Origin of the sequence: Qipengyuania pacifica (assembly GCF_019711555.1) — a bacterium.
Lineage (GTDB): Bacteria > Pseudomonadota > Alphaproteobacteria > Sphingomonadales > Sphingomonadaceae > Qipengyuania > Qipengyuania pacifica.
In genome coordinates this window covers 286,031-343,701 of sequence record NZ_JAIGNQ010000003.1, presented here as the reverse complement: position 1 = coordinate 343,701, position 57,671 = coordinate 286,031, and the positions used below count along the sequence as shown (strand labels likewise).

The window sequence follows — 57,671 nt, the reverse complement described above, 5'->3', positions numbered from 1 at the left end:
GGTTTTTGTGCTGGCTGCGATCGTTCTGGCTCGCGACGACGATGCCGGTGGGCTGGTGCGTGATCCGTACAGCTGAGTCGGTCGTGTTAACGTGCTGTCCGCCCGCTCCGGACGCGCGATAGGTATCGATCTTCAGATCCGATGGATTGATCTCGATGTCGATGTCGTCGTCGATCACGGGATATACCCATACCGAACTGAAGCTGGTGTGGCGCCGCGCGGAGCTGTCGTATGGGCTTATCCGAACGAGGCGGTGAACACCGCTCTCGGTCTTTGCATAACCATAGGCGTTCTCGCCCTTGATCAGCAGAGTCGCACTCTTGATCCCAGCCTGTTCGCCGGCCGCATATTCCACAGTTTCCACCTTGAAACCACGACGTTCCGCCCAGCGCGCATACATGCGCAGGAGCATATCCGCCCAATCCTGGCTTTCGGTACCGCCCGCGCCAGCGTTGATCTGGAGATAGGTATCGTTCCCGTCAGCCTCGCCTGAAAGCAAAGCCTGCACCTTGTCGCGATCGGCACGTTCGCCCAGACTCGCCAGAGTATCGAGCCCTTCGCGCTCCACATCGGCATCGCCTTCGGCTTCGCCCATTTCGACGAACTCCATGGCATCCGCCATTTCAGCCTCGATCTCGCGGACAGTATTGATCGCCGTTTCGAGGCGCTTCTGTTCTTGCGTGACAGCCTGCGCCTGCTTGGGATCGTCCCACAGATTGGGGTCCTGAACGCGCGCATCGAGCTCGTCGAGACGGCGTAACGCCCGCTCCCAGTCGAGCGACTGGCGGACCAGCGCCAATGCGGCTTCGATCCTTTCGATATGGGCCTGCCCTTCGGCACGCATGGAACTCTCCTGGCAAAAGATGTGCGGGCGCGCCGCCTAGCGCAGACGCGCGGCGCGGGGAAGATGCTGCAGGCGGCTTACTTGCGCGCGAGCGAACGCACCGCCGCGAGGCTGCGCGCCACATGTTCCTGTGGCTTCAGGTTCGAATAAGAAAAAGCCACCTTGCCATCGCGATCGATGACATAAGTCGTTCGGTCGCTCCATCCGGCCTTGTCTGCCCCGAGGCCCAGCGAAACATCATAGCGCTCGATCAGGTCCTTCGATGCAGTCGCCACGGGAAACTGGCCTGCGCAATGCTTGGCGGAGAATTCGCGCAACTGACTGGTATTGCCACCGGTCATGCCGATCACGGTGGCCCCTGCCTTGCGGAAGTCATCCATTGCCTCGGCGAAAGCCTGGGCCTCCAGATTGCAGCCCGATGTGAAAGCTGCCGGAAAGAAGTAGAGGACGACCGGCCCCTTTTTGAGCGAGGTGGCGAGATCGACCCGGATCGGCTTGCCTGCCATCGCGCCCTGCGCGGTAAACCGCGGTGCCTCCGCGCCTTTATCCAGGGCAGCAAGAGCGGGCGAAGCGGAAAGGCCGAGGGCGGCCGCAACGATGACTGTGCGCAGTATCTTCATGCACCTATAATGGACCTTCGAAGCGCCCCTGCCAAGCCGCGATCAATATATTCCGCCCTGCTCCTCGACGAAGTCGTCGGCACGGACGCCATCCTGGTTGGCCCGTGCACGCTGCGCACCCTGCCTCGCCAGACGAATGAGTTCGAGAATCTCATTACGCTTGGCTGCAATCTCGTCCGACCGTGTGGCGCGCGGTGGCTCCGTATCGGGCTTGAAAGCTTCCCAGATGATCGACGCTGTCGGCTCGTCCGAAGGCGTTCCTTCGAACACGCGCTTGCCGCTGCGACGATCAATCTTGACCATGCGGACGCCCGGCGGTGCAACGAAATCCTCGGCCTGCCAACGATCCTTCGTCGCCTCGATAAAGCGCTTCATGATTGTCGCAGCCGTATTGCCGCCCTGTACCCAACCCCCAAGATTGCGGGGCTGATCGAAACCGACGTACATACCTGCGATAATGTCGGGCGAGCCCCCGACAAACCATGCGTTGGTAGGTCCGTTGGTAGTGCCGGTCTTTCCGAAGAGCGGCAGGTCGAGGCTGCGCAGACGCACGGCTGTCCCGCGGGTTACGACGCCCTGCAGCATGTGAACCATCTGGAATGCAGTCCGCGGATCGAGCACCTGCCTGCCTGAAACTTCGAAACGCGGCATCGGCTGTCCATCCCATTCAGCCATGTTGCAGCCGGTGCAATTCCGACGATCGGTCCGATAGATTACCTTGCCGTCGCGATCCTGGACGTAGTCGATGACAGAACCATCATTCTGGCGTCCCCAATTGGCCAGTGCGGCATAGGCATTCACCATCCGCGCAACGGTCGTATCGCCGGCACCCAGGGCAAAGGAATAATACGGTTCGTATTTGCCGATGCCCATGCGGTCGATCGTCTTGATCACATTATCCATGCCGGTGTCGTCCGCGATATGAACCGTCATGAGGTTGCGGCTCTGTTCGAGACCCCACCTTAAAGTGTGAACACCGCCGCCCCCGCCACCGAAGTTGCGGAAGCATTTATCGCCGAGATTGGCGCCCTGCCACACGCAAAAGGTCTGGTCCGGGACCTGCGTGGCCGGCGTCATGCCGTGATCGAGCGCGGAAGCATAGACGAACGGTTTGATGGTCGAACCGGGCTGTCGAAGCGCCTGGGTCGCGCGATTAAAGCTGCCAAGTCGGCTATCGAAGCCGCCCTGCATGGCGAGGATGCGTCCGGTTTGTGGGGCTTCTGCCAGAAATGCGCCCGATACCTCGGGCACGCCGCGGATCGCATAACCGCTACCGGATTTGACCGCAGCAACAACATCGCCGACGGCCAGCGAAGAAGGCCCGCCCGACAAGGCGAACTCTTCGCCATCGGAAAAGCCAATCCGCCCGGGGGCAGTCACCACGCCCACACGCCAGTCTTCGTAATTGATCGAAATGTTCGATGAAGCCAACTGCGACGTCAGATCGCCATTGTCGGGATTGAGTGTCGCGATAGGCTTCGTAAAGCCGCGATTGCCATGATAGCTGATCAGCTGCTTGCGCAGCGCGTCGCGTGCCGCAAGCTGAAGCTCGGTATCCAGCGAAGTGCGCACCCACAGCCCACCAGCATAAACGCTGTTGCGGCCATCGTCTGCCGTCTCGCCGAACTTATCGATCAGTTGGCGGCGGACTTCTTCGAGAAAATAGCCGGCATCGGCAGAACGCTCGCTGCGCTGCTGGACGAGGCCCAGATCCTGACGTTTGGCCGCAGCGGCTTCTTGGGCCGTGACGAAATTGTTGGCGACCATCTGGTCGAGCACGAAGTTGCGGCGGGTGATAGCAAGGTCGTGATAGCGGGCGCGGCCGTAACGCTCGGGTGCCTTGGGCAGGATGGCCAGAAACGCCATCTCGTTCAAATCGAGATCACCGACATCCTTGTCGAAGTAAGCGCGAGCGGCAGCCTGCACACCGAAGCTGCGTCGCCCAAGCGGGATCTCGTTCAAATACAGTTCGAGGATTTCCTGCTTGGTCAGCACGCTTTCGATGCGTGTGGCGAGGACCATTTCCTTGAGCTTGCGGGTAACCGAATATTCGTCGCCCAGCAGCAGGTTTTTGGCGACCTGCTGGGTAATGGTCGAGCCACCCACCGCGCGCTGGCCAGAACCAAACTTCGTAGCATAATCGATTACCGCGTTCGCCGTTCCGGTAATATCCACCCCGCCGTGGCTGAAAAAGGTCTTGTCCTCGGCAGAAAGGAACGCGTCGATCAGTTTCTCCGGAAAATCCACATACTGGAGCTGGACGCGCCGTTCGCGGGCATAAGTGTTGACGATTTCGCCATCGATACCGCGCACTACCGTCGGCAACGGCGTTTCATATTCCAGCAGCGATTCGGCGTCGGGAAGATTGCGACCGAGCGTCGCCCATGCCAGCAGGAGCATGACGATGGCGAACCCGCCAAGGTAACATGCAAAGCGCAGCCTGCGGCTATGCGCCCAATTGTCATTGAACCAATCGATCAGGCGCTTGGGATCGCGCATGATGCGATAGCGATAGTATTGAAGGGCTGACTGCTCGGACATGGTATGGGATCGGCCTCTAGCACGCCAATTCTGTAATTCGCCAGAACGAAGAGTGTTAGCCGGTCAGCTTTCTTGCTGTCGCGCGAAATAAATGCGGATAGCCCGCGCCATGACTTCGGCGAACCGTGATCTACCTTCGGGAGAAGCAAGACGCTGCGCATCCTCTTCGTTAGTTATGAAGCCGCTTTCGAAAAGGATCGATGGTACGTCTGGCGCGCGTAAAACCTTCAGTGCTGCTGATCGGCGCGCCTGCGGATGAAAATCGATGACCCCGTCAGCCTCGCGAAGGATCAGCCGAGCAAGCTCGTCCGACTTTTCCTGCGTCCTGCGTTGCGATAATTCGACCAGTATGGTGCTTACAGCGTCGCTCTCACCGCCGACATCGACACCGTTCAGTCGGTCGGATGCATTCTCCCGTTCAGCGAAACGAGCAGCCGCCTGACTGGAAGCTTGGTTAGACAGCGTATAGATGCTGGCCCCCGTTACATCGGCAGCGTCTCCGGCACTATCGGCATGGATCGATATGAATAGATCGGCACCGAGCTTGCGCGCGATATCGACCCGCTCGGCATGAACAAGGTAGCGATCCTCGTCTCGCGTCAGTGCGACGCGGACCTCACCCCCTTTTTCGAGCTCGTCGCGCAGTGCCCTCGCCAGATCGAGCACGATAGTCTTTTCTCGATAGCCTTGACCCGCCGCCCCGGGATCATGTCCTCCGTGGCCGGCATCTATCACAACTAGTGGTGCGCTGTTCGCTCCCGCCACGTCTGGAAGCGCTTCTGGAGTATCCGTAACGGGAAGTTCGATATGAACGACGTAGCCCCGGCCTATCTCAGGCACGGGAATACGCACGGCTGTCATGGCGAGTACAGCCAGCACTGCGAGCGGCAGCAACGTCAGCAAAAGGATTTGCGCGCGCATCGTCATTACGGGCACGGTTACCGCCTTGTTATCCAATGACGCAATATGGTTGCCGTGCGAAACCCACGGTGCTAGCGATAGTTCATCGGTTACGAGGTGCCTCCGATCGGCGCGAATATTGCGCGACGAAGAGGGTCACCGAAAAAAGCCGTTCTTTTTCAGGCCACAACGGCTTCCGCCGTGAAAGCCCAAATTAATACAGGTTGATGCCGGACATGGCCCGTTTCTCCCCGATAACAGCAGCGCAGGCGATTGCCTTTGCCGCTATTTCGGGCCGGACAGCGCTGCAGATGCGCAAGGCAAGCTCGGCACTCACAAATACCCGGCCCCATGCAATTGCTGGAACTGGCCGGTTCACAAACACCGCGAAGCCCGGATCGGGCCGCGGACTTTCCAACAAAATACGCCGCGCAGATTCAGGTTCACACCTGTCCCGTCGCGGCTGGAGACATATCAATGGCAACGCGCATGCTAATCGATGCGCGCCACCAGGAAGAAACCCGGGTGGCGGTGCTCAAAGGCAACCGGATTGAGGAATTCGATTTCGAATCTGCCGATCACAAGCAGATCAAAGGAAACATCTATCTAGCTAAAGTAACCCGGGTCGAACCGTCGCTTCAGGCAGCGTTCGTCGATTTTGGCGGCAATCGTCACGGTTTCCTGGCTTTCAGCGAAATCCATCCCGATTATTACCAGATACCGAAGGAAGACCGCGAAGCCCTGCTCGCTGCGGAAGCCGAAGCTGCAGAAGAAGAGCAGCGACTGCGCGATGAGGAAGAGCAACGCGGCGAAATGCCGGGCGACGAGTACGACGCGGATGATGAAAGCTCCGAAGCCCTCGCCGAAGACCTTGCCGAAGATGGCCTCGAAGAAGTCGATACGTCCGACAAGGACGATGTTGCTACGATCGAAGAAGGCCACATGGAAAATGGCGACGATGACGATGATGATTCGTCCGATGAGGATTCCGACGAAGACGGTCGATCGCGAGGTCGCGATCGCAACCGCCGCGGCCGTGGACGCCGTCAGGGCAAAGGTGGCCGGAGCCGTGCCAAGGAAGTCGACGAAGCCCGCGCCAAGCGCATGGCGCTGCGCCGTCGCTACAAGATCCAGGACGTCATCCAGCGCCGCCAGGTTCTGCTCGTCCAGGTCGTCAAGGAAGAACGCGGCAACAAGGGTGCTGCATTAACGACATATCTCAGCCTGGCCGGGCGTTACACGGTCCTCATGCCGAACAGCAGTCATGGTGGCGGCATTTCCCGCAAGATCTCGTCGGCATCTGACCGCAAGCGGCTCAAGCAGGTCGTGTCAGATCTGAGCTTGCCCAAATCGATGGGCCTTATCGTTCGGACGGCTGGCCTCAGCCGCACCAAAACCGAAATCAAGCGCGACTTCGATTACCTCGCCCGCCTTTGGGATGAAATTCGCGAACGTACCTTGTCCTCCAGCGCGCCTGCGCTGATCCATTCGGACAGCGACCTTATCAAGCGCGCAATCCGCGACATCTACAATCGCGACATCGAAGAAGTCGTGGTCGAAGGTGAACCCGGTTACAAATCGGCCAAGGAATTCATGAAGCTGTTGATGCCCAGCCATGCACGGCGGGTTAAACAATATTCTGATCCGGTGCCTTTGTTCCAGCGCTACGGTGCGGAAGACGAACTGAAGGCCATGTACGATCCGGTCGTTCAACTTAAGTCGGGCGGATATCTCGTAATCAATCCGACCGAAGCGCTAGTGTCGATCGACATCAACTCCGGACGTTCGACCAAAGAGCACAATATCGAGCAGACGGCGCTTCACACCAATCTCGAGGCAGCGCGCGAAATCGCTCGCCAGCTGCGTCTGCGCGACATGGCTGGTCTGGTGGTCATCGATTTCATCGATCAGGAGCATCATTCGAACACCCGCAAGGTCGAAAAGGCGATGAAAGAAGCGCTCAAGAACGACCGTGCCCGTATTCAGGTCGGTCGTATCTCCAGCTTCGGCCTGATGGAAATGAGCCGCCAGCGTCTACGCACCGGCGTGCTCGAAGCGACCACTCGTGATTGTCCGCATTGCGATGGTACCGGTCTCGTCCGCACTGCATCTTCCGCAGGTCTGTCCGCCCTTCGCCTGATCGAAGACGAAGCGGCCAAGGGCAAGGGATCGATCATTCGCCTCGCCGCCAGCACCGAAGCGGCGATCTATCTCCTGAACGAAAAGCGCGCCGATCTCATGGAGATCGAACAGCGCTATGGCGTAACGGTCGAAGTCGTGCCCGAGGGTGAGGAAGAAGGCGCGAAGATGACCGTCTCGAGCCACGGGCCGAAGCCGAAAGATGCCCCGCGCTTCGAACCTATCGTTCAGGAAGACGACGACGAAGAAGAAGACCTGCCCGAGCAGGATGAGGAAACCGACGAGGACGAGAACGACGATGATCGTCCCCGCAAGAAGCGCCGCCGCCGACGCGGTGGCCGTGGCCGCAACAAGAACCGTCAGCGCGACGACGAAGACGGCGATGATGACGACGACGGCGACGAAGCTTCGGACGAGACGCGCGACGAAAGCGATGATGAAGACGGCGACGACAAGCCGAAGAAGCGCCGTCGCCGCAGTGGCCGTCGCCGTGGCGGACGTGGTCGCGGAAAGAAGTCGGACGATATGACTTCGGAAGACACCGATGAACTCGGTGAAGTTTCCGAAGCGGTCGTAGAAGACATGGCTGTTGTCGCTGGCCCCGAAGCCTCACCGGAAACGGCCGAGGCTGCTGCCGATACGGAAGCCGAAGAAAAACCGAAGCCCAAAAAGCGCGCGCCCCGCAAGAAGAAGGTCGAACCTGAAGCGGCAGCGGAACCGGAAGAGGCCGAAAAGCCCAAGCCGAAGAAGCGCGCACCGCGCAAGAAAAAGGCCGACGCCGAAGCACCTGCTGTCGAAGCTGCGCCCGAGCAGCCTGAAACGGCTATCGAAGAAGAAAAACCGAAGCGGACACGCCGGAAGGCTCCCGCCAAGAAGACGGCTGCCAAGGTCGAGGCTGAACCTGCGAGCGAAGCTTCGCAAGCACAGCCTGAAGCCGATCTGCCGGCAGCGCCGGACGCAGCCCCCGAACAGCCGAAAGAGGCCCCCGCGCCGAAGCGCGGCTGGTGGCAGCGGACTTTCGGAGACGACTAGGTCATGAAAAGGATCGGCGGGCCGATGGCTCGTCGATCCTTACGCCTTGCGCGCTACACCCCATTCCATCCACCCCATCACCTTGGGCGCCTTTTTAAGATAGGCCTGGCCGAGGGGTTCCACAGCGAAGCCTGCCGCTCGCAGGGCAGAGCCGATCGGGCGGGTCAGATGACAGCCGCCCGCCAATGGCTTCCACACCGGTTCGATCCGCTCCTGCCAGCGCGCGACAGCTGCGTCGGGCGCACGCCCATGTTCCAGGAACAGAAGCCTTCCATTTTGGGCTAGTATCCGTCGCAATTCGGATAGCACACTCGTGGGATCATCGACCGAACACAGTGTGTAGGTGCAGACTACAGTATCGAAAGATCCGTCCGGAAAAGGGATGTCCTCCCCTACACCTTGGCGAATATCGACGCTCCAACCCTTCGCGCGGGCGCGGTTACGAGCGCCGTCTAGAAGTTTCGCATGCGGGTCTATGCCCGAGAACGATGTGACCGCGTCGGCGTCGTAAAGTGCCTGATTGAGCCCGCCACCACAGCCGATCTCGAAAACCCGGCCTCGGGCGAGTGGCACGATCTGGCGCCGCCGCTTCTCGATCCCTTCTTGCCCGCATGCAGCCGTGATCACTCGCGGCATCACGTGGTCATCGTACCAGGCTTTCATCCCCACAGCGCAATATCCTCCGGTTGCGCGACAAATCGAAGGCTACGCTGTTTCTTGACGGCGACAAGTCGTTTCTTCCTGTCCGTAAAGGGTTGGCAGGCTGACGAGGGAACGGTGTGATCGCTTGCTTAGCCAGTGATATTCACCCTGCCCTCAGGCAGGAATTTCCGCTCCCTGCCAATCGAACAACTTCCCGCTGTCGCCTGGTTCGAGGCTATCGATCACAGCGAGCAGGTTGGCCGCCGCTTGCGCAGGGGGGACCACCTGACCATCCGGCAAGTTGGACTGGAACGGCGTGGAAAGGTCCGTATCGACGGTTCCAGGATGCAGGCCGACCACGACCGCACCCTTGTGCGTTCGTTTCATCTCGATCGCGAAATTCTTGATGAGCATGTTGAGCGCCGCCTTGCTGGCGCGGTAGCTGTGCCATCCACCCAGTCCATTGTCGGAAATGGATGCGACCCTGGCCGACAACGCGCCAAAGAACGCGCGCCCATCGCGCGGCAGCAGCGGCAGCATATGCTTGGCGATAAGCGCAGGTCCGATCGTATTGATGCGAAACGCTTCTTCCATGGCCTCTGCGCGGAGCTTGCGGAACGATCGCTCGGGCCCGGTCCCGTCGGCAAGTGTCAGAACACCGGTTGCGACCAGCACCATGTCGGGCGGATTTTCGGCCATATGCTCCGCCACAGCAGCAATCGAGCGCTCGTCAGCCAGATCGAACCGGAACCCGCGAAACCGACCGTCGACCGCCGTGCCCGAGCGGCTGCCCGCCCAGACCTCCGTGCCGCGATCTCCCAGAGCCGCGGCAAGCGCGTTCCCGATGCCACCACTCGCGCCAAAGATCGCGGCCCGGCGCACTGTCTTTTCTGCAGCCATGATATCTGTTCAGACCATTGCCCGGCCAAGCGGTTCCCGGCGTCTCTGTGCGGCAATTGCCGGGCCAAATCGTCGAATTGTGCATGCGCACGCCCTTGCACCGTGCGCCACAAGCGCTAATGGGTTTCACCAAGCAACAGGACCGATACTGCACATGGCGACCTTCACCCTTCCCAAGAATTCGAAGATCACCGGCAAGAGCCGCGACCACAAGGCCGAGGGCGGCGCGCGCATCCGCAAGTTCAAGATCTACCGATACGATCCCGACAGCGGCGAAAACCCGCGTTACGATACGTTCGAGATCGATCTGGACGATTGCGGCCCGATGGTCCTCGACGCTCTGTTCAAGATCAAGAACGAAATCGATCCGACGCTGACTTTCCGCCGGTCCTGCCGCGAGGGGATCTGCGGATCGTGTTCAATGAACATGAACGGGAAGAACGGTCTCGCCTGCACTACCGCTATCGAAGATCTGAAAGGTGAAGTGCGGATCACGCCGCTTCCCAGCATGGACGTGATCAAGGATCTCGTTCCCGACTTCACGCATTTCTATGCCCAGTATGCCAGCATCCGCCCTTGGCTGCAGACGGTATCGACGACCCCATCGGGCAAGGAACGTCTGCAGACGCCGGAACAGCGTGAAAAGCTGGACGGGCTCTACGAATGCATCCTGTGCGCCTGCTGTTCGACCGCATGTCCGAGCTACTGGTGGAATTCCGACAAATTCCTCGGCCCGGCAATCCTTCTGCAGGCCTATCGCTGGCTGGCGGACAGCCGCGACGAGATGACCGGCGAACGTCTCGACCAGCTCGAAGACCCGTTCCGCCTGTATCGTTGCCACACGATCATGAACTGCGCGAACGTCTGCCCCAAGGGGCTAAGCCCGGCGAAGGCGATTGCCGAAACCAAGAAGATGATCGCCGAACGCGCGATCTGATCCCTTGGCACTACCCGACGACGTTTTCGAACACGGTCCAGATCCGGAAAATCCCGGCTGGCGGCATTGGAACCTGATAGACCGGACGCTGTTCAACGGCTCGGTGATGGGCAAGCTCATCACCCGTGTGGACGATGACGGGAAAGCGCGCCTGCGCATGTTTCCTGAACGCCGCCATGAAAACCTGCAGGGCATCGTTCATGGCGCGGTGACGCTGTCGCTGATCGACATCAGCCTGTTTACCACCATGCACACGATCGGATCCGGCAATGCCGGTCCATCGGTGACAGTGGAACTTTCCACCCAGTTCGTCGGCGGCGGGAAACCCGATCGCCCGCTCGATGCGGTGTGCGAAATCGTTCGGGAGACTGGCAGCATGGTATTCGTGCGCGGTATCGTGGAACAGGAAGATCATACCGTTGCCAGCTTCTCCGGTATCGTAAAGAAGATGAAGCGTCGCCCTGCCTCATGACCGGTATGCTCACCCGCTACGAGCGGCTGGTCGCCGCTGGCGAATTGCGTTCCGATCCCGACCAGCGCCGCGCTGCCGAACAGCTGGACCGGCTGCAGAAGGATCTGGAGGCGGAAAGTTCAGGCGGTCTGCTTTCGCAATTGTTCCGCGCCAGAAAGGCTAACCCGCAGGGCGTCTACATGTGGGGGGGCGTTGGTCGCGGCAAATCCATGCTCATGGACCTCTTCGTCGAAACTCTGGGCATCGATGAAAAGCGACGCGTGCATTTCCACGAATTCATGCTGGAGGTCGATCGCCGCATTCGCGAGCGCCGTGAATCCGATCCGGGCGATCCGACTGGCAAGGTGGCTCGCGATATCGCGCAGGACGTGCGCTGCCTCGCATTCGACGAAATGGTCGTCAACAATACGGCCGATGCCGCGATCATGGCGCGGCTCTTCACGGCTCTTATCCGCGATCAGGGTGTTACGATCGTCACCACCAGCAACCGGCCTCCCCGCGATCTTTACAAGGACGGTCTGAACCGCTCCCTCTTCCTGCCCTTCATCGACCTGATAGAGGCAGATCTCGATGTCGTTTCGCTCAACGGGCCTACCGACTACCGAATGGACCGGCTGGGGGACATCGCAACCTGGCATTCCCCGCTCGGGGATGATGCCACTGCGCAGGTGCGCGAAGCTTTCTTCCGCCTGACCGATTACAAGCCGGAAGATGCCGCCAACGTGCCCAGCGCCGATCTCGATCTCGGTGGCGGGCGGACCTTGCACGTCCCCAAAAGCCTCAAGGGCGTGGGTGTTTTCAGCTTCAAGCGGTTATGCGGCGAAAATCGCGGGGCGGCAGACTATCTCGCCATCGCACATGCCTACCATACTGTGATCGTTGTCGGAATTCCCGCCATGTCGCCCGACAACCGGAACGAGGCCATCCGGTTCACCAAGCTGGTCGATGCGCTCTACGAAAACAATGTGAAGCTGTTTGCCACGGCTGCCGCCGAACCGGAAAACCTGTATACCGCCGGCGACGGTGCGTTCGAATTCGAACGGACCGTAAGTCGCCTGAAGGAAATGCAGAGCAGCGACTACATGGCTCGCGGTCACGGCGTCGCCTAAGCCTGCCGGGGCAGTTACAACGGTGTTTCTTGACGGCTCTCTCGTCGGTCCCACATCAGGCGCATACCGGCGTTAACACCCCGCCGATGTGAGACTTTGACCATGATCGATATTCGTCCTTTCGCTTCCCTTGGGCACGCCAATCATGGCTGGCTCGATGCGCGTCATCACTTCAGCTTTGCCAATTATCATGATCCCGACCGTATGGGGTGGGGCAACATCCGGGTCTGGAACGATGACACGATTCAGGGTCAATCCGGGTTCCCCCCGCATCCGCACCGCGACATGGAGATTGTCACTTTCGTGCGCACCGGAGCGATCACTCACCGTGACAGCCTGGGTAACGAAGGCCGCACCGCCGCCGGCGATGTTCAGGTGATGAGCGCAGGCACCGGTATCACCCATGCCGAATACAATCTGGAAAGCGAAGACACCACGCTGTTCCAGATCTGGATCATCCCTGATCGTACGGGCGAAAAGCCGGGCTGGGGTCAGCGCGAATTTCCGAAAGCGACGCGCGAAGGCGGGTTTGCCGTTCTTGCGAGCGGCACGCCCGAAGCCGACGATGCCCTCCCCATTCGTACCGACGCCAAGGTTGCCGCAACGACACTCGCTGCTGGACAGACCGCCACATGGACCACGTCGGGCGAACGCCACCAGTATCTCGTTGCCCCCACGGGACGGGTAAAGGTCAACGGGATCGAAGCTCAACCGCGTGATGGCATCGCCGTGAGTGGCGAGACGGAAATCGTTGTCGAAGCGCTCGAAGACGCCGAGATCGTGCTGGTCGACGCGCGCTAAGCGCTCGGCTTGAGATGACGAAGCGAACGCTCCAGCATCAGCAATTGCCATAGGACGCGGCCATGATCGGACCGCCCCGAAATATGTTCGTCCGCAAGCCGTGATAGCGCCTTGCGGGCGAACAGTCCGTTGCCCGTGAGCAGTTCGCTGGATGCAATCGCCCTCGCCTCGCTAGCCAGCGGTCCACGAAACCATTCCGCCAGCGGCGTGACGAAACCCTGCTTCTGCCGATACAATATGTCGTCGGGCAGGTAGCGCTCCATCGTGCGCTTCATGAGCCATTTGCCGCTCGTACCGCGTAGACGCTCACGGTGCGGCAGGCGCGCACCGAATTCGATCAGGCGATGATCCAGCAGCGGCTCGCGCGCCTCCAGTCCTACTGCCATACTCGTCCGGTCGGTCTTGGTCAGGATGTCTCCGGGCAGCCAGAACTTGAGATCGGCATATTGCGCCCGGTCGAGACCGCTTCGCGCAGGCGCATCTCGCATCAGCTTTTCCAGCGGTTGCTCCGCCCGATAATCGCCACGTTCGCGCAGGAACGCCGCATGATAAAGCAATTCGCGCTGCTCGGGCGAAAGGATCGCTAGGGCTCGTGCATAGCCAGCTTCACCGCTGCCCCCGAGAGACAGCAGGGTAGTTTTCGCGCGCAGCGGGCGCGGTGCCCAGTCTGCTTTCGGCCACAGACGTCCGAGCGTTCCGAACATCGGTTCGCGCAGCCCACTCGGTAGAACGGAGCGCACCTGCTCTTCGCGTGCATGGAATGCCTGACGTCGATATCCGGCGAAAGCTTCATCGGCCCCATCGCCCGACAATGCCACTGTCACATGTTCGCGCGCCAATTCGCATACCCGTAAGGTCGGCAGCGCGCTCGCATCCGCGAATGGCTCGTCGAAGATCGCCGCGATCCGGTCGATATCGCCGAACTGGGCGGAGGATACGATCCGTTCGTGGTGGTCGGTGGCGAACAGTTCGGCGACCTGTCGCGCGTAAGCCGTCTCATCGACACTTTCGACATCGAACCCGATGGAACAGCTGGTGACGGGCGCGGCGCTGCTCTCGCTCATCAGCGCGACGACGGATGAACTGTCTACGCCTCCGGACAGAAACGCGCCCAGAGGAACGTCGGAAACCATTCTGCTCGTCACGCCTTCGCGCATCAGGTGGAGAAGCTGCGCGGAGAGGTCTTCGGTTCGCCCGGTCTCACGCCTGGTAAAATCCATATCCCACCATTGCTGGGGCGGGCCAGGCGCGCGGCCATGATCCAGTAGCAGGAAATGTCCTGCCGGAAGCTTCTCAACCCCTTTCAGAATGGCGCGATGATCGGGCACATAGCCCCACGTCATGTAATCTTCGATCGCCAGCGGATCGATCACTCGGCGCATCAGCGGATTGGCCAGAAGGCCCTTCATTTCGCTGGCGAAGGCGAGCGCGCCGCCCTCCAGTTGCGCCAGATAAAGCGGCTTCACCCCGAAACGGTCGCGGGCGAGGAAAAGCTGCCGCCGGTCGATGTCGTAGAGCGCAAATGCGAACATCCCATCGAGCCGGGACAGGCAATCCACTCCCCATTTCTGCCAGGCGGCAAGAATGGTCTCGGTATCGCCATCGGTCCGGAAATGTGCTCCGCCGCGCTCCAGTTCGCGGCGCAGTTCGCGATAATTGTATATCTCGCCGTTGAACGCGATCACGGCGCGCCCGTCCGCCGAACGCATGGGCTGTGGGGATCCGTCGAGATCGATGATCGACAGGCGTCTGTGACCAAGTCCGACGCCCGGTGCAGTCCAGACGCCGCTACCGTCGGGACCGCGGTGCGCCAACGCGTCGGTCATCCGTTCGACCCGCTTGGGATCGACCGGTTTTACCGTCTCGTAATGGAAAATCCCGGCGATCCCGCACATATGCGAGCGGGCCTAGCCGAGCCGCGGCATTACGGCAAAGACCAAAGCGGCAGTAAGTGTCGCGCCAAGGACAAGCGCGGGACTGGCACCGTTCCTCTCCAGCCGTTGCAACATTGGCAGGGCCGAAACCTGCTGCGTGCTCCAGCCTGCCTCTTCCGGCTCGCGCTCGAACCAGCGCCACGCCACTCCCAGAACCAGGGCGATGACAATACCGAAGAAGAACCAGCCGTAGACGATATGGTCGAAACTGCCGGCGGCTTCCGCGCCGACATACTGAGCAATGAAAATCGTTGCCCATGCCCGAATGCCGTTGGCCACGATCGGCACGATCACGCAGGCCAGCAGGAACAGGATGCGGCGTTTCCAGCTCGCAAAGCAGCTGTATGCAACCAGCACCCCAAGCGCGACCATGGCAACGAGGAACTTCACCCCCGAACATTCCTCCGCCACGATAAACAGTCCGGCAGGCGTGTCGATATGGATGCCATCTGCCACCGTTTCGACACCGCTGAACCGTGTGAGTGCGGTCGCCATTTCTGCGGTGACATACTGCAAAGGCGGAATGATTTCGTCTCCGAAAGGAACGAGGAAGAACATGTAGGCCAGAGGAAAGGCGAGGATGAGCCCAACTCTGAGGCCGACTATCCCGCAGGTCGCACCCTGGAATGCCAAGATCACGCCCAGTTGCGCGATCAGATTGATGTCAGCCGACCGACCGGCGAAGCAGATGGCAAGACCAAGCAGACACCAAAGAAAGCCCGGCCACCAGCCCCGGGCCTCGACCCGTGCCACTTCATCCCGGCGTATCCAGACGAGCCATGCCAGTATGGGCAGGATCAGGAGGATATGGCTGTAGGTGTCGATGTTCCACCATTGATGGGCCATCGCCGACCATTCCCTCAGCGTAGCTGCGAACAGCCCCGCCCAACCCAGTGCAAGCAGCACCGCGATGCGGCCGCGGCCCGCAGCATATTGTCCGGCGATGGCAAGGTCAGGCTGCATTGCGTCCAGTGTCGCCGCTCACGAGCAAACGCTCAAGTTCAATGTGGACGCTGTTCCAGCTCATGTTCGCCAGCACAAAATCGCGGGCGGCCCTGCCCATCTCGGCGCGCGTGCCTTCATCCGCCAGCAGCGTCGCGATCCGCCGCAGCATTTCAGGCGCATCGGGGTGTGCCACCGCAAAGTGAAAATCGTCCTGTGCTTCTATTCCGGTGGCCGCACCCGGCGTCAGCACAATCGCCTTCGCCATGGCCATGGCCTCCAGAACCTTGTTCTGCACCCCGCGTGCTATCAGCAGCGGCGCCACGACGAGATCGGCAGATTTCAGGAAAGGCCGGATGTCCGATACCTCCCCCCATACGCGCACGCCGTTTTCGCCATGCCGGTTCCTGAGGCTCGCCACAGGTGCACGTCCGACGATATGAAAACGCGCCCGATCATGCATTTTGCGGAGTTCGGGCATGACATTCTCTATCATCCATTCCGCCGCAGCCACATTGGGGGGATAGTCCATCTGACCCGTAAACAGCAGCTGGGGCCCCTCCCCCTCTTCCAGGTCAGGCTGCACCGCAACATGTGCCGGATCGAAGAATTCGGCATCGATCCCATTGCCCAGCGCCCGAACATTGATCTCTTCCGACCCATCTAGGCGTGACCGGAAAAGCGCGGCCTCGCTATCGCTGATCAGCAAGGTGGTATCCGCACGGTTGGCCAACCGCATCTCTTCTGTCGCAAGCAGCCGCCCCTCGCGGCGATTGATCCAACTGCGCTGACCGGCGTCGGCATAGGCTTTGAACTTGGCGCTATCCACATCGCACAGATCGATCACGACCCTACCCGCGAAGTCGTCCGGAATGTACTGCCCCATCTGGCTCGAAAAGACGAAAATCGTGTCGATCCGGTGGTTGCCCAAAGTCTTGGCAACGTAGCGGCGCATGGCAGCGTGATCGAAGGCGGTGAGGCTTACCGGCTTACCCTTCAACACCGCCTCGATACCCGCCTGCGGCAGTGGCTTGGTTCGTTCGATCAGCGCATGTGTTTTTGCAACCAACGCAAGCGCACTCTTCTGCGCCATATCCTGCGATGTTTCGCCAAAGGTGCCCACATGCACAGGCCCCAGCTTCGCCAACCCCTTGAGCAAGTGATGCGAGCGGATCTTGTCGCCCCGATCCGGCGGAAAGGGGACGCGGTGCGCAAGGAACAGGATCTCTCCCATGTCAGCCCAGCCCACGCGCGATCCAGGGACCAAGCCGGTTCGCGATCGGCAAAGGCAACCGCTTCCAAAGAGCGATCTTGGCGGAATAGCCCTCATCAGTCGGATCGACATTTCGCGCTGATGTCCCCGGCGCCGACCAGGCAAAGTAGGTCAAGGGCTGCGGTTCGAACCCCCAGTTCTTCTTGAACGCGAACGGCCCGCTTCCGACTTTCGAGCGCCCGAAATCGAAACGAACGCATCCCCTCCTGCGGGCGTGACACATCAGTTCGTAATACATCCGCTCATTGGCGCGCATATTGCGCGCCGCCCAGGTTCCGCCGCCCCAGAACGGCATGACCGTTTCGTCATGATAGAGGGACAGCACACTTGCCACTGGAAGGCCTTGCTGGCGGACCGTCAGAATGTCCGCATCATCTCCGAAGATGTCCAGAACAGCATCGAAAAGACTGCGCGGGAATACCGGCGTCCCGAGATTGCGCACGCTTTCGGCGTAAACGGCGTAATGGGCGGATCGCTCCTGCCCGTCACTTCCGATGCTCACCGAAAGGTCATTCGCCAACCCCTTGCGAACTTCAGCGCGTGCTTTCCTGGGAATGGCGAGCAATTGCGCATCATCGTCTTCCGCCAGATCCGCAGCGAAGTTTGCATGCTTGCCATCGATAACCAGCCAATCGGCTGAAGCGGTTCCGCCGCGCAATTCAACTGTTGAGGCGGAACGACGCAGCGCAATTTCCTGCGCCGCCCGGCACAATTTCTCGGTGTCTTCGGTGCGCGCGGCTAATACCCCGCCTCCTACGCCGAAACCGCTCGATACCAAGGCGCGCCCGAAGATCGCCGAATGAATCTCGGTTAGCGGCAACCAGCCTTCGAGGCCGCAACCGCGCTCCAGCATCAGCCCCACCGCCGAATTGCCCGTGCCCCGCTCGACCGCTTGCAGCCATGCCGGACGGTGAAAGACGCTGCCACCGCGTTCCGCTACAAAGCGTTCGATCCGTGCCACCTCGGCCTTGTCGCCCAAGTCCGTCTGCCGAATGGTCGCAGTGTGCCTGATCGGGGCGTTCATGCGGCCCACTTCACGCTGCGCGATCTTTCCTTTGCCGCGAGCTCGTCCATTCTACCCCAGGCAAAATCGCCGAGCAGGTCGGACAACTTGCCAGCCATTCTGGATAGATTGGTGTAATGCCTCAATCGCGATCGCACCGATGCGTTGGACACGCGCGGTTGGTCGGGATCGACCTCCCATGGATGGAAATAGAATACCGCGGGTCGGTGATCGGAATTGACCTGCCTTATCGCCCAGCGGGTGAAGCTGTAGGGGAGTACGCGAAAGAAGCCGCCACCGCCTGCTGCAAGGCGGCGTTTACCCAAAAGCGCAGTTGTGACCGGAATTTCGACGAGATCACTGCCCGGCACGGGGTCAAATGCGAAACGCGGCGCTTCGCGCCAACCATAGTGATCGTGGACTACCGGAGCGACCGATGACGAATAGGCATAGCCATGCTCTGCCAGGACTTCATGCGCCCATGGATTGCGCGCGTCGATAGAGAAGCTGGGGGCACGATACCCGGTAACGGCTGTTCCGCTGGCATCTTCCAGAATTGAGCGCGCCTTGGCAATGTCGGCGGAGAACTGGTTGCGCGTGAGGGTGAATACCCGTGTGTGATCGTAACCGTGGCTAGCCAATTCGTGCCCCCGGTTGACAATCGACTGCATCGCTGCACGGTTCCGCTCTGCCACCCAGCCCAGTGTGAAGAAGGTCGCTTTCACCCCGGCTTCGTCGAACAGGTCGAGAATGCGTGCGACGTTGTCCCCCACACGCAGTTCCAGTCCATCCCAATCTGCACGCGAGATGGTGTTTTCGAACGCGCCGACCTGAAACCAGTCTTCCACGTCGACCGAGAGGCCGTTGACGATCATACTGTCGCTCAACGCTCGCTCCTCGCCATCTCAGGCCGCTGCGCGCGAACCCTGCGTTTCGAAATAGTCGATCATCATGGTGAGGACATGGCGCAAGGACCGCTCCTGCTCGTCGAGCCTGGCCTCGATAGCGACAAGACGCTGGCCGAGATCGTCCGGCACTTCGCCCGACGATTTGCTCTGTCCCAATTTCTCCACTTCGCGGCGCAGTGCCATCATGTGCTTGTCACGGTGCGCGAAGGCCGCTTCGATCGCTTCGATCTGGTGGTCGAGCAAGCCCTTGTTGCGGGTTTCCGCATCACCCTGCGCATCGGCGGCTGGACGCCGCGCTTCGTCCTTCACCTTGGCGATCGCGTCTGCGGCGGGGAGATCCCGGTCAGGACGCGGTTTCGCAGCTGCATCTTCGGCAGCCGCAGCGGCATCACCAGTCATCTCTTCGACGACTGCGTCGAGCATGTCCGTGTCCAGCACGGATTTCTCTTCGACGGCTCCGAGCAGAAGGAGGCGCGTCATGACCTGGTTTACCTTGCGCGGTATCCCACCCGTCGTCTTGTGCAGCCTTACCCAGATGCTGCCATCGAATTCCGGAGAACCCGTCCAGTCCACATGCTGAAGGCGATGCATCACATAAGGTTCGATTTCGCCGGGCTGCATCGGCTCGAGATGATGGGAGGCGATGACCCGCTGGCGTAACTGCTCCAGTTCATCCGACTGGGCCAGAAGCTGTTTGAACTCTGGCTGCCCAAGCAGCAATGTCTGAAGCAACGGATGTGAGCCCAGCTGAAAATTCGACAGCATGCGCAGCTCTTCGAGGGCGCCAATCGAGAGATTCTGGGCCTCGTCAACGATCAGCAGTACACGGCGGCCATTGCGTGCCTCTTCGTGGAGGAATAATTCGATCGCCGCCAGCGCAGCCGCCTTGTCACCGCCGGCGATGTCGAGACCGAAACTTCGCGCCGCAACGTGGATCATCTCGTCATCGTCCAGGGCGCTTGTCACGACTTCGCCAACGGTCATCCGTTCGGCATCGAGCTTCTGCTTCAGATGCGCGACAAGCGTGGACTTACCCGAACCTACCTCCCCGGTGATGACGACAAAACCTTCGCCCTGATTGAGGCCGTAGCCGAGATAGCTAAGCGCTTTCTTGTGCGTGAGGCTCTCGAAATAGAAAGCCGGATCGGGCGTGAGCTGGAAGGGGCGCTCGCTGAAACCGTAGAACTCTTCGTACATGGCGCGCTGTCCTATCAGAAATCGTAACGCAGGCCGAGAAGGGCCGATGCAGTTGTGAAATTATCGGGTGCAAGATCGCTGTCGAGCATCGAGATGGCGACGGCGGCACGTGCCGAAAGGTTGCGATATATCTCTTCGGTATAGCTTCCCGAGGCGCCGATGGCGCGCACGCTATCCGTTCCCAACGCACCGCTATCGAACCAGCTGGCGAAGGTGTTGATGGCAAAGGAAGCCCGCGAGCCCACTGGCCCGGACACGCCTGCAGTCACGTAATAGCTTTCGTCGACTACCCCATCCGCAAGCTCGAGCACGGTTCCCGGCGCACCGATAAACCGGCGGCGGTCGTATCCGGCCCCGATGCCGGCGGTCATCCGGCCGATTTGCCTGCTGTAACTTGCGACTACACCCCGTCCGCGAAAGACCGATGATCTCAGCGATCCGAACAGACCGTCAATGCAGCCGTTACCGTCGACCGTGTTAACGCAGCCGGTCAGCTCGCCTGTGATCGGATCGCGGATCACACTGAAATCGGTCGGTAAGGCTGCGATCGCGTTGTTGAGACGTCCACCGAAGCCCTGAATACCGTCATATACGGCAATCTGCAGGTTGCTGCGGCGGTTCGGCTGCCAGCTAAAGCTGCCGTAGAATGTTTCACTGTCGTACCGATGCCCGAAATGCGCCTCGAGCTGGGTCCTGCTGCTGGGGCTCCAGACGACGCCTACGTCCCAGATCAGCCCGCTTGCATCGTAAGCGATGACACGCGGGGCGGCGGGATCTGTAAAGAAGCGTCCGTTTGTGTCGATCACCGGATTGCCATCCGCATCACGCAGGGCATCCCGGCTCGACACCTCTACATCCTCGACACCGACCCCCGCCACGAAGGCCAGCGTCGGTGTGATCGGAACGGTCACATCGCCGCGTACATAAGTGTCGCGCACCCGCTGATCGAGGTTGGAAACGTCCTCCTGATAGAAGCCGGCACCTACGCCAACGCCCACCGGAAAAGGACGGTATGGGCGCGTTCCGGCCCTCAACGTTGCACTGTGGGTGATGCTGTCGTCGAAGAGGTCCGCGGGCGTTCCGCCTGCTGTCACGAAATCCAGACCGTCCACGCGGGTATAGCCAATGCGGTAATTCGCGCTAATATCGACATCGCCGGCGCGTGTCTGAAGGTTGGGTCCGGCATAGACCGAATAGGTCTGGGTCGACAGATTGTCGTCCACGATCGGGTTGAACACTGAGCGCCCTTGAGCATCGACGCGCGTGCTGCTTGCCAGCGCACCTGCCTCGACGGTCAGCACCCGCGGAATGATCGAGGCGTAACCCCGCGCCAGACCCGTGATAGTATCCGAATCCGCACCGTCGGACTGATGGGCGAAATTGCGCTCGTAACGCAGTGAAACGCTGCCGCCGTTGTTGCGGCCGTTAATCGCTGCATCAACGCCGGCTGCAAGCTGCGTATAGGTCACCACGTCGCTCACCGGCGAAATCTGCCAAGCGACGATATTGTTGAATTCGATGTACGGATCGATGGCCATGCGTCCGCGGCCATTCGAGGGGGCTTCGCTCTCGTTCGCGGTCGTATCTTCGCCCGAGTAAGTCTGCGCCTGCAACGGCGCCGCAACCATCATCCCAAGGAGCATCAGGCGACGTGCAAGCCAGGACACCTTTTCGTTACAAGACATGGAGTTATTCCCCATATCCATAGTAACTTCCGAACTTGCGTCCGCTCGGGCTGAATGTCGCATCATTGAGCACCAGCTTGATGTCTGGACATGCCGACAGGAGATCGATGGCATCCTCCAGCGCAGCGCGGCTGCTCATGTCCGCACGCGCGACGAGCAGCGCCTGGCCGACGTGCTTGGCAAGTTCGGCGGCAGGTGTGGCTGCCAATGTAGGCGGGCTGTCAAACACGATGATCCTGTTCGGGGCGCCGCGTGTCAGCCTGTTGAGGACGGACCAGGTGCGTTCACTAGCAAGATATTCGCTATCGCGGCCTGTGCGCTGGCCGGCAGGCAGCACCCAGAGCCCAGGAATATCGGTGCCGACTACGAAATCTTCGATGTGAGCCGCCGGATTGGCAAGAACGTCCATGAAGCCCTTGCCGTCGTCCAGGCCCAGCTTGTCCATGATCGACGGCTTGCCGAAATCGGCGTCGACGAGAAGCACTTCCAGATCGCGCTCGCCTGCCAGAGCGATGGCGAGATTGAGCGCACAGAAGGTCTTTCCCTCGTTGGGATGCGGCGAGCACACCAGCACCCGGCGCGCCTGAGGGCTGCCCTCCGCTTTCGCAGCCGACAGAACCTGACGTTTGACGATGCGAAATTCTTCGAGCAGCGTCGATGCGCCGCCGTCGGGATCGATCAGGCCGTTCTCCCGCAGCAGCGACCGCACCACTTCGTGTTTGGGACCGGTGAATATTACGGCCGGAGTTTCCGGCTCTACAGGCGCTACCACCGTCGGCGCAGCAACATCTACCGACTGCGCCGGCTCGCCGATCCAGTCGGATGCGCGCCGCTTGGGCGTCTCTGCAACAGGCTTTGAGGCCGGCTCCGGCTTGCGCTTTGGTGCAAACTTCTTCGCTTGCTCCCCGTCAAGCTCGCTAGGCACGGCTGCCGGAACGAGAGCATCCAGACCGAATGCACCGCTGGCGCGTTCGAACAGCGATGCGCTTTTCTCCTTACCCGCGTCTTCCTTGGGCGGTACGATATTCGTTGGCTTGTTCACTGACACGATCCCCTCAGGCCACCGATCCGACCTGGATCATCTCGACTGCCAGCAGCAGGAAGCAGACTGCCCCCAGCCCGCCCGCGCCAGCCAGAAACTGTTTCAACCGCAATTTTTCGTGTCGCCGTGCGGCGTCGGTCATCGATCGGGAAATGGTCCCGATGACCGGCAGGTCCAGCGTGCGCTGCAATTTATCGGATGTAGTGAAGCTCGACGTGAACTGCCCCATGACGAAGGCGACGGCCGAACCGGCTCCGATGCCGAGGATCAGGACCACGAACAAGAGCAACGGGCGGTTGGGTGCCGCTGGTCTGCGCGGAGCTGTCGGCTGGTCGATGACTTCGAACTTGAACGCACTACGCTCGGTTTCAACCTGACCACGAAGGCGCATTTCCTCACGGTTTCTCAGCAGCTCATCATACTTGTCTTTAAGTACCTGATAATCGCGGCTGATGCGGTTGGCCTCGGCGGCAACGGCTGGCTCATCCGCCTGTGCTGCGATCAGCGCCGAGATGTCCGATTGCAAGGCCGCCTTGCGTGCCTCCAGCGCCTGGACATTGGCTTGCCGTTCGGCACGAATGGACTGAAGCGACGTGTAGGCCGGGTTGGGCGAACCGCCGGTTCCGGCAGGTTCGTTTGCGGCCTGCTCACGCAGCGCTTCCACCTGACGCTTTTGCGACTGGATATCGGGATGACTGTCCGTGAGGCCGCGCGCGCGCATGGCGGCAAGCTGCGACTGCGCCTGAGCCAGCGCGTTACGGGCACCGCCACTATCGGCCGTCATGATGCTGCGCGGCGTGCTGGCAAGCTGCCCATTGATGGCGGCAAGCGCGCTTTGCGCAGCAGCGATATCGGCATCCACCCCTCGCATTTCGGTGCGCATGCCCTGCAGACGCCCCGCGACCGTTGCCGTGCCGCCTACCAGATCGGGGTTCTGCGCCTCGAACGTCAGCCGGCGCTGCTCCGCCGATTCCAGTTCGGCCTTGCGATCGTTCAACTGCTCGTCGAGGAATGCGATGGTGCTCGCAACTTCACCGCGATTGCCGGCTACGTTCGATTCCCGAAAAATGTCGATGAGGCTCTGAACCACGTCCTTGGCGAGCGCGGCATTTTCAGCATCGCTCAGGTTAGATTTGCCGATGGTGGCGGTAATTTCGAACAAATTGTCCTGCTCGCTTTTGACGACGATGCTTTCCGTCAGGCTCTTGACCGCGGCCTGCATCTCCGCATCCGTCACCACTTTCTCGCCCAGCTTCGTGGTGCGGATCACCCGTTCCAGATTGACCCCGCTTACCAGGGTCTGGCGAACCTTGGTGATGGCCTGCTTGCCATCGCCGGATATGTCGAGCTGTTCGGACAGGACATCTTCCAGTTCGACGTAGATCCGCGCCCTGCTTTCATAGCTGTTGGGGATGAATGCGATCGCCAGCCAGCCAAGGACGCAAATGACCCAGGCCACGCCGAGCGCGACCCAGCGGCGGTTCCAAACCGTATGCAGCGCGCTGCGGATCTCGTCGAAGACTTCCTGCATGCCCCGGCTGATCCCTAGAAGGTGCTTTCGGGAATGATGATCACATCACCCGGCTGGAGGAGAACATTGGCCTTGCTGTCGCCGCGCTTCAAAAGATCGGTCAGGCGCAGCGCATATTCGCGCTGGTTTCCAACCTGCTTGTCGAAGCGGATCAGTTTCGCACGATTGCCGGCAGCGAATTCCGAAAGGCCGCCCACCGCGATCATCGCGTCTAGCACGGTCATGTTGGCCCGGTACGGCAGCGAAGCCGGTTTCTCCGTCGCGCCCACGATGCGGATCTGCTGGCTGAATGTACCGGCGAATTCATTGACGATGACCGACACCAGCGGATCTTCGATGTACTGGCTAAGCTGGAGGCGGATATCCTCCTCCAGCATGGACGGCGTCTTGCCCACTGCCGGCATGTCTTTCACAAGCGGTATGGTAATTCGGCCGTCGGGGCGCACCTGAATTTTTTCGGCACCCAATTCCGGATTGCGCCAGACGTGAATGGTCAACTCATCGAGCGGACCGATCACATATTCCTCGCCCGGACCTTCCTGCATGGCGACGAAGGTTGCCGGAGGAAGCTCGGTTTCAGGCCCGCTCGCGCAGCCGCCCAGAACAAGCGTAGCGGCAACGCATCCGGCTGTAAGCGAAGCAATTCGGGTTAAGCGCATTAATCATTTCCCTGGCATCGTCCTGGAAAGCATCGAACGAGTTGCGCGCCCGATACTCCCCGTTATGGAACAGCTAATGCCCGAAATAGGTGAACAGACTGTTAGCCATAGGCCGTCGAAACCGCAGATTTCACGGCGATTTTGCATTAGTCGGTTTTGATCAGACCAGCATCTCTATTGCAGGACCCTGTCCCAAAAAGGCACTGGGTGACGCACTGGCACCATAAGCGCCCGCGCAGAAGACCGCGATCAGATCTCCAACCTCGGCCCGTGGCAGGTGGGCCTTGTCCGCCAGACGGTCCAGCGGGGTGCACAGACACCCCACGACATTGGCTTCTTCCTCCGGCTGCACGTCGAACCGGCTCGCGATTGCCACCGGATAGTTTCGTCGTACCACAGTGCCGAAATTGCCGGAGGCTGCCAGCTGGTGATGAAGGCCCCCATCGGTCACGAGATAGGTTTCGCCGTAGCTCACCTTGCGGTCGACAATGCGTGTGAGATAAACTCCTGCTTCGCCAACAAGATAGCGACCGAGTTCAATAAAAAGTTCAGCATCCGCCAAAGTGTCGGGCAATGCGGCAAACTGCGCCTCGAGCGCCTGCCCCACAGCGTGGACGTCGAGCGGTTCGTCACCTGGAAAATATGGAATGCCGAAACCGCCGCCCATGTTGAGCTTGGGCAATGGAACGTCTGCTTCCCGCGCAAGGCGATCCGCGCAATCGAGGACTTTGGCCTGCATGTCTATTACCGCCTCGGCGGAAAGGGCCTGACTTCCGGTGAAGATATGCAGTCCGCGAAAATTGCAGCCCGTTTCTACAATCTTCTTGATCAGCGATGGAACCCGCTCCGCATCTATGCCGAACGGTTTCGCCCCGCCCCCCATCTTCATGCCCGAACCTTTAAGTTCGAAATCGGGGTTCACCCGAACCGCCAGCGATGGGGTCAAGCCCAGGCGCTCGGCGATAGCAATTGCGCGACCGGCTTCCGCCTCGCTTTCCAGATTTAATGTCACGCCGGCCGTAATAGCGGCTTCCAGTTCGACATCGCGCTTGCCGGGACCGGCGAAACTCACGCGAGACAGATCGAAACCCGTCGCCCGAACCATTTCCAGTTCACCACCGGAGGCGATATCCAATCCATCGGCCAACTTCGACACGAATGAAAGAAGTGGCGCAAAGCTATTTGCTTTTATGGCATAATTTATCTTCAATCGATCTGGCATCGCTTCGCGAAGATCGGCGAACCGCTGCTCTATCCGTGTCTGCGAATACACAAACAACGGGGTTCTGCCGGCCTGCTCGGCCCAATGGCTCACCGGCTTTCCGCCAATGGCCAGTTCGCCATCGATCGCCTGGAAACCAGGCGGAATTGGCCCCAGCGGCTTCATGCGCCGATCTCCGCAGCCAAGGCTGTCCGGTCGATCTTACCGTTCGGGTTTACCGGCATCACGTCGCGCCAGTGAATGACATGCGGTTGCATGAAGTTGGGCAGTTCCTTTTTAAGCTCTTTCACGAGCGCTTCCTCGCTGTCGAGCGCAGTCGGCGTCGGCCTGACGATCAGATGGATGGCGTGCCCCAGCCGCTCGTCCCTGACTCCCAGGGCCACGGCTTCTGCGACCAATCCGGTCGCCAGAGCAGCACTTTCCAGCTCTTGCGGACTGATACGATTGCCCGAACTCTTGATCATGGCGTCGCGCCGCCCGACGAAATAGAGAAATCCGTCCTCATCCCGCCGGACACGGTCGCCAGACCATACGGCCGTTCCGCCATATCTCGAGCCAGCGGGCGCGGGTTTGAAGCGCTCCGCAGTCCGCCCCGCATCTTGCCAATATCCTTGCGCCACCAGCGGCCCGCAGTGCACCAGCTCGCCTTCCTCGTTAGCCGCGCTAATTTTGCCTTCGTCATCGACCACAAGGATTTCCGCGAAGGGTATCGCCTTGCCCATCGAGGTTGGGTGCGTGTCCACCAGTTCTGGATCGAGATAGGTCGAGCGAAAAGCCTCGGTCAGGCCGTACATTGGAAACAGGCGTGCCTCCGGGAAGAGTGCGCGTAGTTCACGTACCAATTCGCGCGTCAGGGCCCCTCCTGTATTGGTCAGCCTCCGGATGTCGGCGATTGCATCGGCAGGCCATTCGATCTCGGTCAGCTGGACCCACAGTGGTGGGACAGCGGCAAGCGTCGTGACGCCATATTTTGCGCAGGCCTTGGCCACATCTCGGGGGAAGAGATAGTCGAGCGGAACCGCACAAGCTCCGGCAAACCATGTCGAAAGCAACTGGTTCTGGCCATAATCGAAGCTCAGCGGAAGGACTGCCAGCACGACGTCATCCGCTGCAAGGTCGAGATAGTTCGCCACACTGACGGCACCCAGCCACATATTCGCGTGGCTCAGCATCACGCCCTTGGGCTTGCCGGTGGAACCGCTTGTGTAAAGGATTGCCGCCAGTTCGTCGGGATCGTGGCGGGACGGGGGCAACTCGGCACCTTCAGCCTCTGCCAACCCGAATATTTCGCTTTCATCAAGGGCCTCGCAGCCCGGCGGTAGATCTTCATCTTCCAGAGACGTCAGGCGCGCCTTCGTGCCCATCAACATGGTCGAGCCGCTGTCGGCCAGAATATGCGCAACCTGGGCCCGTTTGAGTAGTGGGTTGATCGGCACATGGACCAGCCCCGCCCGCGCCGCCGCCAATGGCAGCAGACAAGTCAGCTCGCCTTTTGCCGCCCAGCTTGCCACTCTATCGCCCTTGGCCGCACGACTTGCCAGCCATCCGGCCAGAAGCGAGACACGATTCCTCAACTCCTCAAAGGTAAGAGTGCGATCACGCAGCACCAGCGCAGGTGCCTGTGCACTCCCGCGCTCGGCCAGTTGATCGAGCGGATAGGGCGTGGGATCAGGCATTAACGCTCCGAGGGAAAGCCGTTGGACATCGCAGTCAGCTATCACGACACGGTTACCAAACTGCAAGGGCTTGATCTGTCGGCCAGCAGCCCTTTCGACAGGCTCGAATGGTACGCCCTGCTTGAATACCCGCTGTTCGCGATGGTGGAACGGCGGGGCGACCGGGTGGTGGTTCCGCTCCAACGGCACGCAAATGGTCTTTCTTCGCTGACGAATTGGTTCAGCTTCACGTGGCGACCTATTGGAAAGTCTCGACAATTAATTCAGGAATTAGCACGCGATCTGCGGTCGCGAACGCATCGAGTCACACTCTTCCCTCTTCCCGATGAGGACGGCACGGCGGAACAACTGGAGAAAACTTTCCGAGATGCGGGTTGGTTTGTGCTGCGTGATCAATGCGATGAAAATCACGTTCTGCCCGTAGCTGGCCGAACATTTGCCGAATATTGGGCCGGACGCCCTGGCAAAATGCGCACCACGCTCAAACGCAAGGCGAAGAAGGTCGACGTCGATATACTCACACATTTCGATGAAACGGCCTGGGCCGCTTATAAGGCGATCTATTCGGAAAGCTGGAAACCGGAAGAAGAGCGGGCCGATATTCTCGAAGCTTTCGCAGCGGCCGAAGGCGCAGCCGGTCGCATCCGGCTGGGCATTGCGCGCGCGGACGGCGTCCCTGTCGCCGCGCAGTTCTGGACGGTCGAAAACGGCACTGCCTATATTCACAAGCTCGCGCACATTGAAGCCGCGACAGCCTTATCGGCCGGCACGACGCTCAGCGCCGCTCTATTCGAATATGTCATTGATACCGACGGGGTCGAACTGGTCGATTTCGGGACGGGCAGCGATGCCTACAAACGCGACTGGATGGAACAGGTGCGACCCCGTTTCAGGCTCACCTGCCTCGACTGGCGCCAGCCGCGAGCCTGGCCTGCCATCGCCAAGGCCTTTGTACGCCACCTTGCACCGCACAATCGCCCCAGCTAAGGCCTTCGCCTCGAGTGAAAGGCCAACGACAGGGAACGCCGAAGCAATGATTGCCGAAACCGCACAAGCCGAGCCTACCGGGCCGAGCCGCAGCGATATCGACCAGACGCTCCGCGCGATCCTGCGCGATGTTCTCGGGCTCGATCAGGATCAGGTAGACAGCTTCACTGGAGAAACGGGCCTGTTCGGTCATCTGCCGGAGCTCGATTCTATGGCGGTGGCCGGATTGCTGACCGAAATGGAAGACCGGCTCGACATCATAATCGAGGATGACGATGTCGACGGAGAGATGCTGGAAAACTTCGGCGGCCTCCTTGCCTTTGCCGAAGCGAAGGTGATCGAGGGCTGACCTCCTCCATGTATTCAGTTTGGTCTTGCCCATTGCCCGATGGCGGCGTGGGTGAGGAAATGGTGCTTGGTTTCGACGAAGCGCGCGAAAAGCGGATATTGGTTATCCCTCCCCTGTTCGAAGAAGCGAACAGATTGCGCCACCAAATCGTTGAAACAATGCGGAAACTCCATTCACGCGGCGTAGACTGCTTTCTACCTGACCTGCCGGGATGGAACGAGAGTCTGGCGGATTTCGACAACCAGTCGCTCGCCCATTGGCGGGTCGGCATCGCCGCTGCGGTGGAGACTTTCTGCACGACCGCTATTCTCGCCGTCCGCTCTGGCTGCTGGCTTGTGCCGGAGGACGGTAAAGGCTGGCTCTATGCCCCACCGAAACCTCAGCAGATCCTTCGCAACATGCTCCGAGCACGCATCCTGAGCGCGCGGGAAGCCGGACGGGAAGAAATCACGGAAGAGCTCCGGAAAACCGGCCGGGAACGGGGTATCACGCTTGGCGGGTGGCCGCTCGGCCCTGAATTGTTTGCAGAGCTCGAAACCGAAGATTTCGCTGCTCCGCCGGGCTATTCAGTCGTCGAACAAGCGGATGTGGGCGGAACGCCGCTCTGGCTGCGCGCCGAAAACGATTTCGATCTCGCACAGGCCACAGCGCTTGCCTCCATCGTCGCAACAGACCCTAGCAAATGAAACGGCTCGCGTTCTCTTTCGAGTGCCAGGACGCGCGCTGCGGCGCGACACTCGACAGTGCGCCCGGAACGACCGGGCTGCTCCTCGTCAGCGGCGGCAATGAAGTTCGTGCAGGCGCATTCAATTCTCAAGCTCGGCTTGCTGCCGCCATCGCCCGTGCGGGTTTTCCGGTGTTTCGCTTCGACAGGCGAGGGATTGGGGACAGCGAAGGTCAAAACCGCGGATTTCGCAATTCAAGCAAAGACATGGAAGCCGCTCTTCTTGCATTTCGTGCACTGGCACCGCAGGTCGAACGCGTCGTCGGTTTCGGAAATTGCGACGCGGCAAGCGCACTCATGCTAAATGCCGGCGCCGAATGCGACGCCCTCGTGCTCAGCAATCCGTGGACGATCGAGAACGACGGCGACAACATACCGCCGCCTGCTGCAGTGCGTTCGCGCTATGTCGAAAAGCTGAAAAACCCCAAGGAACTGCTGCGCTTGGCGTCTGGCCAGGTCGATCTGAAGAAGCTCGCGCGCGGATTACGCCAGGCTTCGAAGAAACAATCCGCGCCCTCTTCGCTTGCCGATCAGATGCGCGCGGGCATAGCGGGCTTCACGGGACCCGTTCGTATCCTCCTGGCCGAGACCGACAGGACGGCCCAGTTGTTCGATGAACGATGGGACGCTGCGGACACGCGGATAAGGCGCTGCAAAGGTGCGGACCATGCCTATTCGACGCCGCAGGCGAGCGAGTGGCTGCGCGCGCAAATCCTCGAGGTTCTGCGCCGCTAGCGCGTGAAGTAACTGGTCAGTTCGACATGCGTCGACCAGCGGAATTGCCCGACTGGCCGCAGCTTCTCGAGCCGGAAACCCGCATCAACCAGTACTCTGGCATCGCGCGACCAACTGACAGGGTTGCAACTGATGTACGCCAGGCGCGTGGCCTCGCTCGCCGCAATCTGAACCACCTGCTCCCGCGCGCCCGCCCGGGGTGGATCGAGAACCAATGCCCCGAACCGGCTCGCCTCATCTGCCTGCAGCGGATTGCGAAACAAATCACGATGAAGCGTGTGCACCGGTATCTGCCGCCCATTCGCAGCCGCCTTGCAGGCGAGATGCGCATCGCGCGCCGCCTCTACTGCCAGCACCTTCCGCGGCCCCGCCAAAGCAAAGGCGAACGTGCCGAGGCCTGAAAAAAGATCGGCCACGGTCGTAGCGCCATCCAGAAAGTCCAACGCATCGGCGACCAGTGCACGCTCGCCATGGACTGTGGGCTGGAGGAAGCTACCGTGAGGAAAGGGCACCGCAATGTCGCCCAGCCCAACGGTAAGCGGCTCGGGCTCCCAGCTTGTTTCCGGGCCAAACCCGCGGTCCACAGAAAGGCGAGCCAGGGAATTCTCACGCGCAAAGTCCAGCAGAGCTTCCGCCGCCGCCAGCCCATCGGCCTCGATACCCTTCAGCGTACAATCGACGCCCTGATCGACCAGCGTCAATTCCACGTCGACCGCTTGCCGGCCGCCATAACGACCGATCAGTTTTCTCAGTGGCTCGACCAGGGCGAAAAGCTCGGGCACGAGGATGTGGCATTCCTGCATGTTCACAATTCGGTGCGATCCGCTTTCGCGGAAACCCAGCACGGCGCCCTGCGCGGTCTTCAGCGCATGCAAGGTAGCGCGTCGGCGCGACCGTGGCGGGGAGAGCTGCGTCGCAAGCACTTCACCAACGTCGAGATCCTGAGCCCTGGCGGCTCCGACGACGCGGTCTGTCACGAACTGCCGTAGCGCCTCTTCATCGACATGCTGCAACTGGCACCCACCGCAGACCGGGAAATGTCGGCACGGCGGGTCGGCGTGATGCGGGCCTGCCCTCAGTGTGCCATCTTCGCCCACGGTGTCGCCCGGAACGCCGCCGGAAATGTGCCTCCCCGACGCGGTGACGCCATCGCCGCGCGCAGCAATGCGGATGATTTCTTCGGTTTCACTCACAGGAAGGACGCCATGGCCGGTTTTACTGCGTGAGCAAGTTCCCCTGCAGAAAATGCCGGGGATGCAAGGCGCGCCGCTTCGTGGTGCAGCCATACGCTCTCTTCGGCTGCACGCCGCGGATCGCCATGGGTTGCGAGCCGTGAACCCAGGATCCCAGCCTGTACATCGCCGGACCCTGCCACGGATAGCCAGCTTGAGCCTCTAGGGAAAAATGACGTCATGCCGTCATGCGCAAGAACGGTGTCGGGCCCCTTGGCCAGCACCGTCAGGCCGGTGACATCCGCCAATGCGCGTGCCCGATCGAGCTTGCTTTCCGCCGTGACGCCAAACGTCTCGCAGAGTTTTGCCAGCTCTCCTTCGTGAGGCGTCACGCACAAGGTCTTGGCGTCGGCCATCGCAAGAAGTTCCGGGTCGAGAAGATGCAGCCCATCCGCATCCAGCACTGCCGGTTTTCCGCTTTCCAGAACCTTGGCCAGCCTTTCACGAGCCGCGTCGTCGCGGCCTAGTCCCGGTCCGATCAGCAAAGCCGAAATCCGCCCGTCGGAAAGCACATCGGCGAGGCTGCCCTGCTCGATCACGAGTTCGGCCGGCGCATCGGGATGAGAATGATCGCTGAACAGTTTCACATAACCCGCCCCCGCGGGCATGGCTGCCTCCGCGGCAAGCAGTGGCGCGCCGGGCATTGCCCCCGCCGCGATGGCCAGCAGCCCGCGATTGTATTTATGGGCATCGGGCTTGGGCGAAGTTATCGTCGGCGCGGCGGAAACCGTCGATGAAACATCTTCGAACTGCAGCCCGATGGTAACCAGTCGCTTCTCGCCCATCGCTGCCATAGCCGGCATGAGAAAATGGGCCTGCTTCCACGCGCCGAGAGCCAGTGTCAGGTCGTACCGAGGAAGCGGCCCAAGCACGCGCGCAGCGTCACTCTGCACTGCACTCGGGACATCGATAGCTATTTTATAACAGGGTGATGCTGCCAGTTTCTCCAGTATTTTCGAGAATGGCTCCTCGACCTCTCTATCCAGGCCGTACCCGAACAGACAATCGACCGCCACGCCTGTGCGCAGAGCGCCGTCGCGAGTGACCTTGCCCTGAAAGGCGGACCGCGCCTTGCGAGCGGTCTCGCTCTTCGGCTCCACGGGCGCAATCACGTCCACTTCGTACCCCGCCCGGCTCAACACGTCCGCGATCACGTAACCGTCACCGCCATTGTTCCCGGGTCCGCAAAGCACCGTGACCGGTCGCCCTGCAGCCATGCGCATGACCCATTGCGCTGCGTTGGTCCCGGCGCGCTGCATCAACTCCCACTCGCTGGTCCCGCGATCCATTGCGGTTTTCTCCGCCTCGCGCATCTCGGCGACGGTGAGCACAGGCTCAGTCACGTACGGGCTTGCCCCAGCGATAGCGATCCTCTCCGATCGCAAGCACGACCGCGTCCCCTTCGCGCCAGCTTTCCGCCTCCTGCGCGCCGTCGAACTCGGCCAGGCCGGACACCGTTTCAGCGCGTGCGAGCCTGCGGAAACCGCCATCCGGGTGCCGCATGATGAGGTAGTTCGCACTGCCATCGCTCACTTCGACGAGACGGCATTCGCCGGTGAAGTCGGTTGCCCCACCCAGAGCGCAGGAAATCGTTGATCCACCTTCGCTCGCAATCTCGGGCGAAACCTCGCACGCTCCAAGACCGAGCGATGCAACCAGAAGAACCCAGAGGGATCGTTGCGGAAAAGTCATGCGTAGCCGCTGCCACGCACGGCGCTCGGGGGCAAGTCTCAGCGCGTTTTCAACTGGCCCACATCCCGGATTGCCCCGCGCGCCGCAGAGGTCGTCATCGCGGCATAGGCTTCCAGCGCTGGCGAGACCCGCCGGTCTCGCGGCTGGGCAGGAAGCCAGCCCTTCTTCTCCATGACGGCGCGCCGCTCGGCCAGAACTTCGTCGGACACGGCAAGATTGATCGTGCGCTCGGGTATGGAAATTTCGATCCTGTCCCCCTCCTCGACCAAAGCGATCGCGCCGCCTTCCGCGGCTTCGGGCGACACGTGGCCGATCGACAGGCCTGACGTTCCTCCCGAAAACCTGCCGTCGGTCAGCAGGGCGCAGGCTGCGCCCAGCCCCTTCGATTTCAGATAGCTCGTGGGATAAAGCATTTCCTGCATGCCCGGTCCGCCCCGCGGCCCTTCGTACCGGATGACCACGACATCGCCCTCGACAACCTGCCCCGTCAGGATCGCCGTCACCGCGTCGTCCTGGCTCTCGTAAACCTTGGCTGGGCCCGAGAAGTTCAGAATGCTCTCATCGACCCCCGCGGTCTTAACGATGCAGCCATCGCGCGCGATATTGCCATAGAGCACGGCCAGCCCGCCGTCCTTGCTGAATGCGTGTTCAGCGCTCCGGATAACCCCGTTTTCGCGGTCCGTATCGAGCTCTTCCCACCTGCGCGACTGGCTGAAAGCGGTCTGCGTCGGCACCCCGCCCGGCGCCGCCGCGAAAAATTCGCGGACCTTGTTGTTCTGCGTGCGGCCAATGTCCCAGTCATCCAGCGCATCGGCCATGGTCGGGCTGTGTACGGTCGGCAACGCGGTGTGAAGCAGGCCAGCCTTTTCCAGCTCGCCGAGGATCGCCATGATGCCGCCTGCCCGGTGGACATCCTCCATATGGACATCGCTTTTCGCCGGTGCGACCTTCGACAGGCAGGGGACATGACGGCTCAACCTGTCGATGTCCTTCATGGTGAAATCGACCCCCGCCTCATGCGCGGCAGCAAGCAGGTGCAGCACGGTATTCGTCGAGCCGCCCATCGCGATGTCGAGGCTCATCGCGTTCTCGAACGCTTCGAAGCTGGCGATGGAACGTGGCAGGACGCTCTCGTCATCCTCCTCGTAATATCGCTTCGCCAGCGTCACCACCAGCCGCCCTGCCCGTTCGAACAGACCTTTGCGGTCGGCATGCGTGGCGAGCTGCGAACCGTTACCGGGAAGCGAGAGACCGAGTGCCTCGGTCAGGCAATTCATCGAATTGGCCGTGAACATGCCGCTGCAACTGCCGCAGGTCGGGCATGCGTTCTGCTCGATGGCCGTCACTTCCTCGTCCGAATAGGCTTCGTCCGCCGCGGCGACCATGGCATCCACCAGGTCGAGGGCGACCTCCTTGCCTTTCACCACAACCTTGCCTGCCTCCATCGGACCGCCGCTGACGAACACGGCAGGAATGTTCAGTCGCATCGCGGCCATCAACATGCCCGGCGTGATCTTGTCGCAATTCGAGATGCACACCATCGCATCGGCGCAGTGGGCGTTGACCATATATTCGACGCTGTCGGCAATCAGGTCGCGGCTCGGCAGCGAATAGAGCATGCCGTCATGCCCCATGGCGATCCCGTCATCCACCGCGATAGTGTTGAATTCCTTGGCCACGCCGCCCGCAGCCTCGATCTCGCGGGCGACCAGCTGCCCCAGATCCTTGAGATGCACGTGCCCTGGCACGAACTGGGTAAAGCTGTTGACCACCGCGATGATCGGTTTGCCGAAATCACCGTCTTTCATGCCCGTCGCGCGCCACAATCCGCGCGCGCCGGCCATGTTGCGGCCGTGGGTGGTGGTGCGGGAACGATAGGCGGGCATGGCAGGTCTCTCTTGGCTTCAAGGCGAAGCCTAGCAGACAGCGAAGCCTACGCTAACGGAAGAATGCCCGTGGTCCGGCCAAGCTCGGCTTTACACCTCCAGCGCGACGCGACCCATGATGTCTGCCAGCATTACCGCCCAGCGCGCCTGCCCTGCGGCCGTATCGATCTGATCCTGTCGTATCTCGACCGTGCAGTAGGGAATGCCATTGGCCTCGGCATGGCGATCCATCGTGGCGTTGAGCTGCTTACCCGAATAGGGCTGGTTGTCGCCCACTGTCAGGCCCTGTTCGCGAAACAGCCGAATGGCATGCTGCGCCGCTCTCTCATCCTGATTGTACAGCAGGGCGACTTCCCAGGGTCGCTCTTCGTCGCTCGTCGCCAGGCTGGGCGTGAAGCTGTGAACTGCCACCAGCATACGCGGCCGGGCACGTTCGATCAGTGCCGCCAAAGCGTCGTGATATGGTCGATGATAACGTGCGAGCCGCATTTCCACATCTGCGCCGATATTACCCGGGATCAGGTGCCCGTCGCTGGTCGTCGGAACAACGGCCGGTTCGTCTTCCTTGCGGTGAAAATCGCAAACGAGACGGCTCACGGTGGCGATGTGCACAGGCAGATCGTGGCGGCGGGCAAGACGATCCGCGACGCCTTCCACCCCGATATCGATCGCGATGTGATCGTTCATCAGCCTGGGATCGATTCCCAGCTCGATTCCCGCTGGAACATGGTTCGATGCGTGATCGGCCACTACCAGCAATCCGCCGGGTCGAATGTCGTCCACATTCACCTGGCGATAGGGCCGACCGTCGATCATCTGAGCTTTCCTCGCATCTGCCACCAGCTGGGATGGTCGGCGGCCATGCGTTCCGCCGCTTCGTCCCGCGCTGCCTTGTCATCGAACAGCGCGAAACAGGTCGCGCCCGAACCGGACATACGGGCGAGAAAGGGCGAAGTTCCGCGCAAAGCGGCAAGCACCCCGCCGATCTGCGGGCACAGCGAAAGGGCGGGTGCTTCGAGATCGTTCCGCCCTTCTAGAGTGATCGTGCGGGCATCGCCATCGGGCAAGGCGCCGCGATCCTTCTCGTCCCAATGTTTGAACACCGGCCCTGTGGAGAGCGGGACGCGCGGGTTCACCAGCAGAACGGGCGTGCCCGCCAGACTGTTATCTGCCGGTTCGAGGTCGGTGCCGGTGCCGCGCCCGATACAGGTACGACTTTCGACACAGGCGGGTACATCCGCGCCCAGTGCAGTTGCGCGCTCGTGCCAGTCGTCCGGCAAACCATGAAGCTCTTTCACGATGCGAAAAACGGCCCCGGCATCCGCCGAGCCCCCACCGAGCCCCGCTGCAACAGGGAGGTTTTTCTCCAGCGTGATCCTGAGCCCGTCGGCGCGCGGCACCTTGCCCAGCGCCCTTGCCACCAGATTGTCGAACGGATTGTCGAGACCGCCCGCGAACTCGCCCATGACCGTGACGGCATCCTGCGCCGCGCTGGTGGCTGTCAGCACGTCCCCCGCATCGACGAAGGCGAACAGCGTCTCGAGCTCGTGATAGCCATCGTCCCGCCGCCTGCGAACATGCAGTGCCAGGTTGATCTTGGCATACGCGGTTTCGACATGAGCCACGCCACAACTCCCCGTCATTGCGAGCGAAGCCAAACAATCCCTGGCGTTATCGCCCGGATTGCCGCGTCGCTTTCCCCCTCGCAATGATGGAGAAAGCGACGCTGACGATTACATATTCGGGTAGTTCGGCCCGCCGCCGCCTTCGGGCGTGACCCAGGTGATGTTCTGGTTCGGATCCTTGATGTCGCACGTCTTGCAGTGGATGCAGTTCTGCGAATTGATCTGGAACTTGGGCTCCGCGCCTTCTTCCAGGATCCATTCGTACACGCCCGCCGGGCAGTACCGTGCAGACGGTCCTGCGAAGACCTCCAGCTCGCTTTCGCGTTGCAGCTCCATGTCCGCGACCTTCAGGTGACACGGCTGATCTTCGGCATGATTGGTGTAGCTGAAGCTCACGTTTGTCAGCCGGTCGAAACTCAGTACGCCGTCGGGCTTGGGATAGGCGATCGGCTTGAAGTTGTCGGCCCGCTCCAGCATCTCGTAATCGCGGTGATGCTTCATCGTGATCGGCAGTCCGATCTTCAGCGTGCGCATCCACATGTCGATGCCCGCGATGACCGTACCCAGATCCTCGCCCCACTTGGCGACGGCGGGCTGCGCGTTCTTCACCTTCTTGAGCTCGTCTGCGATCCAGCTGTCGCGCACGGCGGCATCGTAATCCATCAGCTCGGTATGCTCGCTACCGGCAGCGATCGCCGCAGCGATGCTCTCCGCGGCCAGCATCCCGCTCTTCATCGCGGTGTGGCTGCCCTTGATGCGCGGGACGTTCACGAAACCGGCCGAGCAGCCGATCAGCGCGCCGCCGGGGAATGCCAGCTTGGGCACGGATTGCCAGCCGCCTTCGTTGATCACGCGCCCGCCATAGGACACACGCTTGCCACCTTCGAGGATCGCGGCGATGTCGGGATGGTGCTTCCAGCGCTGGAATTCCTGATAGGGCGACACATACGGATTGGCGTAATCGAGCGCGGTCACGAAGCCGAGCGCCACCTGACCGTTGGCCTGGTGATAGAGGAAGCCCCCGCCCCAGGTGCCGGTTTCGCTCAGCGGCCAGCCCTGCGTATGGATCACGCGGCCGGGCTCGTGCTTGGCCGGATCGATGTCCCACAATTCCTTGACGCCGAGACCGTAGACCTGCGGTTCGCAATCGCCCTCGAGGTCGAATTTCGCCTTCATCTGCTTGGTCAGATTGCCACGCGCCCCTTCGGCGAAGAGGGTGTATTTCGCATGGATTTCCATGCCCGGCTGGTAATCGGCCTTGTGGCTGCCATCCTCGGCGATGCCCATGTCCTGCGTGACGATACCGGTCACTGCACCCTTGTCGTCGAACAGCACTTCTGCGGCGGGAAACCCGGGGAAGACCATCACGCCCAGACCTTCGGCCTGCTCGGCCAGCCAGCGACACATATTGCCCAGCGATCCGGTATAATTGCCGTGATTGCTCATGAAAGGCGGCAGCAGCATCTCGGGAAGGTCGGATTTTCCGCTTTCGGACAGCACCCAGTGGTGGTTCTCCGTCACGGGAGTTTCCGCCATCGGGCAGCCCTGGTCGCGCCATTCGGGCAGCAGTTCGTCCAGCGCACGCGGATCCACCACAGCGCCCGACAGGATATGCGCGCCGATTTCGCTGCCCTTTTCGAGCACCACGACTTCGAGTTCCGCGTTCACTTGCTTCAGCCGGATCGCCGCGGCGAGGCCTGCCGGGCCGCCGCCGATGATCACGACATCGCAGGGCATGGATTCGCGTTCGCTCATGTCTCTCTCTTTTCGTCGCTTTACTGTTGCGAATGCCTTGATTGGTGGCGCTTTAGAGGTCAAGACCCGCGCCCAAGTAATGATGCATGCCGATCCCCCGAATTCGCGCGATGTCACGGCGCTCGAAAGCCTGGAAGGCGCGCTCGACTGGTGGCGCGAGGCTGGCGTCGATGCCGATTTTCTGGACGAGCCGAGTGGCTGGCTGATCGAGCCGGAGGCCGACGATGCCGTAACGGCTCCTCCTCCGCCCGCACCGCCCCCGGTACAGCGCAAGACCCCGCTGCAACGCGCGCTCGAACAGGGCGAAGGTGCGGCCACACAGATCGATCGCTCTGCTCTTCCCGATACGCTCGAAAAATTTCGCGAATGGTGGATGTCGGAAGCTTCGCTGGCGGATGGCGCGCTCGATCGGCGCGTTCCCCCGCGGGGCGTGGCAGGCGCGAAGCTGATGCTGCTGCTGCCCCAGCCCTTCGATGACGATGCCGAAGGACTGCTGACGGGCGGCGCCGCCAAATTCGTCGATGCCATGCTCGCGGCAATGGGCATAGGCCAGCACGAAGCCTACATCGCCAGCGCCCTTCCTGCCCCAATGGCCCTGCCCGATTGGGGTCAGCTTGCAGGTGCCGGTCTGGGCGAAATCGTCAGGGCCCATATCGCGCTCGCCGCCCCGCAGCGCGTGATCCTGTTCGGACGCGCGCAACTCGCGCTGTTCGGCAAGACGCCCGAAGATGCGCGCGATCCCCTTTCGCTGGACTGTGACGGCAAGATCTACCCCCTGCTCGCCGCCCCTGACCTGCGCAACCTTGCCCGCTCGGCCGCCCGGCGGGAAACTTTCTGGAACCGATGGCTGGACTGGACTTGATGACCCTTCGCATTTTCGCCGCCGCCGCTTTGGCCGCCACCACCTCCCTCCACGCGGCCCCGGCCCTTGCGCAGGGGAGCGTGGAATATTTCACCCGGTCGCACGCAGCTTCCCTCCCGCAACTCCTCTCGCAGGACGACCGCGCCTATTACGGCTCGCTGTTCGAAGCGATCGACAGCCAGAACTGGGACAGGGTCGAGGTCATGCTGGCCAGTCGCGATGACGGCCCGCTCCACGGCGCGGCACTGGCGACCTATTACCTCCATCCGCAAAGTCCGCGCATCGAACTGCCGCGCATCGAAAGCTGGCTGTCGCGCTATTCCGCGCTGCCGCAGGCGGAATCCATCGTCCGCCTTGGCCAGACGCGCGGGCTCGTGAACCCGCCCTATCTGCGCCCGGCACGGAATCTCGTCCGCCAGCCCGGGTCGACCAAGCGTATCCGGCCCAGTTCGGTCAACGACGGTACGATGCCGGAAAGCGTGAAGGCCGCGATCCTCGAACGCATCACGAATGACGATCCGAATGGTGCCCGCCTGCTGCTGGACGGTGTGGATGCCACGCTGTCGCGCGATGCGCGGGCGGAATGGCGCTACCGCGTCGCTTTCAGCTACTACATCGAAAATCAGGACGCGCAGGCCTGGGCCATGGCGGATACGACCCGCGATGGCGGCAGTGGTGCCTGGGTCGCCGAAGGCGATTGGGTCGCCGGGCTCGCCGCATGGCGGCTGGGCGATTGCGACAAGGCCGCAGAAGCCTTCCAGCGCAGCGCGTCCGGCTCCGCCAATCCCGAACTGACCGCAGCGGCGCATTACTGGGCCAGCCGGTCTTTCATCCGCTGCCGCTTCCCTGAAAAGGCTGCCGAACAATTGCGCGGCGCAGCGCGCTTCCCGGAAACCCTCTACGGCATGCTGGCCCACGAACAGATGGGGCGCGACCTTCCGCGGACCCACGCCTTGCCCGACCTGACTCAAGCCGACTGGGAACATCTGCGCCAGGAAGATGCAGTCCGGCAGGCCGTCATGCTGGCGGAAGTGGGGCGGCGCGATGCAGCGGCGGACGATCTCGTCTGGCTGGTCCGCACGGGCGACCCGAAAGATTACGGCGCATTGTCGCGGCTCTCGCGTGCGCTGGGCCTCACAGGTGCGCAGACCTTCATGGCCTATAATGCCCCGCGCGGCGAAGGGGCACATCCCAGCCTGCGCTATCCGGTCACCTTCCGCGCACCGGTGGGTGGATGGCGCGTGGACCCTGCCCTCGCCTTCGCCCATGCCTTGCAGGAATCGAACTTTCGCGAAACCGTGGTCAGCCCGGCCGGTGCCATCGGGTTGATGCAGATCATGCCGATCACCCAGCGGGAATATGCCGCATCGATCAATATGAGCTCGGGCGCGGATCTGAAGGATCCGGCCGTCAATCTCGCCTTCGGCCAGCGCACGCTGGAATCCCTCAATTCGTCCAATTTTACGCAGGGCAAGCTGCCCAAGGTCATGGCGGCTTACAATGCCGGGCCCACGCCGGTTTCGCGCTGGGAAAGTGAAATCCGCGATCAGGGCGATCCGCTGCTCTACATGGAAAGCATCCCCTATTGGGAAACGCGCGGCTACGTCGCCATCGTGATGCGCAATTACTGGATGTATCTGCGCCAGGCGGATGCCGATGCGCCAAGCAGGGTCGATCTGGCCGAAAACGACTGGCCCATGTTTCCGCGGGCCAGGTAAGGAACACGCTTATGCCAATCGACGAAAGCCGCACCTTCAAGCCAGTGCGTATCGCGCTGCTGACCGTATCCGACACGCGCACCTCGGCCGATGACACGTCGGGCGATATTCTTGCCCGGCGCATTGCAGATGCTGGCCACGAACTCGCCGATCGCGATATCAGCCGCGACGATGTGAACCAGCTCGCCGCGCACCTTCATCGCTGGATCGACGACGAACAGATCGATTGCATCATCACCACCGGCGGCACCGGCCTCACCGGCCGCGACGTCACGCCGGAAGCGCTCGACAAGGTCAAGAGCAAGGACATTCCCGGTTTCGGCGAACTGTTCCGTTGGATCAGTTACGAAACCATCGGCACCAGCACCGTCCAGAGCCGCGCCTGCGCCGTGCTCGCCCGCGGCACCTATATCTTCGCCCTGCCCGGCTCGAACGGCGCAGTGAAAGACGGCTGGGACCGCATCCTTGCGCACCAGCTCGACAGTCGCCACCGTCCCTGCAACTTCGTCGAACTGATGCCCCGCCTCCGGGAAAGATAGCCTCCGCCTTTTGCAAGCAGCGGGGGGCGACCCGGCAACCCATGATGCCGCCACCGATCGGCAAGCCAAACCTCTGCAAGAATTCATTTTCCTACTCGGCCCCGCCTGCATAACAGACCTGATTCGCTTCCATTCCCGACAGGAGACGCGGATCATGACCGACATTACCGAACCCTTTGCCCATGTCCCGGCGCGCGGCTGGACGCCCGAACTGAAGGCGCGCTTTCTCGACCGGCTGGCGGCTCACGGGAATGCCCGCGCCGCCTGCCGCGCGGTCGATCTCTCCGCCGAAGCGGCCTATCGCCTGCGTCGCCGCGATCCGTTCTTCGCTCGTGGCTGGGCCGCTGCGCTGGTCTTGGCGCGGGAAAACGGGGTTCAGGCTCTGGCAGAACGCGCCATCGAAGGGGTGGAAGAACAGATCTATTATCGCGGGGAGCTCGTCGGCACGCGCCGGCGCTACGATGCGCGGCTTTTGCTGGCACATCTTGCACGCCTCGACGCCATGGTAGGCGACAATGCGGCCTGCGCCGATGCCGGTCGCTTCGACGAATTGCTGAACTGCGTTGCCACCGGCGAACTGGCCCTGCCGCCCGTGCGCAAGGATGCTGTCGCCGCGGCAGGCGATGAAGCTCGCCGCAATCATCGCGAGAAAGAGCTCGAGGTGTTCTACGGCGCGGCGGAGGACGACGATCAGGACGACGACGAGAGCGGTTGGACCGTCAGCGAAAGCAGCGCTGAATTCCTGGGTGGTCTCGATGACGAATGCGACGAAGTGGCCGCACAGGCCCGGGAAGACGCGGGGCACGAATGGGATCGCCGGCTTGTCGACACCTTCGACACTGTCGATGCCGTGTGTGGATGGCCCGCCTCGCCGACCGCTCCCGGACTGCCCACCAGGGTCCGGCAGCCACGCGTCGATCCTTCCGCTCTTGCGCAGATGATGACGCTGGCATGCCAGACGGCCGATCGACCCGCTAGTGAACCTTTGGCCTCGGCACGCCCCAGGACCCTGTCAACTGTGTCAACCTGTGCCGTCTCGCGAATGCTTGTGCGCTGCTCGTCGCACCGGGCCGCACCGCAACCCCGCTCACCCTTCGGAGCGCCGCGGACAGATGCGCGGAGATAGCTGCCAAGGCTTGCGAAAACAGACTGGCGAAGCTTTTTTGTTCGCTGTATGTTCTGCCTCATGGAACGTCGTCTTGAACCAGCGATTCCCGGACGCGGCGCACAGGGCGCCGATGTGCCGACACGCTTCGGCCTCGCCACGCGCGAGGTGGATGGCGACTGGCGCGATCATATGGAAACGCTGGACGGGCCGCCGGTCAAGCTGCGTACTCAGGTGACCGAAGAACGTCCCCGCACGATCCTCAGCTTCAATCAATCGCCCGATATTGCGTTTGATCGGTCCGTGAACGCTTACCGGGGTTGTGAACATGGCTGCGTCTATTGTTTTGCCAGGCCGACGCATGCCTATCACGATCTGTCTCCCGGTCTGGACTTCGAAACCAAGCTGTTCGCCAAGCCCAATGCCGCTGAAATCCTGCGGGCCACTCTGGCCAAGGCGAAATATCGGCCGCGGCCCATCGCCATGGGGACGAATACCGATCCCTACCAGCCGATCGAGCGGGATTATCGCATCACGCGCGAGGTGCTCGAAGTCTGTCTCGATGCTCGTCACCCCGTGACGATAACAACCAAATCGGATCGTGTTTGCGACGATCTGGATCTGCTTCGTGCTATGGCCGAACAGAGGCTGGTTGCGGTCGCAATATCGGTAACCAGCCTCGACCCCAGGCTATCGGCCAAACTGGAACCACGTGCGGCGGCCCCGGCGAAGCGTCTGGCGGCCCTCGCCAAACTCGCCGAAGCGGGCATACCCGTCCATTGTTCGATCGCTCCCGTGATCCCGGCGATCACCGATGAATTCATGGAAGACATCGTTCAGCGCGCGGGCCAGCTCGGCATCGGCAGCGTCGGCTGGATACCCCTGCGCCTCCCGCACGAAGTCGCGCCCCTCTTCCGGGAATGGCTCTCGGTCCATTTTCCGGAACGCGGCGACAAGGTGATGAACATCGTCCGCTCGATCCGTGCCAAGGACGGGCAGGCGCGGGACAACGATCCCGACTTCTTCACCCGCATGAAACCCACCGGTGTCTGGGCCGATCTATTCCGCGCCAGGTTCCGCCTCGCCTGCAAACGCGCAGGCGTGGGCAAATCGAAATTCGAACTGGACTGCACCCGGTTCCGCCCACCGGCCGTCGGCGGTCAGTTGCGGTTGTTATGAGTTTTCGAGCGGCTTTGTCTCGAAGTCCGGGTACCCGCGACGGAAGCAGCGTTGATTCTCGCGCAAGCGCCGCAAAGGAACTTGATGGACTTTCGCCAGGTTAACTCCTGCCAATTCCTTTTCTTCGACCTGAAGACACTGCTGGAACAACTCGCGCATAAGCTTACCGTCGAAATAAACCATTCGCCAGAATTCACCTTCGGAAACTTTGGCCATTTCAATGCTTTTACCGTGTTCGAACAGACTTTCCGCAATCGCGCCCTGATAAAATAACGAGATGTCGGAATGCACAAGCCGCCAATTCAAACAGCGATCCGAACTACCTTCCCAGCATTCGTTCTCGCTGTCATCGAAGATATTCTCTGCCACCAGAACGCAGTGCTCAGATCGCTCGGCATGCGTCCAAGCCACGTCGCGCGAACAGTTCAGCGCATTCTCCCGGAGTTCTTGCAAATCCTCTGGAACATCCAACCCTACCCTTTCTGCTCCCCCGTCACAGGCAACGACGGTCGCAAGGAAGATAAGGGGACCAACTTTTCTATTCAAAACCCCTCGCCCATCGCTCCCGGCTTGAAGCGAACCAGCCTGCTGTCGGCCAGCGCAGCAGTGCGATTGACCACGGCCTTCTGATACTCGGGGTCCTTGATCATCTCGAAGAACGCGGCCGCACTGGGATATTGCGCGATAAAGCCATCGTGCCAATGCATCGCTTCCGGCCCGGTCAGCACCGCTTCAAACGCCCCGCGCCAGACGATTTCGCCGCCGACCCGTCGGAAAATCGGGCCGCTGGTCTTGCCATACTCCTTGTAGGCCCGGCGTCCGCTCCAGTCCTTGCCGGCATTGTCATGGCCTTCGGGATATTCCGCCTGATCCCGGTACTGCAGCAGGTTCAGCATATGGATCGGCTGATCGCGCGGCAGGTCCTTGAATGCTTCGAAATTGGTCTTGCTCGGGTCGATATAACTTTGCGTCATGGTCCGTCCTCCTCAGCCCAGCGTATAGTCGCTGAAGCGTTCGCGCAGGTCTTTCTTGCTGATCTTGCCGGTGGCGGTGTGCGGGATGTCGTCGACGAATTCGACCGCATCGGGCAGCCACCATTTGGCGACCTTGTCGGTAAGGAATGCGGTCACGTCCTCGGCACTGCATTCCGCGCCGGATTTCCTGACCACGAACAGAACGGGCCGCTCGTCCCACTTGGGATGGGGCATGCCGATAGCCGCCGCTTCCGCCACGGCCGGATGGCCCACCGCTGCATTTTCGAGTTCCACCGAGCTGATCCATTCGCCGCCGGACTTAATAACGTCCTTCGTGCGGTCGGTAATCTGCATCGTCCCATCGGGATGCAGGATCGCCACATCGCCAGTGTCGAACCAGCCGTCCGCATCGGTCGCGTCCTCTTCCGCCTTGAAATAGCGCTTGATGATCCATGGCCCACGTATCTGGAGCGCCCCGCTGGCTTCGCCATCGCGCGGAAGAACGGTCGACCGGTCGTCCAGATCGACCGTACGCAGTTCGACGCCGAAGATCGGCCGCCCCTGCTTCATCGTCTTTTCCACCTTCTCCTCGAAGGTCAGTTCGTCCCAGTTCGCCGTTGGACCGCCGACCGTCCCGATAGGCGAAGTCTCGGTCATTCCCCATGCGTGCTGCACGCGCGTACCGTTCTTCATCAGCCGTTCGATCATGAACCGCGGCGCAGCGGAACCGCCGATCGTCGCCGATTTGAGCTTGGGCAGATCCTTGCCCTCCGCATCGCAATACTGGAATGTCGCCAGCCAGACGGTCGGCACACCTGCGCTGTCGGTCACGCCCTCACGATCCATCAGGTCGCACAGCACCGCCGGGTCGTTCACGGCGGAAAAGACGAACTTGATCCCCGCCATCGCCCCCGAATAGGGCAGGCCCCAGCTGGCGGCGTGAAACATCGGGACCACCGGCAGCATGACGGACGATCCGCTGAAATTGAATGCGCTGGTCTGCAGCCCGGCCATCGCGTGCAGCAGCGTGGAACGATGTTCGTACTGAACACCCTTGGGATTGCCGGTGGTGCCGCTGGTGTAACAGATCATGCAGGGATCGCGTTCGTCCCCCTCGACCCATTCGAACTCGCCGTCCTGCTCGCCAATCCAGTCTTCGAAACTGGTCGTATGCTCGCCGCTGTCGAAGCAGATGTAATGTTCGACCGTCGGCCATTTGTCGCGCATCTTGTCGATGATCGGCTGGAACGCCGCGTCATAGATCATGACTTTGTCTTCGGCATGATTGACGATGTATTCGAGCTGGTCTTCGAACAACCGCGGATTGCAGGTGTGGAGCACCCCGCCCATGCCCGCCACGCCGAACCAGCTCACCAGATGGCGGGAATGGTTCATCGCGAGGCTTGCCACCCGATCGCCTTTCGTCAGACCAAGCGCCAACAGCGCCTGAGCCATCTTCCGCGCGTCCAGATGGATGCCCGCCCAGTCCGTCCGCGTTTCGGTGCCATCGGCCCAGTGGGTCACGATTTCGCGACCGGATGCTTCCCGAGCCGCATGATCGATCACATGCGATATTCGCATGCTCCAGTCCTGCATCGCACCAAACGCCATAAACTCTCCTCTCACCCGTCGGTTCGACCGTCAGGCAACGAGGCGCAAGTTTGCCTTTCCTCGTCGCGCGGTCAGTTGCACCTTGGCAAGGCCGGGCACACTTGCCAAGCGTTCGGCAAGGTCCCCATCGATAGAAAATGCCCGTCCAAGGCGCATGACGGGCGGCGCCACATCGCCGGTGAGCAGCGTAGCCATCACTTCATCGCCCCCTGCCCCGTCTTCACCGAGTTCGATTGCCAACTGGTTCAGCGCGTCGACGCTTTCTACCTCGAGCGTCAGCAACATCGCCATGCTTCCCCGGACGGCATCAAGCGGGACGGCATGCCGCACGGTTATGCGGGGCGGCTCATCGGGGCTCGGACTGTCGAGCTCCACATCGAGCTTCACGCAGGTTTGCTTGTCCGCCCATTCAAGGAATCTGTCGACCAGACCTTCTTCGAAGCAGGCGGCGCTGAACTGGCCTGAGCTATCGGAAAAGTCCGCGCGGATAAACGGCTTGCCGCGCTTGGTAGTGCCTTTACTGGCCCCTTCGACCTGCACCGCCATCACGGCGGTCATCCGTCCGCCACCGGGAACGCCCCCCGCGATCAGGGATGCGTGCGAGCGGGCGCCCTGCGCGCTGGAAATTTCCCGATAGACCGCCGTGGCATGTTCCTTGAAAGAAAACCCCATGTTCTCTTTCTCACGGTGACGCGCTTCACTGAGCGACCAGTCCTCGACTTCCTTGAGGCGCAATGTATCCTCGACCGGCGCGGCCTCGCCTCCGAACAAGCCACCCTGCCCGCTCGACCGCTCGCGCTCCGCGGCATCGGCCACTGCCAAAAGCATGTCGGCATTGGCGAACAGCTTGGCGCGGTTCGGTTCGAATTCGTCGAGTGCCCCGGCACTGATCAACGCCTCCAGCTGGCGAGAATTCATGGAGCCCTTGGGCAGACGCTCGAACAAATCTTTGAGGCTTTTGAAACGCCCTGCAGCCTCGCGCTCGTCGACGATCGCTTCCATAGCTCGCTCGCCGACGTTGCGTATGCCAGCCAATGCATAACGCACTGCATAACCGTCATCGGTCTGCTCGACCGAATACTCCGCTTCCGAATAGTTCAGCGACGGCGGCAACACCTTGATGCCGCTGCGCCGAGCATCGTCGACGAAGATCGCCAGCTTTTCGGATTGATGCATGTCGAAGCACATCGAAGCGGCGTAGAATTCTTCAGGATAGTGCGCCTTCAGCCAAGCCGTCTGATAGGCAAGCAACGCATACGCTGCGGCGTGAGACTTGTTGAAACCATAGCCCGCGAACTTGTCGATCAAGTCGAACAGCGCGTTGGCCTCGCCCTTGTCGATAGCGGATACTCTCTTGCAGCCATCAACGAAACGTTCGCGCTGCGCATCCATTTCGGCCTGAACCTTCTTACCCATTGCGCGGCGCAGAAGGTCGGCGTCGCCCAAGGAATATCCTGCAAGGATCTGCGCGGCCTGCATAACCTGTTCCTGGTAAACGAAGATCCCGTAGGTTTCGGCCAGAATGCCTTCCAGCTTGGCATGCGGATATTCGATTTCCACCTGACCGGCCTTGCGCTTGCCGAACAGCGGAATGTTATCCATCGGGCCCGGACGATATAGCGAAACAAGCGCGATGATGTCGCCGAAATTGGTCGGCTTTACCGCCGTCAGCGTACGGCGCATGCCTTCCGATTCAAGCTGGAAAACGCCCACCGTATTGCCGCTCTTCATGAGCTCGTAGACCTTTGCGTCATCGAGCGGCAGAAGCGAAAGATCGATCTCGATGTCACGCCGTTTGAGCAGGTCGGTGGCCTTCTTGAGAACCGACAGCGTCTTGAGACCGAGAAAGTCGAATTTGACGAGGCCGGAGCTTTCGACATTCTTCATGTCGTATTGCGTAACCGGCATGTCCGACCGCGGGTCGCGATAAAGCGGCACCAGCTGGGCAAGCGGTCGATCACCGATCACCACGCCTGCGGCATGGGTCGAACTGTTACGAGGAAAGCCCTCGAGCTGCATCGCGAGATCGACGAGGCGCTTCACCTCATTGTCGTTGTCGTATTCCCGTTTGAAATCGGCGGCCCCGTTCAGCGCCCTTGGCAGCGTCCAAGGGTCGGTCGGATGGTTCGGCACCATCTTGCAAAGGCGATCCACGTGCCCATAGCTCATCTGCAGGATGCGGCCGGTGTCGCGCAGAACGGCGCGCGCCTTCAGTTTACCGAAAGTGATGATCTGAGCGACGTGATCGTGGCCGTATTTCTGCTGGACATAACGGATCACCTCGCCCCGCCGCGTTTCGCAGAAGTCGATATCGAAGTCGGGCATCGAAACGCGTTCGGGGTTGAGAAAACGTTCAAACAGCAGACCGAGCTGGATTGGATCGAGATCCGTGATGGTCAAAGCCCATGCGACGAGGCTACCCGCACCCGAACCACGTCCCGGGCCCACAGGAATATCGTGGTCCTTGGCCCATTTTATGAAGTCGGCAACGATCAGGAAGTAGCCCGGAAAGCCCATCTGATTGATGATATCGACTTCGAATTTCAGGCGATCGAAATAAATCTTTCGTTGGTCTTCGGACATCTCGCCATACGGTTCGAGACGCGCTTCTAGACCCCTGTGGGCATCTTCCGCCAACATGCGCGCCTCGCCTTCGAGGTCACCTGCAAGGCTGGGCAGGATCGGCTTGCGGTATGGCGGGGCATAGGCACAGCGTTGCGCCACAACGAGCGTGTTCTGAACAGCCTCCGGCAGATCGTCAAAAGCCTCGTCCATCATGTGATAGGTTTTCACATAGCTTTCCGGGTTCGACTTCGTCCGTTCGTCGGCGTCGATATGCGTGGATCCGGCAATGCACAGCATGGCATCATGCGCCTTATGCATATGCGGTTCTGCAAAATTTGCGGGGTTCGTGGCGACCAGAGGGAGGTCACGGCCGTAGGCCAACTCGACCAGCGCTGCCTCTGCCCGCTCTTCCACGTCGTTACCACGGCGAGCCAACTCGATGTAAAGCCGTTCGGGAAACAACTCCTGAAGTTTTTGCAGCAGGATCTCTGCGTGGCTCTGCTGTCCCTCGGCAAGAAGCTTCGTCAGCGCGCCCTCGCTTGCCCCGCTGAATGCTATGAGCCCACCGGTGCGGCCACCAAGATCGGTCAGGCGGACATGGGGTTCGAACTCGAGCGGACGTTCCAGATGGGCGCGGCTGACGAGATGACAGAGATTGTCGTAGCCCTGCTCGTCCTGCGCGTAGAGTGGCAGGTAGTCGACCTGCTTCCCTTCGCTATCCCGCGCAACACCAAGAAGGGTCCCGATGATCGGCTGGATGCCTTCCGCCTTGCAGGCGTTCGCGAACATGACTGCGCCGTAGAGGCCGTTGCGATCGGCGATTGCAATCGCGGGAAAGCCGCGTTCCTTGGCCAATTTGGCCATCGCCTTCGGGTCGATCGCACCCTCCAGCATGGTGTAGGCGGAGAGGATGCGGAAAGGGACGAAGGGCTTGAACGACATGCACTGCAATATGCGTATTGCACGCGCGATTCACCAGTCACTTCCGGCCTCACTTCTCCACAGCTCACCGAAAGATCAGAGGAGCTTCTCGATATCCTTGGCAATCGACTTGGGTGCGTCGGTCGGGGCATATCGTTTCACCACATTGCCCTTTCTGTCGATCAGGAACTTGGTAAAATTCCATTTGATCGCCTTGGACCCCATGAGACCGGGTTTTTCGGCCTTCATCCAATCGAACAAGGGACTCGCGTCGTCGCCATTCACGTCGACTTTCTCCATGAGGGGAAAGGTCAGCCCGAAGTTCACTTTACAGAATTCTGCAATTTCACTCGCGTTGCCCGGTTCCTGTCCACCAAACTGGTTGCACGGAAAGGCAAGCACCTCGAAACCCTGCACCCGGTACTGCTGAAATAGTTCTTCGAGCCCCTCGTACTGAGGTGTGAACCCGCACTTACTCGCGGTGTTCACGACCAGCATGATCTTGCCCAGCTTCTGCCTCAGATCGATCTGTTCGCCCTTGTTATTTACGACGGTGAAGTCCGCGATGGTTGTCATGGCAGGTCAGTCCCTCGAATCTGAATTCATGGTAAAGCCAGGGTAGCGCATTAACCCGGGAAGTCGTCCCGCGCGGCGAGCGCCTCTATCTCAGCCAAATCGAGCCGATGGTCTCCGGCCTTTTGAATGACGAAGCGGCCCCGCTCAGCGGGAGGATAGGCCATCACTTGCGAGACCATCTGGGCCAGAGTGCCTCCGCGCAATCCCTTGCCGCCGTCCAGAATACCCTGGCCGTCTTCGGCGGAATGAATCTCTGCGCGGTCGTCCCACTGCACGCCCTCGCGGTGGGTATCCTCGCCCTTGAATGTACTTGGATGGTCGGTCATCAAAATCTCCTTTCCCGATCAACGAGCAAAGAGCGATGTGGGTCCTCTATTCGAGCAACCCCTCTATTCGAGCAACCCTTCGTGCAATCGAACCACGCGGTCCATCTTCCGGGCCAGGCGTTCGTTATGCGTCGCGATCAGGGCCGCGCTGCCTTCGCCGCGAACGAGCGACAGGAATTCAGCCAAGACCTTGTCCGACGTCTTTTCATCCAGATTGCCAGTCGGCTCATCCGCGAGCACCAGATCCGGCTTGTTCGCAAGACCTCTGGCTACGGCCACGCGCTGCTGCTCCCCGCCCGAAAGCTGGCTGGGGCGATGGTCGAGCCGATGGCCCAACCCAAGCGCAATCAACAATTGTTCCGAGCGCGCTTCTGCTTCGGCGCGCGGGGTGCCCGCAACCAGTTGCGGCAGGATCACATTCTCACGCGCATCGAAATCGGGCAGCAAATGGTGGAACTGATAGACGAACCCCAGATGTTCGCGGCGAAGCACGGTGCGCGCGCGCGAATCTGATTTCTCGGCAGATTGACCGCCGATCACGATCTCGCCGCCAAAGCCGCCTTCGAGCAAGCCAACAGCCTGCAACAGGGTCGACTTACCCGAACCCGAAGGGCCAAGAAGGGCTACAATCTCGCCGGGCATAATCGCCAGATCGACCCCGCACAGAACGTCAATCTTTACGCCGCCCTGCTGGAAGCTGCGTGTCAGTCTTTTAAGTTCGACAACTGGTTCCACACCGCGCCTATTCATAACGGAGCACCTGTACCGGATCGGTACTTGCGGCCTTCCATGCAGGGTAAAGGGTTGCAAGGAAGCTCAGCAGAAGCGCGAGCAGCACAATCATGCCGACCTCCATACCGTCTATCTTGGAAGGGATTGTCGTCAGAAAACGATACTGCGGGTCCCAGAGGTTTTGCCCTGTCAGCGCACCGATGACCTCGACGATCTGTTTGCGTCCGGCAAGTATCAGGAAGCCGAATGCAAGTCCGGCCAATGTCCCGATGGCCCCGATCGTAAAGCCCGTTGTCACGAAAATCTTCATCAGGCTCTGCCTGGTCGCGCCCATGGTGCGCATGATAGCGATGTCCCGGGTCTTTGCGCGAACCAGCATGACGAGGCTGGAAAGAATGTTGAATGCCGCAACCAAGACCATGAAACTCAATGCGAACGCCATTGCGGCTCGCTCCACCTGCAAGGCCTCGAACAGGGTCGCGTTTATGGTCTTCCAGTCCGATACCACCGCACGTCCCTGGAGCGAACGCTGTACAGGGGCAAGGATTTCGCCGACCTTGTCGGCATCGTTGACGGTGACCTCGATCATCTGAACGGTATCGCCGAGTAGCAGGAGCGTTTGCGCGTCCTGCATCGGCATGACCACGAAGGCCCCGTCGTAGTCGTAAACGCCGACTTCGAAGATTGCGGCCACTTCGTAACCGACCTGTCTGGGCAGTGTGCCAAATGGAGTGGAACGTCCTTGCGGATTGATGACGGTAATGGTGTCGCCGACGCGCGCACCGATATTTTCCGCGAGGCGAATGCCGATGGCGACCTTCCGCGCTCCAGGCGCAAGCTCATCGATATTGCCGCTCACGACCTTGGACGACAGATTGCGGATGTCCTGCGGGGTGTTGCCGCGCACCAGAATCGCCTCGACCCTTCCGTTGAAACTGGTCAAGAGGGGCTGTTCGATAAGAGGCGAGGCACGCACCACGCCCGGTGTCTGCCGCACTTCCTGAAGGATGTTTTCCCAATCGTCCATGCGCCCGCCGTAGGCCTGAACGATGGCATGGCCATTGAGGCCTACGATCTTGTCCAGCAGTTCTGCGCGAAAGCCGTTCATGACGCTCATCACCACGACGAGCATGGCAACAGACAGCATCACGACGCCAATGGAGATGCTTGCGACAAGCGCAATAAATGCCTCGCCCTTGCCCGGAAGCAAGTAGCGTTTGGCGATGGTCCATTCGAAAGGAGAGAGGATCAAGACGTCCCTTGTCTTTGCCTGCAGGTAACAGGCCTGTAGGCAGACGAACCTTTCCGCGCAATGAAATCATGCGGCGGGACAGGTCAACCGTCGCACTGCCCTTGTAATCGACGCGTAACATCGCCATTGGAGCGCGCATCCCGATCAGCCGCGGCAGACAGGCCTTCCGATGAATATTACCCACCCGTTTCTCGACGAGGATGGCGACAAGCTGCGCGAAGAGTGTGGCGTCTTTGGTGCCATCAATGCGACCGATGCCGCTGCCGCTACCGCGCTCGGCCTGCATGCGCTTCAGCACCGCGGTCAGGAAGCTGCCGGCATAACAAGCTTCGACGGCGCCGAATTCTACACGCGCCGCGGCCTCGGCCACGTGGCGGAGAATTTTTCCTCTCAGGAAGCAATCGCCGAATTGCCCGGTACGATGGCCGCAGGGCATGTGCGGTATTCGACGACGGGCGGTTCCGGCCTGCGCAACATTCAGCCGCTGTATGCCGATCTTGCGAGCGGCGGTTTCGCTGTGGCGCATAACGGCAATATTTCCAATGCGGGCATGCTCCGCGAAGATCTCGTCAGGCGTGGGTCGATTTTCCAATCGACCAGCGATACCGAAGTGATCATCCATCTCGTGGCAACCAGTCGTTATCCGACGACGATGGACCGGCTGATCGATGCCCTGCGTCTGCTTGAAGGCGCTTATGCGCTTATCGTCATGACTCCGGAGGGAATGATCGCCTGCCGCGACCCGCTCGGTATCCGTCCTTTGCAGATGGGCCGGATGGGCGATGCGACCGTCTTCGCTTCCGAAACAGTCGCCTTCGACGTCGTCGGTGCGCAATTCGTCCGCCAGGTCGAGCCGGGCGAAGTGATCAAGGTGGGTTTCGATGGTAACGTCGATTCGCTGCATCCCTTCGGCAATTACGCCCCGCGGCCTTGCATTTTCGAACATGTCTATTTCAGCCGTCCTGATTCCGTGTTCGACGGGCGCAGCATCTACGAAGCGCGCAAGGCCATCGGCGCAGAGCTCGCTCGGGAAAAGCCGATCGAAGCTGATCTCGTCATTCCCGTGCCCGACAGCGGCGTGCCGGCAGCCATCGGTTATGCGCAGGAATCTGGAATTCCTTTCGAACTCGGGATCATTCGTTCGCACTACGTTGGACGCACCTTCATCCAGCCTAGCGACGGCGCCCGCCATGCTGGCGTCAAACGCAAGCACAATGCCAACCGCGCTCTGGTAGAAGGCAAGCGGATCGTGCTCATCGACGACAGCATCGTCCGTGGCACCACCAGCCTGCAGATCGTGGAGATGATGCGCGATGCCGGAGCTACGGAAGTCCACTTCCGCGTTGCCAGCCCGCCGACGGCACACAGCTGCTTCTATGGTGTCGATACGCCTGAACGCAGCAAGTTGCTGGCAGCCCGCATGGATGTCGAACCCATGCGGGAATTTATCAAGGCTGATAGCCTAGCCTTCGTGTCGATCGACGGGCTTTACCGTGCGGTGGGTGAAAAGCCGCGTAATTCCGCATGCCCGCAATTCTGCGATGCTTGCTTCACGGGCGATTATCCGACCTCGTTGACCGATCTGTCGCGGCGCGAGGATCGGCAGCAGCAGCTTGCGTTCCCGGCGGAGCAGGTCGCCTGATGACCAAACCGATGGAAAATCGCCTCGCTCTGGTAACGGGGGCCAGCAAAGGCATCGGCGCTGCGACCGCCACTGCACTCGCTTCAGCCGGGGCGCATGTGGTCCTCACCGGACGCGATGTCCGCGCTTTGGAAAAGGTGGAAGACTCCATTCATGAAGCCGGTGGCGCTTCGACAATCGCGCCGGTCGATCTGGCTGAAAGTGACGGAATTGCGCGCCTAGCCTCGGCGATCGGCAGCCGGTGGGATAGGCTCGACTATCTTGTTCTGTCAGCAGCTTATCTGCCAACCCTGACACCGGTTACGCAAATCGATGGGAAGCAGTTGAGCCAGGCGCTGACAGTGAACTTCCTTGCCTCCCAAGCACTACTCGCCAATTTCGATCCGCTGTTGAAGCGCGCCGACGCAGGGCGGGTTATAGGCCTTACAAGCAGCGTCGGTGCATCCCCGCGCGCGTACTGGTCCGCCTACGCATCCACCAAGGCCGCGTTTGACAATCTGCTCGAAAGCTATGCGCAGGAGGTCGAGAAGATTTCGAAGGTACGCGTGGCCGTGCTCGATCCTGGCGCGACTCGTACGGAAATGCGCGCGAAGGCTTATCCGGGTGAGGATCCGAAAACGGTAAAGGCGCCCGAAGAGGTTGCAAAGCGCTTGGTCGAGTTACTCGTTAACGATTTCGAGGGCTTCCACCGAGAGCGCGTCGAAGGCTGAATTAACCAGCCGTCCTAACGAATTTGCAACCTTGATACGCGATATTCGATAGTGCGCGTCGCGTACACGCGAGACGTTTCGATTTCGAATTTACCGCGGAAGGGCGAAAGCCATGATCCACCATACACACGACCGCTACTCCTTCGTAGCGCAGGAAGATCGCTGTGCTCCGCGTACGAAGCTCACCATCCCGGGCCAGTTGCGTGCTAGCGGCGGGCGGGCGTTTCAGACCGTTGTGCACGACCTCTCGATTTCGGGGTTTTCGGCGGCAGCACTCAATCGCATGCACGAAGGGCAGCTTTGCTGGCTTACCCTTCCCGGTCTGGAATCGCTGCAGGCGCAGGTTGTCTGGTGGGAAAGCTGCATGGTCGGCTGCGCTTTCAGCGAATTGCTGAGCCCGATTGTCCATGAGTCCATTCTTGCCCGGTATAGCGGCGACGGAGCTTACCGCTCCTACTGACATTCCGCTGCGAGTATAGCGAGTAGCACGTTGGGCGCCCCATCCGATGATCGGACAGGGATCTATCCGAATGGCGAGCGATGACGGCGCGCCCCGAGGCCACCGTCATCATTCTTCGCCGATCTATTCCTCAAGTGCTTCGGTGATTTTTCCAACCAACTCCCGAAATCCTTCTCGGTCGGTTCTGCTGGTCGCGGTCTCCCAGTTGCTCACAACCGCAACGACCAGCTTCTCTTTTGGTACGATCGTAATGGCCTGACCAAAAATACCCTGTGCGCCGTAATTGCCGCCTGGATAAGTCCACCACTGATATCCGTAGCCGAAACCTGGAGCTTGGGGACCAAAGTTGACCAGCGGCGATCCGGCGGTGACAAACCAGCCTTCCGGCACCACACCTTTGCCTCCCTCGAGTGCAAACTGGCCCATTCGCGCATAATCGGCGAGCCGGAGAGAAAGGCAACAACCGCCGATATTTCCGCCGGTCAGATCCTGCATCCAGAATAGGCCACCTTCGAAACCGGCCGGTTCAACGATCTTTTCCGCTGCATAAGCCGCAAGGGACTTGCCAGTCGCCTCTTCCACGATCAGTCCAAGAAGGTTGGTTTCGAGGGTTTTGTAGACCCATTCCTCGCCCGCAGGCGCTTCGCGCTGGAGTGTGCGGGCGTAGGTAACAGCCTGCGATTCGCCAGCTACTGGCGTGATGCCGAGCATCTTGGCAACATCGCTGTCGGGGTCGCTGTAATCCTCGTTCCACGCCACCCCCGAGGTCATCGTCGCGATCTGGCCGACGGTTACGCCTTCATACGCTGTGCCATCGAGGGCCGGAATAATCTGGGTAACGGGAGTATCGATGCTTTCGATAAAGCCATCCTTGATCGCCGCCCCAAGCAGAGTCGATGTGAAGCTCTTTGCAACCGAAAAGCTGGTCCAGCGCCCGCTTGGACCGAAACCAAGACCGTAATCTTCGAACACGATCTTTCCATCTTTCAGCACCATAAACCCGGCAGCGTGACTGCTCGTCATATAGGTTCGAATCGAACTCTGAAGCGTGTCCGGCAAGGTCTGTGTCGAGCGTGGCAAAGGGCGTGGGACGGATGCCGGAGCAACTTCGAGACCGGGGAAGTGCGCCTCCATGTCGCGAAAGGCTTCGGATCGGCGGTCGTCGCTCCAGAACAGTATGGAATCGCTTGGATCCAGGCTCGCCATATGCTCGGGCGTCGACTGCGTGACTGTCGGCGTGTGTTCTGCCGAGCCAAGCATATCGGTATTAGTCGAAACACAGCCGGCCAGCGCCAATGCGGCAGTCGAAATCAAGAGCCGTTTCATTTGTCTTCTCCCTGTTTGACTAGCGTGACCTGGTGCACGTCGATCCCGCCACCGCGAAAACCACCTTCGCAATATTGCAGATAATACCGCCACAGATCGCAGAACCCATCATCAAACCCTTGCGGCAACCGGCCTTCTGCCTGCGCAGCATCGAAGTTGTGACGCCACACCTTCAGCGT

The 57,671-nt window shown here is 60.9% G+C and carries 53 protein-coding genes (2 of these 53 running past the window's edge); 17 read left to right on the top strand and 36 right to left on the bottom strand.

Annotation, left to right across the window (positions count from 1 at the left end; translation table 11 throughout):
- From prfB to K3177_RS15485, 5 genes are all read right to left on the bottom strand, one after another.
- Positions 1–844, bottom strand: partial view of a peptide chain release factor 2 gene (prfB, locus tag K3177_RS11360; protein ID WP_221598347.1) — the 5' portion only. 284 nt of this gene lie to the left of the window's left edge; the window shows 844 of its 1,128 coding nt (coding positions 1–844); its start codon is at positions 842–844; the stop codon falls past the left edge of the window.
- Positions 845–921: 77 nt separating this feature from the next.
- The gene (locus K3177_RS11355) at positions 922–1,464 is read right to left on the bottom strand and encodes a peroxiredoxin (protein ID WP_221598346.1); all 543 of its coding nucleotides are present in this window, start codon (positions 1,462–1,464) and stop codon (positions 922–924) included.
- A gap of 42 nt (positions 1,465–1,506) precedes the next feature.
- On the bottom strand, positions 1,507–4,005 hold the full coding sequence (locus K3177_RS11350; protein WP_221598345.1) for a penicillin-binding protein 1A: 2,499 nt from the start codon (positions 4,003–4,005) through the stop codon (positions 1,507–1,509).
- Between the two features lie 63 nt (positions 4,006–4,068).
- Positions 4,069–4,932, bottom strand: coding sequence for an N-acetylmuramoyl-L-alanine amidase family protein (locus K3177_RS11345; protein WP_221598344.1), 864 nt, complete (start codon positions 4,930–4,932; stop codon positions 4,069–4,071).
- 187 nt (positions 4,933–5,119) lie between these two features.
- The gene (locus K3177_RS15485) at positions 5,120–5,242 is read right to left on the bottom strand and encodes a hypothetical protein (RefSeq protein WP_282099650.1); all 123 of its coding nucleotides are present in this window, start codon (positions 5,240–5,242) and stop codon (positions 5,120–5,122) included.
- A 140-nt stretch (positions 5,243–5,382) separates the two neighbouring features.
- On the opposite strand from K3177_RS15485, the gene K3177_RS11340 reads away from it, so the two are divergent.
- Positions 5,383–8,076, top strand: coding sequence for an Rne/Rng family ribonuclease (locus K3177_RS11340; RefSeq protein WP_221598343.1), 2,694 nt, complete (start codon positions 5,383–5,385; stop codon positions 8,074–8,076).
- Between the two features lie 39 nt (positions 8,077–8,115).
- Here K3177_RS11340 and K3177_RS11335 read toward each other — a convergent pair whose 3' ends face one another.
- Positions 8,116–8,739, bottom strand: coding sequence for a class I SAM-dependent methyltransferase (locus K3177_RS11335; RefSeq protein ID WP_247714433.1), 624 nt, complete (start codon positions 8,737–8,739; stop codon positions 8,116–8,118).
- Positions 8,740–8,892: 153 nt separating this feature from the next.
- Positions 8,893–9,618: an SDR family NAD(P)-dependent oxidoreductase gene (locus K3177_RS11330; RefSeq protein WP_221598342.1), complete on the bottom strand. Its 726-nt coding sequence runs from the start codon at positions 9,616–9,618 to the stop codon at positions 8,893–8,895.
- Between the two features lie 154 nt (positions 9,619–9,772).
- Here K3177_RS11330 and K3177_RS11325 point away from each other — a divergent pair, with 154 nt between their 5' ends.
- The 4 genes from K3177_RS11325 to K3177_RS11310 all read left to right on the top strand — a co-directional run bounded on the left by K3177_RS11325 (position 9,773) and on the right by K3177_RS11310 (position 12,937).
- Positions 9,773–10,555, top strand: a complete 783-nt coding sequence (locus K3177_RS11325) for a succinate dehydrogenase iron-sulfur subunit (RefSeq protein WP_103023741.1) — start codon at positions 9,773–9,775, stop codon at positions 10,553–10,555.
- A 4-nt stretch (positions 10,556–10,559) separates the two neighbouring features.
- Positions 10,560–11,027, top strand: coding sequence for a PaaI family thioesterase (locus tag K3177_RS11320; protein WP_221598341.1), 468 nt, complete (start codon positions 10,560–10,562; stop codon positions 11,025–11,027).
- Positions 11,024–12,136, top strand: a complete 1,113-nt coding sequence (gene zapE, locus K3177_RS11315) for a cell division protein ZapE (protein ID WP_221598340.1) — start codon at positions 11,024–11,026, stop codon at positions 12,134–12,136. The genes K3177_RS11320 and zapE overlap by 4 nt, the downstream gene beginning before the upstream one ends.
- Positions 12,137–12,238: 102 nt before the next feature.
- Positions 12,239–12,937 carry a pirin family protein gene (locus K3177_RS11310; protein ID WP_221598339.1) on the top strand — a complete coding sequence of 233 codons (699 nt, stop codon included), beginning with the start codon at positions 12,239–12,241 and terminating at the stop codon, positions 12,935–12,937.
- On the opposite strand, the gene K3177_RS11305 is transcribed toward K3177_RS11310, so the two are convergent.
- From K3177_RS11305 to K3177_RS11250, 12 genes are all read right to left on the bottom strand, one after another.
- Positions 12,934–14,832 carry an XrtA/PEP-CTERM system amidotransferase gene (locus tag K3177_RS11305; RefSeq protein WP_221598338.1) on the bottom strand — a complete coding sequence of 633 codons (1,899 nt, stop codon included), beginning with the start codon at positions 14,830–14,832 and terminating at the stop codon, positions 12,934–12,936. The two genes, K3177_RS11310 and K3177_RS11305, sit on opposite strands and share 4 nt — an antisense overlap.
- Before the next feature lie 12 nt (positions 14,833–14,844).
- Positions 14,845–15,834: an exosortase A gene (gene xrtA / locus K3177_RS11300; RefSeq protein ID WP_221598337.1), complete on the bottom strand. Its 990-nt coding sequence runs from the start codon at positions 15,832–15,834 to the stop codon at positions 14,845–14,847.
- On the bottom strand, positions 15,824–17,062 hold the full coding sequence (locus K3177_RS11295) for a TIGR03087 family PEP-CTERM/XrtA system glycosyltransferase (protein ID WP_345725396.1): 1,239 nt from the start codon (positions 17,060–17,062) through the stop codon (positions 15,824–15,826). The genes xrtA and K3177_RS11295 overlap by 11 nt, the downstream gene beginning before the upstream one ends.
- Positions 17,049–18,110: a FemAB family XrtA/PEP-CTERM system-associated protein gene (locus tag K3177_RS11290; RefSeq protein ID WP_221598336.1), complete on the bottom strand. Its 1,062-nt coding sequence runs from the start codon at positions 18,108–18,110 to the stop codon at positions 17,049–17,051. Before K3177_RS11290 ends, K3177_RS11295 begins: the two co-directional genes overlap by 14 nt.
- On the bottom strand, positions 18,107–18,964 hold the full coding sequence (locus K3177_RS11285; protein WP_221598529.1) for an XrtA system polysaccharide deacetylase: 858 nt from the start codon (positions 18,962–18,964) through the stop codon (positions 18,107–18,109). Before K3177_RS11285 ends, K3177_RS11290 begins: the two co-directional genes overlap by 4 nt.
- Before the next feature lie 30 nt (positions 18,965–18,994).
- Positions 18,995–20,194, bottom strand: a complete 1,200-nt coding sequence (locus K3177_RS11280; RefSeq protein WP_221598335.1) for an XrtA/PEP-CTERM system-associated ATPase — start codon at positions 20,192–20,194, stop codon at positions 18,995–18,997.
- Positions 20,195–20,208: 14 nt separating this feature from the next.
- On the bottom strand, positions 20,209–21,879 hold the full coding sequence (locus K3177_RS11275; protein WP_247714432.1) for a preprotein translocase subunit YajC: 1,671 nt from the start codon (positions 21,877–21,879) through the stop codon (positions 20,209–20,211).
- 4 nt (positions 21,880–21,883) lie between these two features.
- Positions 21,884–22,921: a P-loop NTPase family protein gene (locus tag K3177_RS11270; protein WP_345725395.1), complete on the bottom strand. Its 1,038-nt coding sequence runs from the start codon at positions 22,919–22,921 to the stop codon at positions 21,884–21,886.
- Between the two features lie 13 nt (positions 22,922–22,934).
- Positions 22,935–24,452: an XrtA system polysaccharide chain length determinant gene (locus K3177_RS11265; RefSeq protein WP_221598333.1), complete on the bottom strand. Its 1,518-nt coding sequence runs from the start codon at positions 24,450–24,452 to the stop codon at positions 22,935–22,937.
- A gap of 14 nt (positions 24,453–24,466) precedes the next feature.
- Positions 24,467–25,111, bottom strand: a complete 645-nt coding sequence (locus K3177_RS11260; RefSeq protein WP_103023730.1) for an XrtA/PEP-CTERM system exopolysaccharide export protein — start codon at positions 25,109–25,111, stop codon at positions 24,467–24,469.
- Between the two features lie 160 nt (positions 25,112–25,271).
- The gene (locus K3177_RS11255; RefSeq protein ID WP_221598332.1) at positions 25,272–26,498 is read right to left on the bottom strand and encodes a pyridoxal-dependent decarboxylase, exosortase A system-associated; all 1,227 of its coding nucleotides are present in this window, start codon (positions 26,496–26,498) and stop codon (positions 25,272–25,274) included.
- The gene (locus tag K3177_RS11250; RefSeq protein WP_221598331.1) at positions 26,495–28,009 is read right to left on the bottom strand and encodes an acyl-CoA ligase (AMP-forming), exosortase A system-associated; all 1,515 of its coding nucleotides are present in this window, start codon (positions 28,007–28,009) and stop codon (positions 26,495–26,497) included. Before K3177_RS11250 ends, K3177_RS11255 begins: the two co-directional genes overlap by 4 nt.
- 21 nt (positions 28,010–28,030) lie before the next feature.
- On the opposite strand from K3177_RS11250, the gene K3177_RS11245 reads away from it, so the two are divergent.
- The 4 genes from K3177_RS11245 to K3177_RS11230 are packed head-to-tail and all read left to right on the top strand — an operon-like array spanning position 28,031 to position 30,804.
- Positions 28,031–28,996 (top strand): GNAT family N-acetyltransferase, encoded by a 966-nt coding sequence (locus tag K3177_RS11245; RefSeq protein ID WP_247714431.1) that lies wholly within the window; start codon positions 28,031–28,033, stop codon positions 28,994–28,996.
- A 46-nt stretch (positions 28,997–29,042) separates the two neighbouring features.
- Positions 29,043–29,345, top strand: a complete 303-nt coding sequence (locus K3177_RS11240) for a phosphopantetheine-binding protein (protein WP_221598330.1) — start codon at positions 29,043–29,045, stop codon at positions 29,343–29,345.
- An 8-nt stretch (positions 29,346–29,353) separates the two neighbouring features.
- A complete protein-coding gene (locus K3177_RS11235; RefSeq protein WP_221598329.1) occupies positions 29,354–30,031 on the top strand; it encodes a hypothetical protein in 678 nt (225 codons plus the stop codon).
- Positions 30,028–30,804, top strand: coding sequence for a hydrolase 1, exosortase A system-associated (locus K3177_RS11230; protein ID WP_221598328.1), 777 nt, complete (start codon positions 30,028–30,030; stop codon positions 30,802–30,804). Before K3177_RS11235 ends, K3177_RS11230 begins: the two co-directional genes overlap by 4 nt.
- On the opposite strand, the gene K3177_RS11225 is transcribed toward K3177_RS11230, so the two are convergent.
- The 7 genes from K3177_RS11225 to K3177_RS11195 form a co-directional block, all read right to left on the bottom strand.
- Positions 30,801–31,997: a class I SAM-dependent RNA methyltransferase gene (locus tag K3177_RS11225; protein ID WP_221598327.1), complete on the bottom strand. Its 1,197-nt coding sequence runs from the start codon at positions 31,995–31,997 to the stop codon at positions 30,801–30,803. The genes K3177_RS11230 and K3177_RS11225 overlap by 4 nt on opposite strands.
- A complete protein-coding gene (locus K3177_RS11220; RefSeq protein WP_345725394.1) occupies positions 31,994–33,379 on the bottom strand; it encodes an NAD(P)H-hydrate dehydratase in 1,386 nt (461 codons plus the stop codon). Before K3177_RS11220 ends, K3177_RS11225 begins: the two co-directional genes overlap by 4 nt.
- Entirely contained in the window at positions 33,372–33,728 is a 357-nt protein-coding gene (locus K3177_RS11215) for a hypothetical protein (protein WP_221598326.1), read from the bottom strand. Before K3177_RS11215 ends, K3177_RS11220 begins: the two co-directional genes overlap by 8 nt.
- A 38-nt stretch (positions 33,729–33,766) precedes the next feature.
- The gene (gene ilvD / locus K3177_RS11210) at positions 33,767–35,614 is read right to left on the bottom strand and encodes a dihydroxy-acid dehydratase (RefSeq protein ID WP_221598325.1); all 1,848 of its coding nucleotides are present in this window, start codon (positions 35,612–35,614) and stop codon (positions 33,767–33,769) included.
- 90 nt (positions 35,615–35,704) lie between these two features.
- On the bottom strand, positions 35,705–36,430 hold the full coding sequence (locus tag K3177_RS11205; RefSeq protein WP_196846035.1) for an N-formylglutamate amidohydrolase: 726 nt from the start codon (positions 36,428–36,430) through the stop codon (positions 35,705–35,707).
- Positions 36,427–37,257 (bottom strand): 4-(cytidine 5'-diphospho)-2-C-methyl-D-erythritol kinase, encoded by an 831-nt coding sequence (locus K3177_RS11200; protein ID WP_221598324.1) that lies wholly within the window; start codon positions 37,255–37,257, stop codon positions 36,427–36,429. The genes K3177_RS11205 and K3177_RS11200 overlap by 4 nt, the downstream gene beginning before the upstream one ends.
- Positions 37,258–37,347: 90 nt before the next feature.
- The gene (locus K3177_RS11195; RefSeq protein WP_221598323.1) at positions 37,348–38,994 is read right to left on the bottom strand and encodes an electron transfer flavoprotein-ubiquinone oxidoreductase; all 1,647 of its coding nucleotides are present in this window, start codon (positions 38,992–38,994) and stop codon (positions 37,348–37,350) included.
- A gap of 82 nt (positions 38,995–39,076) precedes the next feature.
- Between K3177_RS11195 and K3177_RS11190 the strand changes: the two genes are divergently transcribed.
- The 5 genes from K3177_RS11190 (at position 39,077) to K3177_RS11170 (ending at position 44,397) form a co-directional block, all read left to right on the top strand.
- Positions 39,077–39,856 (top strand): uracil-DNA glycosylase family protein, encoded by a 780-nt coding sequence (locus tag K3177_RS11190; protein WP_221598322.1) that lies wholly within the window; start codon positions 39,077–39,079, stop codon positions 39,854–39,856.
- Complete coding sequence (locus K3177_RS11185; RefSeq protein WP_221598321.1) at positions 39,856–41,574, top strand: lytic transglycosylase domain-containing protein; 1,719 nt, start codon at positions 39,856–39,858, stop codon at positions 41,572–41,574. The genes K3177_RS11190 and K3177_RS11185 overlap by 1 nt, the downstream gene beginning before the upstream one ends.
- An 11-nt stretch (positions 41,575–41,585) precedes the next feature.
- Positions 41,586–42,113 (top strand): molybdenum cofactor biosynthesis protein B, encoded by a 528-nt coding sequence (gene moaB, locus K3177_RS11180; RefSeq protein ID WP_221598320.1) that lies wholly within the window; start codon positions 41,586–41,588, stop codon positions 42,111–42,113.
- Between the two features lie 154 nt (positions 42,114–42,267).
- Positions 42,268–43,239, top strand: a complete 972-nt coding sequence (locus tag K3177_RS11175) for a hypothetical protein (protein WP_221598319.1) — start codon at positions 42,268–42,270, stop codon at positions 43,237–43,239.
- A 60-nt stretch (positions 43,240–43,299) separates the two neighbouring features.
- Positions 43,300–44,397, top strand: a complete 1,098-nt coding sequence (locus K3177_RS11170) for a PA0069 family radical SAM protein (protein WP_103023830.1) — start codon at positions 43,300–43,302, stop codon at positions 44,395–44,397.
- Here the strand turns inward: K3177_RS11170 and K3177_RS11165 are convergent.
- From K3177_RS11165 to K3177_RS11130, 8 genes are all read right to left on the bottom strand, one after another.
- Positions 44,392–44,943: a hypothetical protein gene (locus tag K3177_RS11165; RefSeq protein ID WP_221598317.1), complete on the bottom strand. Its 552-nt coding sequence runs from the start codon at positions 44,941–44,943 to the stop codon at positions 44,392–44,394. The two genes, K3177_RS11170 and K3177_RS11165, sit on opposite strands and share 6 nt — an antisense overlap.
- Positions 44,940–45,371 carry a DUF1330 domain-containing protein gene (locus tag K3177_RS11160; protein WP_196846027.1) on the bottom strand — a complete coding sequence of 144 codons (432 nt, stop codon included), beginning with the start codon at positions 45,369–45,371 and terminating at the stop codon, positions 44,940–44,942. Before K3177_RS11160 ends, K3177_RS11165 begins: the two co-directional genes overlap by 4 nt.
- 12 nt (positions 45,372–45,383) lie before the next feature.
- Positions 45,384–46,982 carry a long-chain fatty acid--CoA ligase gene (locus K3177_RS11155; protein WP_247714430.1) on the bottom strand — a complete coding sequence of 533 codons (1,599 nt, stop codon included), beginning with the start codon at positions 46,980–46,982 and terminating at the stop codon, positions 45,384–45,386.
- Between the two features lie 30 nt (positions 46,983–47,012).
- Positions 47,013–50,489: a DNA polymerase III subunit alpha gene (gene dnaE / locus K3177_RS11150; RefSeq protein ID WP_221598316.1), complete on the bottom strand. Its 3,477-nt coding sequence runs from the start codon at positions 50,487–50,489 to the stop codon at positions 47,013–47,015.
- A gap of 75 nt (positions 50,490–50,564) precedes the next feature.
- Complete coding sequence (locus K3177_RS11145) at positions 50,565–51,044, bottom strand: glutathione peroxidase (protein ID WP_221598315.1); 480 nt, start codon at positions 51,042–51,044, stop codon at positions 50,565–50,567.
- A 50-nt stretch (positions 51,045–51,094) separates the two neighbouring features.
- Positions 51,095–51,370 (bottom strand): hypothetical protein, encoded by a 276-nt coding sequence (locus K3177_RS11140; RefSeq protein WP_103023710.1) that lies wholly within the window; start codon positions 51,368–51,370, stop codon positions 51,095–51,097.
- 63 nt (positions 51,371–51,433) lie between these two features.
- Positions 51,434–52,120: an ABC transporter ATP-binding protein gene (locus tag K3177_RS11135; protein ID WP_221598314.1), complete on the bottom strand. Its 687-nt coding sequence runs from the start codon at positions 52,118–52,120 to the stop codon at positions 51,434–51,436.
- The gene (locus tag K3177_RS11130) at positions 52,113–53,354 is read right to left on the bottom strand and encodes a lipoprotein-releasing ABC transporter permease subunit (protein WP_103023708.1); all 1,242 of its coding nucleotides are present in this window, start codon (positions 53,352–53,354) and stop codon (positions 52,113–52,115) included. Before K3177_RS11130 ends, K3177_RS11135 begins: the two co-directional genes overlap by 8 nt.
- Before the next feature lie 169 nt (positions 53,355–53,523).
- Here K3177_RS11130 and purF point away from each other — a divergent pair, with 169 nt between their 5' ends.
- The 3 genes from purF to K3177_RS11115 all read left to right on the top strand — a co-directional run bounded on the left by purF (position 53,524) and on the right by K3177_RS11115 (position 56,166).
- Positions 53,524–54,996, top strand: a complete 1,473-nt coding sequence (gene purF, locus K3177_RS11125) for an amidophosphoribosyltransferase (RefSeq protein ID WP_103023707.1) — start codon at positions 53,524–53,526, stop codon at positions 54,994–54,996.
- On the top strand, positions 54,996–55,706 hold the full coding sequence (locus K3177_RS11120) for an SDR family NAD(P)-dependent oxidoreductase (RefSeq protein ID WP_221598313.1): 711 nt from the start codon (positions 54,996–54,998) through the stop codon (positions 55,704–55,706). The genes purF and K3177_RS11120 overlap by 1 nt, the downstream gene beginning before the upstream one ends.
- A 112-nt stretch (positions 55,707–55,818) precedes the next feature.
- Complete coding sequence (locus K3177_RS11115) at positions 55,819–56,166, top strand: PilZ domain-containing protein (protein ID WP_221598312.1); 348 nt, start codon at positions 55,819–55,821, stop codon at positions 56,164–56,166.
- A 123-nt stretch (positions 56,167–56,289) separates the two neighbouring features.
- Here K3177_RS11115 and K3177_RS11110 read toward each other — a convergent pair whose 3' ends face one another.
- Both K3177_RS11110 and K3177_RS11105 read right to left on the bottom strand, forming a co-directional pair.
- Positions 56,290–57,492: a serine hydrolase domain-containing protein gene (locus K3177_RS11110; protein ID WP_221598311.1), complete on the bottom strand. Its 1,203-nt coding sequence runs from the start codon at positions 57,490–57,492 to the stop codon at positions 56,290–56,292.
- Positions 57,489–57,671, bottom strand: partial view of an SAM-dependent methyltransferase gene (locus K3177_RS11105; protein WP_221598310.1) — the end only. Its footprint extends 1,068 nt past the window's final position; the window shows 183 of its 1,251 coding nt (coding positions 1,069–1,251); the start codon falls outside the window, past its right edge; its stop codon occupies positions 57,489–57,491. The genes K3177_RS11110 and K3177_RS11105 overlap by 4 nt, the downstream gene beginning before the upstream one ends.

Bases quoted from the DNA above. Each gene is read 5' to 3' on its own strand.
- K3177_RS11355 (WP_221598346.1), bottom strand. From the start codon at position 1,464: ATGAAGATACTGCGCACAGTCATCGTTGCGGCCGCCCTCGGCCTTTCC.
- K3177_RS11350 (WP_221598345.1), bottom strand. From the start codon at position 4,005: ATGTCCGAGCAGTCAGCCCTTCAATACTATCGCTATCGCATCATGCGC.
- K3177_RS11345 (WP_221598344.1), bottom strand. From the start codon at position 4,932: ATGACGATGCGCGCGCAAATCCTTTTGCTGACGTTGCTGCCGCTCGCA.
- K3177_RS11340 (WP_221598343.1), top strand. From the start codon at position 5,383: ATGGCAACGCGCATGCTAATCGATGCGCGCCACCAGGAAGAAACCCGG.
- K3177_RS11335 (WP_247714433.1), bottom strand. From the start codon at position 8,739: ATGAAAGCCTGGTACGATGACCACGTGATGCCGCGAGTGATCACGGCT.
- K3177_RS11330 (WP_221598342.1), bottom strand. From the start codon at position 9,618: ATGGCTGCAGAAAAGACAGTGCGCCGGGCCGCGATCTTTGGCGCGAGT.
- K3177_RS11325 (WP_103023741.1), top strand. From the start codon at position 9,773: ATGGCGACCTTCACCCTTCCCAAGAATTCGAAGATCACCGGCAAGAGC.
- zapE (WP_221598340.1), top strand. From the start codon at position 11,024: ATGACCGGTATGCTCACCCGCTACGAGCGGCTGGTCGCCGCTGGCGAA.
- K3177_RS11310 (WP_221598339.1), top strand. From the start codon at position 12,239: ATGATCGATATTCGTCCTTTCGCTTCCCTTGGGCACGCCAATCATGGC.
- K3177_RS11305 (WP_221598338.1), bottom strand. From the start codon at position 14,832: ATGTGCGGGATCGCCGGGATTTTCCATTACGAGACGGTAAAACCGGTC.
- xrtA (WP_221598337.1), bottom strand. From the start codon at position 15,834: ATGCAGCCTGACCTTGCCATCGCCGGACAATATGCTGCGGGCCGCGGC.
- K3177_RS11290 (WP_221598336.1), bottom strand. From the start codon at position 18,110: ATGAACGCCCCGATCAGGCACACTGCGACCATTCGGCAGACGGACTTG.
- K3177_RS11285 (WP_221598529.1), bottom strand. From the start codon at position 18,964: ATGATCGTCAACGGCCTCTCGGTCGACGTGGAAGACTGGTTTCAGGTC.
- K3177_RS11280 (WP_221598335.1), bottom strand. From the start codon at position 20,194: ATGTACGAAGAGTTCTACGGTTTCAGCGAGCGCCCCTTCCAGCTCACG.
- K3177_RS11275 (WP_247714432.1), bottom strand. From the start codon at position 21,879: ATGTCTTGTAACGAAAAGGTGTCCTGGCTTGCACGTCGCCTGATGCTC.
- K3177_RS11265 (WP_221598333.1), bottom strand. From the start codon at position 24,452: ATGCAGGAAGTCTTCGACGAGATCCGCAGCGCGCTGCATACGGTTTGG.
- K3177_RS11260 (WP_103023730.1), bottom strand. From the start codon at position 25,111: ATGCGCTTAACCCGAATTGCTTCGCTTACAGCCGGATGCGTTGCCGCT.
- K3177_RS11255 (WP_221598332.1), bottom strand. From the start codon at position 26,498: ATGAAGCCGCTGGGGCCAATTCCGCCTGGTTTCCAGGCGATCGATGGC.
- K3177_RS11250 (WP_221598331.1), bottom strand. From the start codon at position 28,009: ATGCCTGATCCCACGCCCTATCCGCTCGATCAACTGGCCGAGCGCGGG.
- K3177_RS11240 (WP_221598330.1), top strand. From the start codon at position 29,043: ATGATTGCCGAAACCGCACAAGCCGAGCCTACCGGGCCGAGCCGCAGC.
- K3177_RS11235 (WP_221598329.1), top strand. From the start codon at position 29,354: ATGTATTCAGTTTGGTCTTGCCCATTGCCCGATGGCGGCGTGGGTGAG.
- K3177_RS11230 (WP_221598328.1), top strand. From the start codon at position 30,028: ATGAAACGGCTCGCGTTCTCTTTCGAGTGCCAGGACGCGCGCTGCGGC.
- K3177_RS11215 (WP_221598326.1), bottom strand. From the start codon at position 33,728: ATGACTTTTCCGCAACGATCCCTCTGGGTTCTTCTGGTTGCATCGCTC.
- ilvD (WP_221598325.1), bottom strand. From the start codon at position 35,614: ATGCCCGCCTATCGTTCCCGCACCACCACCCACGGCCGCAACATGGCC.
- K3177_RS11205 (WP_196846035.1), bottom strand. From the start codon at position 36,430: ATGATCGACGGTCGGCCCTATCGCCAGGTGAATGTGGACGACATTCGA.
- K3177_RS11200 (WP_221598324.1), bottom strand. From the start codon at position 37,257: ATGACGGGGAGTTGTGGCGTGGCTCATGTCGAAACCGCGTATGCCAAG.
- K3177_RS11195 (WP_221598323.1), bottom strand. From the start codon at position 38,994: ATGAGCGAACGCGAATCCATGCCCTGCGATGTCGTGATCATCGGCGGC.
- K3177_RS11190 (WP_221598322.1), top strand. From the start codon at position 39,077: ATGCATGCCGATCCCCCGAATTCGCGCGATGTCACGGCGCTCGAAAGC.
- K3177_RS11185 (WP_221598321.1), top strand. From the start codon at position 39,856: ATGACCCTTCGCATTTTCGCCGCCGCCGCTTTGGCCGCCACCACCTCC.
- moaB (WP_221598320.1), top strand. From the start codon at position 41,586: ATGCCAATCGACGAAAGCCGCACCTTCAAGCCAGTGCGTATCGCGCTG.
- K3177_RS11175 (WP_221598319.1), top strand. From the start codon at position 42,268: ATGACCGACATTACCGAACCCTTTGCCCATGTCCCGGCGCGCGGCTGG.
- K3177_RS11170 (WP_103023830.1), top strand. From the start codon at position 43,300: ATGGAACGTCGTCTTGAACCAGCGATTCCCGGACGCGGCGCACAGGGC.
- K3177_RS11160 (WP_196846027.1), bottom strand. From the start codon at position 45,371: ATGACGCAAAGTTATATCGACCCGAGCAAGACCAATTTCGAAGCATTC.
- K3177_RS11155 (WP_247714430.1), bottom strand. From the start codon at position 46,982: ATGGCGTTTGGTGCGATGCAGGACTGGAGCATGCGAATATCGCATGTG.
- dnaE (WP_221598316.1), bottom strand. From the start codon at position 50,489: ATGTCGTTCAAGCCCTTCGTCCCTTTCCGCATCCTCTCCGCCTACACC.
- K3177_RS11145 (WP_221598315.1), bottom strand. From the start codon at position 51,044: ATGACAACCATCGCGGACTTCACCGTCGTAAATAACAAGGGCGAACAG.
- K3177_RS11140 (WP_103023710.1), bottom strand. From the start codon at position 51,370: ATGACCGACCATCCAAGTACATTCAAGGGCGAGGATACCCACCGCGAG.
- K3177_RS11135 (WP_221598314.1), bottom strand. From the start codon at position 52,120: ATGAATAGGCGCGGTGTGGAACCAGTTGTCGAACTTAAAAGACTGACA.
- purF (WP_103023707.1), top strand. From the start codon at position 53,524: ATGAATATTACCCACCCGTTTCTCGACGAGGATGGCGACAAGCTGCGC.
- K3177_RS11120 (WP_221598313.1), top strand. From the start codon at position 54,996: ATGACCAAACCGATGGAAAATCGCCTCGCTCTGGTAACGGGGGCCAGC.
- K3177_RS11115 (WP_221598312.1), top strand. From the start codon at position 55,819: ATGATCCACCATACACACGACCGCTACTCCTTCGTAGCGCAGGAAGAT.
- K3177_RS11110 (WP_221598311.1), bottom strand. From the start codon at position 57,492: ATGAAACGGCTCTTGATTTCGACTGCCGCATTGGCGCTGGCCGGCTGT.